At 58.7% G+C, this 57,671-nt stretch carries 46 protein-coding genes, 1 tRNA gene and 2 pseudogenes (2 of these 49 running past the window's edge); 23 read left to right on the top strand and 26 right to left on the bottom strand.

Annotated elements, in window-relative coordinates; all coding sequences use genetic code 11:
* Positions 1-473, bottom strand: the 5' portion of a protein-coding gene (locus H1Y61_RS15245; RefSeq protein ID WP_180573101.1) for a DUF1499 domain-containing protein. Its footprint begins 427 nt before the window's first position; the window shows 473 of its 900 coding nt (coding positions 1-473); its start codon is at positions 471-473; its stop codon lies off the left edge, out of view.
* An 860-nt stretch (positions 474-1,333) separates the two neighbouring features.
* On the opposite strand from H1Y61_RS15245, the gene H1Y61_RS15250 reads away from it, so the two are divergent.
* Both H1Y61_RS15250 and H1Y61_RS15255 read left to right on the top strand, forming a co-directional pair.
* Positions 1,334-2,380 carry a LacI family DNA-binding transcriptional regulator gene (locus H1Y61_RS15250; protein ID WP_235680761.1) on the top strand — a complete coding sequence of 349 codons (1,047 nt, stop codon included), beginning with the start codon at positions 1,334-1,336 and terminating at the stop codon, positions 2,378-2,380.
* A 365-nt stretch (positions 2,381-2,745) separates the two neighbouring features.
* Positions 2,746-3,735: pseudogene (locus H1Y61_RS15255) on the top strand (carbon-nitrogen hydrolase family protein).
* Between the two features lie 230 nt (positions 3,736-3,965).
* On the opposite strand, the gene cysN reads toward H1Y61_RS15255, so the two are convergent.
* The 5 genes from cysN to H1Y61_RS15280 form a co-directional block, all read right to left on the bottom strand.
* Positions 3,966-5,504, bottom strand: coding sequence for a sulfate adenylyltransferase subunit CysN (gene cysN, locus H1Y61_RS15260; RefSeq protein ID WP_180573102.1), 1,539 nt, complete (start codon positions 5,502-5,504; stop codon positions 3,966-3,968).
* 1 nt (position 5,505) lies between these two features.
* Entirely contained in the window at positions 5,506-6,462 is a 957-nt protein-coding gene (gene cysD / locus H1Y61_RS15265) for a sulfate adenylyltransferase subunit CysD (protein ID WP_174110189.1), read from the bottom strand.
* 157 nt (positions 6,463-6,619) lie between these two features.
* On the bottom strand, positions 6,620-7,369 hold the full coding sequence (locus H1Y61_RS15270) for a phosphoadenylyl-sulfate reductase (RefSeq protein ID WP_180573103.1): 750 nt from the start codon (positions 7,367-7,369) through the stop codon (positions 6,620-6,622).
* Between the two features lie 535 nt (positions 7,370-7,904).
* Positions 7,905-9,881 (bottom strand): methyl-accepting chemotaxis protein, encoded by a 1,977-nt coding sequence (locus H1Y61_RS15275; RefSeq protein ID WP_180573104.1) that lies wholly within the window; start codon positions 9,879-9,881, stop codon positions 7,905-7,907.
* A 504-nt stretch (positions 9,882-10,385) separates the two neighbouring features.
* The gene (locus H1Y61_RS15280; protein WP_015915220.1) at positions 10,386-10,802 is read right to left on the bottom strand and encodes a hypothetical protein; all 417 of its coding nucleotides are present in this window, start codon (positions 10,800-10,802) and stop codon (positions 10,386-10,388) included.
* 359 nt (positions 10,803-11,161) lie between these two features.
* Here H1Y61_RS15280 and H1Y61_RS15285 point away from each other — a divergent pair.
* The 3 genes from H1Y61_RS15285 (at position 11,162) to H1Y61_RS15295 (ending at position 14,856) form a co-directional block, all read left to right on the top strand.
* A tRNA-Pro gene (locus H1Y61_RS15285) sits at positions 11,162-11,238 on the top strand.
* Between the two features lie 422 nt (positions 11,239-11,660).
* On the top strand, positions 11,661-13,457 hold the full coding sequence (locus H1Y61_RS15290) for a type I secretion system permease/ATPase (protein WP_180573105.1): 1,797 nt from the start codon (positions 11,661-11,663) through the stop codon (positions 13,455-13,457).
* A 10-nt stretch (positions 13,458-13,467) separates the two neighbouring features.
* On the top strand, positions 13,468-14,856 hold the full coding sequence (locus H1Y61_RS15295; RefSeq protein WP_180573106.1) for an HlyD family type I secretion periplasmic adaptor subunit: 1,389 nt from the start codon (positions 13,468-13,470) through the stop codon (positions 14,854-14,856).
* A 239-nt stretch (positions 14,857-15,095) separates the two neighbouring features.
* On the opposite strand, the gene thrH is transcribed toward H1Y61_RS15295, so the two are convergent.
* Genes thrH through H1Y61_RS15310 form a run of 3 tightly spaced genes read right to left on the bottom strand, consistent with a single transcriptional unit; the run spans position 15,096 to position 17,212 of the window.
* Entirely contained in the window at positions 15,096-15,767 is a 672-nt protein-coding gene (thrH, locus tag H1Y61_RS15300) for a bifunctional phosphoserine phosphatase/homoserine phosphotransferase ThrH (RefSeq protein WP_174110184.1), read from the bottom strand.
* Positions 15,764-16,393, bottom strand: a complete 630-nt coding sequence (locus H1Y61_RS15305) for a LysE family translocator (protein WP_015915216.1) — start codon at positions 16,391-16,393, stop codon at positions 15,764-15,766. The genes thrH and H1Y61_RS15305 overlap by 4 nt, the downstream gene beginning before the upstream one ends.
* 60 nt (positions 16,394-16,453) lie before the next feature.
* Positions 16,454-17,212, bottom strand: coding sequence for a 2OG-Fe dioxygenase family protein (locus H1Y61_RS15310; protein WP_180573107.1), 759 nt, complete (start codon positions 17,210-17,212; stop codon positions 16,454-16,456).
* Positions 17,213-17,326: 114 nt separating this feature from the next.
* Here H1Y61_RS15310 and H1Y61_RS15315 point away from each other — a divergent pair, with 114 nt between their 5' ends.
* Positions 17,327-18,277, top strand: coding sequence for a LysR family transcriptional regulator (locus H1Y61_RS15315; protein WP_235680762.1), 951 nt, complete (start codon positions 17,327-17,329; stop codon positions 18,275-18,277).
* A 6-nt stretch (positions 18,278-18,283) separates the two neighbouring features.
* Here the strand turns inward: H1Y61_RS15315 and H1Y61_RS15320 are convergent, their stop codons facing one another.
* The 3 genes and pseudogenes from H1Y61_RS15320 to ppdK form a co-directional block, all read right to left on the bottom strand.
* Complete coding sequence (locus tag H1Y61_RS15320; protein ID WP_180573108.1) at positions 18,284-19,327, bottom strand: hypothetical protein; 1,044 nt, start codon at positions 19,325-19,327, stop codon at positions 18,284-18,286.
* 1,423 nt (positions 19,328-20,750) lie between these two features.
* Positions 20,751-20,876 (bottom strand): annotated as a pseudogene (locus tag H1Y61_RS27090) (TadE/TadG family type IV pilus assembly protein); the annotation flags it as partial.
* A gap of 165 nt (positions 20,877-21,041) precedes the next feature.
* Entirely contained in the window at positions 21,042-23,726 is a 2,685-nt protein-coding gene (gene ppdK, locus H1Y61_RS15330; protein WP_180573110.1) for a pyruvate, phosphate dikinase, read from the bottom strand.
* Positions 23,727-24,203: 477 nt separating this feature from the next.
* Between ppdK and H1Y61_RS15335 the strand changes: the two genes are divergently transcribed.
* A complete protein-coding gene (locus H1Y61_RS15335) occupies positions 24,204-24,707 on the top strand; it encodes an invasion associated locus B family protein (RefSeq protein WP_174110179.1) in 504 nt (167 codons plus the stop codon).
* Positions 24,708-24,886: 179 nt separating this feature from the next.
* On the top strand, positions 24,887-25,444 hold the full coding sequence (locus H1Y61_RS15340) for an SH3 domain-containing protein (RefSeq protein ID WP_235680763.1): 558 nt from the start codon (positions 24,887-24,889) through the stop codon (positions 25,442-25,444).
* 51 nt (positions 25,445-25,495) lie between these two features.
* Here H1Y61_RS15340 and mhpT read toward each other — a convergent pair whose 3' ends face one another.
* The 5 genes from mhpT to H1Y61_RS15365 form a co-directional block, all read right to left on the bottom strand.
* Entirely contained in the window at positions 25,496-26,746 is a 1,251-nt protein-coding gene (mhpT, locus tag H1Y61_RS15345) for a 3-(3-hydroxy-phenyl)propionate transporter MhpT (RefSeq protein WP_235680764.1), read from the bottom strand.
* A gap of 286 nt (positions 26,747-27,032) precedes the next feature.
* On the bottom strand, positions 27,033-27,449 hold the full coding sequence (locus H1Y61_RS15350; protein ID WP_180573113.1) for an Ivy family c-type lysozyme inhibitor: 417 nt from the start codon (positions 27,447-27,449) through the stop codon (positions 27,033-27,035).
* 100 nt (positions 27,450-27,549) lie between these two features.
* Positions 27,550-31,011: a chromosome segregation SMC family protein gene (locus H1Y61_RS15355; RefSeq protein WP_180573114.1), complete on the bottom strand. Its 3,462-nt coding sequence runs from the start codon at positions 31,009-31,011 to the stop codon at positions 27,550-27,552.
* 333 nt (positions 31,012-31,344) lie between these two features.
* Positions 31,345-32,028: a DsbA family protein gene (locus tag H1Y61_RS15360; RefSeq protein WP_060719058.1), complete on the bottom strand. Its 684-nt coding sequence runs from the start codon at positions 32,026-32,028 to the stop codon at positions 31,345-31,347.
* 198 nt (positions 32,029-32,226) lie between these two features.
* Entirely contained in the window at positions 32,227-32,775 is a 549-nt protein-coding gene (locus tag H1Y61_RS15365; protein WP_060719250.1) for a DUF721 domain-containing protein, read from the bottom strand.
* A gap of 78 nt (positions 32,776-32,853) precedes the next feature.
* Between H1Y61_RS15365 and mutY the strand changes: the two genes are divergently transcribed.
* The 3 genes from mutY to H1Y61_RS15380 are packed head-to-tail and all read left to right on the top strand — an operon-like array spanning position 32,854 to position 34,886.
* Positions 32,854-33,999: an A/G-specific adenine glycosylase gene (gene mutY, locus H1Y61_RS15370; protein WP_180573115.1), complete on the top strand. Its 1,146-nt coding sequence runs from the start codon at positions 32,854-32,856 to the stop codon at positions 33,997-33,999.
* 3 nt (positions 34,000-34,002) lie between these two features.
* A complete protein-coding gene (locus H1Y61_RS15375; RefSeq protein ID WP_180573116.1) occupies positions 34,003-34,611 on the top strand; it encodes an HAD family hydrolase in 609 nt (202 codons plus the stop codon).
* Positions 34,611-34,886, top strand: a complete 276-nt coding sequence (locus H1Y61_RS15380) for a putative quinol monooxygenase (RefSeq protein ID WP_180573117.1) — start codon at positions 34,611-34,613, stop codon at positions 34,884-34,886. Before H1Y61_RS15375 ends, H1Y61_RS15380 begins: the two co-directional genes overlap by 1 nt.
* 33 nt (positions 34,887-34,919) lie before the next feature.
* Here the strand turns inward: H1Y61_RS15380 and H1Y61_RS15385 are convergent, their stop codons facing one another.
* The 5 genes from H1Y61_RS15385 to H1Y61_RS15405 all read right to left on the bottom strand — a co-directional run bounded on the left by H1Y61_RS15385 (position 34,920) and on the right by H1Y61_RS15405 (position 41,229).
* Positions 34,920-36,620: an O-linked N-acetylglucosamine transferase, SPINDLY family protein gene (locus H1Y61_RS15385; protein ID WP_180573118.1), complete on the bottom strand. Its 1,701-nt coding sequence runs from the start codon at positions 36,618-36,620 to the stop codon at positions 34,920-34,922.
* A gap of 25 nt (positions 36,621-36,645) precedes the next feature.
* Complete coding sequence (locus H1Y61_RS15390) at positions 36,646-37,254, bottom strand: pyridoxamine 5'-phosphate oxidase family protein (protein ID WP_180573119.1); 609 nt, start codon at positions 37,252-37,254, stop codon at positions 36,646-36,648.
* Positions 37,255-37,333: 79 nt separating this feature from the next.
* A complete protein-coding gene (locus H1Y61_RS15395; RefSeq protein WP_180573120.1) occupies positions 37,334-39,190 on the bottom strand; it encodes an O-linked N-acetylglucosamine transferase, SPINDLY family protein in 1,857 nt (618 codons plus the stop codon).
* 336 nt (positions 39,191-39,526) lie between these two features.
* Entirely contained in the window at positions 39,527-40,660 is a 1,134-nt protein-coding gene (locus H1Y61_RS15400) for a site-specific DNA-methyltransferase (protein WP_015915196.1), read from the bottom strand.
* A 122-nt stretch (positions 40,661-40,782) separates the two neighbouring features.
* The gene (locus H1Y61_RS15405) at positions 40,783-41,229 is read right to left on the bottom strand and encodes a DUF1284 domain-containing protein (RefSeq protein WP_174110168.1); all 447 of its coding nucleotides are present in this window, start codon (positions 41,227-41,229) and stop codon (positions 40,783-40,785) included.
* 200 nt (positions 41,230-41,429) lie between these two features.
* Here H1Y61_RS15405 and H1Y61_RS15410 point away from each other — a divergent pair, with 200 nt between their 5' ends.
* The gene (locus H1Y61_RS15410; protein WP_156554155.1) at positions 41,430-42,119 is read left to right on the top strand and encodes an HAD family hydrolase; all 690 of its coding nucleotides are present in this window, start codon (positions 41,430-41,432) and stop codon (positions 42,117-42,119) included.
* 368 nt (positions 42,120-42,487) lie between these two features.
* Here H1Y61_RS15410 and H1Y61_RS15415 read toward each other — a convergent pair whose 3' ends face one another.
* Both H1Y61_RS15415 and H1Y61_RS15420 read right to left on the bottom strand, forming a co-directional pair.
* A complete protein-coding gene (locus H1Y61_RS15415; RefSeq protein ID WP_180573121.1) occupies positions 42,488-43,417 on the bottom strand; it encodes a diacylglycerol/lipid kinase family protein in 930 nt (309 codons plus the stop codon).
* 178 nt (positions 43,418-43,595) lie between these two features.
* Complete coding sequence (locus H1Y61_RS15420) at positions 43,596-44,231, bottom strand: hypothetical protein (protein WP_234903254.1); 636 nt, start codon at positions 44,229-44,231, stop codon at positions 43,596-43,598.
* Between the two features lie 298 nt (positions 44,232-44,529).
* Between H1Y61_RS15420 and thrC the strand changes: the two genes are divergently transcribed.
* The 4 genes from thrC to H1Y61_RS15440 all read left to right on the top strand — a co-directional run bounded on the left by thrC (position 44,530) and on the right by H1Y61_RS15440 (position 50,973).
* On the top strand, positions 44,530-45,927 hold the full coding sequence (gene thrC / locus H1Y61_RS15425; RefSeq protein ID WP_180573122.1) for a threonine synthase: 1,398 nt from the start codon (positions 44,530-44,532) through the stop codon (positions 45,925-45,927).
* Between the two features lie 20 nt (positions 45,928-45,947).
* On the top strand, positions 45,948-47,252 hold the full coding sequence (locus H1Y61_RS15430) for a M16 family metallopeptidase (protein WP_180573123.1): 1,305 nt from the start codon (positions 45,948-45,950) through the stop codon (positions 47,250-47,252).
* A gap of 152 nt (positions 47,253-47,404) precedes the next feature.
* Positions 47,405-48,019: a GNAT family N-acetyltransferase gene (locus tag H1Y61_RS15435; protein ID WP_180573124.1), complete on the top strand. Its 615-nt coding sequence runs from the start codon at positions 47,405-47,407 to the stop codon at positions 48,017-48,019.
* A complete protein-coding gene (locus H1Y61_RS15440; protein WP_235680765.1) occupies positions 48,016-50,973 on the top strand; it encodes a sensor domain-containing phosphodiesterase in 2,958 nt (985 codons plus the stop codon). The genes H1Y61_RS15435 and H1Y61_RS15440 overlap by 4 nt, the downstream gene beginning before the upstream one ends.
* Positions 50,974-51,011: 38 nt before the next feature.
* Here the strand turns inward: H1Y61_RS15440 and H1Y61_RS15445 are convergent, their stop codons facing one another.
* A complete protein-coding gene (locus tag H1Y61_RS15445) occupies positions 51,012-51,695 on the bottom strand; it encodes an ArsR/SmtB family transcription factor (RefSeq protein WP_180574526.1) in 684 nt (227 codons plus the stop codon).
* 149 nt (positions 51,696-51,844) lie between these two features.
* Here H1Y61_RS15445 and H1Y61_RS15450 point away from each other — a divergent pair, with 149 nt between their 5' ends.
* Positions 51,845-52,783, top strand: a complete 939-nt coding sequence (locus tag H1Y61_RS15450) for a DMT family transporter (protein WP_180573125.1) — start codon at positions 51,845-51,847, stop codon at positions 52,781-52,783.
* Here H1Y61_RS15450 and H1Y61_RS15455 read toward each other — a convergent pair whose 3' ends face one another.
* Complete coding sequence (locus H1Y61_RS15455) at positions 52,784-53,389, bottom strand: YqgE/AlgH family protein (RefSeq protein WP_015915184.1); 606 nt, start codon at positions 53,387-53,389, stop codon at positions 52,784-52,786.
* Positions 53,390-53,630: 241 nt separating this feature from the next.
* Between H1Y61_RS15455 and H1Y61_RS15460 the strand changes: the two genes are divergently transcribed.
* The 6 genes from H1Y61_RS15460 to H1Y61_RS15480 all read left to right on the top strand — a co-directional run.
* Positions 53,631-54,512 (top strand): protein-disulfide reductase DsbD domain-containing protein, encoded by an 882-nt coding sequence (locus H1Y61_RS15460; RefSeq protein WP_180573126.1) that lies wholly within the window; start codon positions 53,631-53,633, stop codon positions 54,510-54,512.
* Between the two features lie 71 nt (positions 54,513-54,583).
* Positions 54,584-55,069, top strand: coding sequence for a peroxiredoxin (locus H1Y61_RS15465; protein WP_015915182.1), 486 nt, complete (start codon positions 54,584-54,586; stop codon positions 55,067-55,069).
* 215 nt (positions 55,070-55,284) lie between these two features.
* Positions 55,285-55,410 (top strand): hypothetical protein, encoded by a 126-nt coding sequence (locus H1Y61_RS26965; protein ID WP_268884008.1) that lies wholly within the window; start codon positions 55,285-55,287, stop codon positions 55,408-55,410.
* Entirely contained in the window at positions 55,407-56,171 is a 765-nt protein-coding gene (locus H1Y61_RS15470; protein WP_180573127.1) for a metal ABC transporter ATP-binding protein, read from the top strand. Before H1Y61_RS26965 ends, H1Y61_RS15470 begins: the two co-directional genes overlap by 4 nt.
* On the top strand, positions 56,168-57,040 hold the full coding sequence (locus tag H1Y61_RS15475) for a metal ABC transporter permease (RefSeq protein WP_180573128.1): 873 nt from the start codon (positions 56,168-56,170) through the stop codon (positions 57,038-57,040). The genes H1Y61_RS15470 and H1Y61_RS15475 overlap by 4 nt, the downstream gene beginning before the upstream one ends.
* A gap of 15 nt (positions 57,041-57,055) precedes the next feature.
* Positions 57,056-57,671, top strand: the 5' portion of a protein-coding gene (locus tag H1Y61_RS15480; protein ID WP_409363943.1) for a metal ABC transporter substrate-binding protein. 281 nt of this gene lie beyond the right edge of the window; only the first 616 of its 897 coding nucleotides appear in the window; its start codon is at positions 57,056-57,058; the stop codon falls past the right edge of the window.

The following is a 57,671-nucleotide window of genomic DNA, read 5'->3' on the forward strand; positions in this document are numbered from 1 at the left end:
TCATAGCGGCGCACGGTCAGGGTTGGATAGGCCTCCGCCTGTAGACGGGCTTGAACAACGGCATCGCTCAGTGGGCGCGGCAGCCAGCTGGATTTCGACGCTGGGGACACGATCCAGCCGGGCGGATCGGCGGTATCGCTGACCACTTCATAAAGCATCGGTCGGGTCTGGTAGCGCTCAGCCGCCAGCCCCAGCACCGAAAGCGGCAGAGCCGCAATGACCAACGCCCGGCTAGCAGCCAAGCCGCCCTTGGCGCCGATCGACCAGAGCCGCCACAGGCCCCAGAGAGCAAACGGCACCGATAGCGCCGCCAACCCGCCACAGAGCAGAACCGCAAGCACGAAGCTCGGCATGGACAGCGGGCCGAAACGGAACCCAAGCCAGGCCGCCACCAAAAACAGCAGGGACAAAACCGCCAGCCTCCAGGCCCAGCGGGCGGCAATGGAAACGGGACGAATGAAACGGATGGTCATGCGGAATGCGCCGTCTCCAGATCTTCTGCTGAACAATGTCTGAAACCAATGGCGAGTTCTGAAATTGTGCAGCAGGTATCAAAATTTCCACGATCTCAAAGGCATCAAAAACCCCGGTCGATGACCGGACAGTGTCAGCTTTCAATGCATGTACAGCCTTGCAGCTGGAAACCGTAGTCTCTCTCACCCCATACCGCATAAATTCTCCGGTCGGAATCGATTTCAGGAAAGTTGCCGCAAAACATCCTTCGCGCACTTGATAAAACGCAAGGCGCTTTGCGAGGACTTGCTGCATATATGTTGTATGAATATTCGCTATAATAGCTTATTTCTGTTGCATAATTTCATCCGTAGCGCCAACCGGAACCGAGCAACATTGTCATGGAAACACAGTACGGCCAGGCTAGCTTACCGATCTTTTCTGACTGCCGCGTCCACACCTTTAATGTAAAGGACGAGGAATTCAGCAATTTTTAGTTGCTTTACTCTTAAGTTCAGGTTGTCTTGTTCTGAAGTGCTTATTAGAATGTGTCAATATTTACTCCGGTCTATTTCTTGGAAAAAACCGGTGGGTGGGAGCCTTGGGAGGGGTGCATGACATGAACCGACATAAAAGCCTTTTGCTTAAAGATATCCAGACATGCGGCAGATTTCAGAAAATTTAAAATTCTATCAGATTCAATGGCTTGAGATATCTTTAAAGTAATGAACATGGCTCGTTTTCAATGATTTCCGACAGGAAATCAAAAGCGGAGGACACAATCGGCGATAACGGCATGCATGATCTTTGCCGATCCCGATAGGCGGAACGTTTATCCAAGGTGAATATCCGCAGTGCCAGCAAATGAGTGCGCAAGCAAATGACCGGGGGCAGAGTGGGGAAAAAAATCAGGACGTCGGGCAATCGCCTGACATTGACCGAAGTTGCGGAGAAAGTCGGCGTCAGCCCGATTACTATTTCAAGGGCGCTGAACAAGCCGGAAAAAGTCTCTCCAGGACTGCGCGAAACGATTCTGAAAATCGTCGAGGAGCTTGGCTATGTGCCCGACTACGCCGCGCGGGCCTTGGCCAGCCGAAACAGCAATACAATCGGCGTCCTGTCCTCGCTGCTCGGCACCAATATTTTCCCCAAGGTCATGAAGGGTATCGAGGATCGGGCCCGGGGCACGGGCCTGCGCATCCAATATGTCAATACGCGCTACGATCCCGACGAAGAGCTTTACCAGCTCAGACAATTTTTCGCGCAGAAGCCGACAGGCATCATCATTGGTGGTGTGCAGGTCGATCCGCGGGTGACGGAAATGCTGCATGATGCGCCCTGCCCTGTCGTGCAGTTTATCGATATCAGCTATCCGCCGGTCGATATGGCCATCGGCATCAACAATGCCGCCGCCGCCGATGTCGCCATCCGGCATCTGCTGGATGTGGGCTATCGCCGGATCGCCTTTTGCTCGACCGGTACCGATATTCCAGTGCGGATGCGGCTGGAGAGCTATCGCAACAGGCTGAGGGAAGCAGGGCTTTACAATCCTGATCTCGAAGTCAATGTGGACGCAAACGATTGCTTCGGATCAGCGGGCAAGACGCTCGACACATTGTTTGCCGCCGATCCCGAGGTCGATGCTGTCCTGTGTTGTCATGACGACCTGGCGCTTGGCCTGCTGTTCGAATGCCAGCGGCGCGGCATCAGTATTCCCGACCGGCTCGGACTGTGCAGCTTCACCGACCTCGATTATTGCGCCCACACCGTGCCTGGCCTGACGACGGTGCGCACCCCGCTCTATCAACTCGGCTTTCGCGCCACCGACATGATCATCCGCAGCCAGGACAAGAGCCGCCAGAAACACACGACGGATCTCGGTTTCGAACTGATCGCCCGAGGCTCCACCCGCCGTCCCAAACAGTGAACCATACGGTGGCTTACCAGCCGCCAACCGGGGCTTGAATATCAGCCCAAAACCTGTAGACAGACCCCGAACGCGACCGCCGTTATCTATAGAACGGGGTCGGGCGGCCGATTGACGTCACGCTGCTGCCACGAGATTACGTGGCCGTTCCTTTGGTTTTCAATTGCAAAATTTGCCACAGCTTGACGAATCGACACATGGTCGGCAGTCTTGTTTTGGCGTGGCCTGCGCCTAACCTCCCAGACCTTCCCCAGCACGGTCTTGAACGGAGGCAAAGGGACTTCTGTCTCAGGCCATTGTCTTGGTCCGATCCGTTTCGGGCGGGTTGCTGGGGAACTGCGTCCGCGACGTGAAAGGCCTGACCAATGACGCAAAACGGAAATTTTAAACGCCGTGTACGTGCTCGCGCAGCCAAAACCGGCGAATCCTACACCGCAGCTCTTCAACATCTTCGCCAGTCACCGAACGAATCCATTATCCGGTCAGTGCGGCTTGCTGTAGCGCAAACATCATTGTGCAGCGATCCGCGTGACATTTCGGCCCTTCATGCCAGAGGGGTAGAAATACGCAACCTCATGGGGGAGGCCCATAAAGCAGGTGCTCGCCTGATACACTTCCCGGAAGGCGCCACTTGCTGGCCTAACAAGCGGATCATGTCTGAAATCGGACCTAAAGAAATCGGTCCTTCCGATTGGACCCGCTTCGAATGGGGCGTTTTGCGACAAGAGCTGGAAGCGATTCAAAGATGTGCGAAACAGCTAAAACTTTGGACGGTTTTCGGTTCCGTGCATCAACTGACGTCACCGCACCGGCCACATAACAGCCTGTATGTTGTCTCCGATCACGGTGAGCTGGTGACGCGCTACGATGAGCGTCTGTTATCGAATACCAAAATCTCGTTTATGTATTCTCCGGGAAAGCTCCCCGTGACTTTCGAGGTAGATGGTCTCCGTTTTGGCTGCGCGGTCGGCATGGAAGCGCACTATCCTGAAATATTCATCGAATAAGAGAAGCTCGATGTCGATTGTGTCCTGTTCTCGACAGCAGGAGACAGCTCATCTGGTGCTCCGGCATTTGGCGCTGAGGTTTTGGGGAATGCCGCAAGCAATACTTATTGGGTCAGCTATTCTACTCTTACGCCTCACAGTACAGCCGTTCCCTCCGGTATAGCGGCGCCGGATGGTAAGTGGGCGGTGCAATGCCCTGCAAACGGATTACCCGCCATCGCTATCGCGGACATCAAAACGAATCCAGAAAGTCTTGCACGACCCTGGCGAAGAAAGGCTCGCAGCGGCCTTTACACACCTCTTCACATAGAAGGTGACCCGAGAAGTGATAGTAGAAACCTATTTTAGGGAATGAATGATCGGGGCCGACCTTCGGCCCCGATGCTATGTTCATGTCGCGAAATCCTGATTTTCCATCACGATCAATGAAAGTCTCGGACCGAAAGCCAGCATCCCCCTCACCGAGCCTCTCATTCCAATCAAGACCCCGCATAATTGACAAAAACAAAAGCCGTCATGCGTTTCAACGCATGACAGCTTTCACAAATCAGTTCACCGGCCAATACAGCCGATGAAAATTACCCCTCAATCCCGTCCAGCAAGTCCCGCGCCTTGGCGGTCGTCACGCGGCGCAGTTCCACTTCGTCGCGGCGGGCGGCCAGCAGTTCGGTGGCCATGAGCTGGTCGGCGAGGTCGGCGGGCAGCGAGAGAAGGACGCGGGCTTCGCCGGAGTTCAGGCCATCGACATCCGAGCGCTTGGCGGTGATCATACCGCCAGCCACCGTGTTGTTGGTGTCGGGGTCGATCAGGATGAAGGCACCGGTGGAGCGGTTCTGCTCGTAAGGGTCAAACACCGCCTTTTCGTCGAAGGCCAGATGCACCTTGCCGATGGCGTTCATGGGAAGGCTTTCCGCCGGACCCCATTTGCCGTTTTTCAGATCCAGTTGCTGCACTGGCTTGACCTGGACACGCTGGCGGCGCGATCCGCTTTTCAGCCAGTAGCGCTTGTTGGGCAGAATGCCGTCCGGCTGCAAAGCCACGAGCTGCGCATCGAAGGCGAGGCCAACCTGTGGCTCGGCATCGAGCGAGACGATCATGTCACCGCGCGACACATCCACCTGCCGGTCGAGCACCAGGGTAATGGCATCGCCAGCCACAGCCGCGTTGCGCACCAGATCGAAGGTAACGATCTGCTTGACATTGGCAACAGCACCCGAGGGCAGGATGGCGACGCTATCGCCCGGCTTGACCGCGCCACCGGCCACCGTACCCTGATAGCCGCGAAAGCTTTCACCCGGACGCGACACACGCTGCACCGGCAGGCGGAAACCGGTCGATTGTGCCGAGCGCGAAGTGGCGCGTTCCAGCGCTTCCACCAGCGTCGGGCCATCATACCAGGGCATCGGCTCCTGGCCGGAATAGACGACGTTTTCGCCTTTCAGCGCCGACATCGGAATGGCGGTGGTCTGGCGCACGCCGAGCGTCAGGGCGATGTCCTTGAATTCCTGGACGATGGCGTCGAAACCAGCCTTTTCGTAATTGGTCAGGTCGATCTTGTTGACGGCCAGCACGAATTGCTTGATGCCCATCAAGGATGCAATCGTCGCATGGCGACGGGTCTGCTCCAAAATACCGGCGCGGGCATCGACCAGCAGCACGGCGAGATCGGCAGTCGAGGCGCCGGTTGCCATGTTGCGGGTATATTGCTCATGGCCGGGCGTGTCGGCGACGATGAAGGAGCGCTTGTCGGTGGCAAAATAACGATAGGCGACATCGATGGTGATGCCCTGTTCGCGTTCCGCCTGAAGACCGTCGAGCAGCAATGCGAAATCCGGCAGGCCAAGATCGTTCTGCTTGCCGCTATCGCGGCGCAGCGTTGCCGCCTGGTCTTCCTTGACCGCCTTGGTATCCCACAGCAACCGACCGATCAGCGTCGATTTGCCGTCATCGACCGAACCGCAGGTGATCAGGCGCAAGGGCCGGGAATCACGACCGGTATAGGCCGCTTCGGACTGAGGAACAGCATTTGCCAAGGAAAGCCCCTGCGACGATTCTTTGGAGGAAAAATCCGATGTGGACGCCAGGTTGGCGGCGAGTGCGGTTGCGCTTGCGGTCATCTCAGAAATATCCTTCGCGTTTCTTCTTTTCCATCGATCCGGACTGGTCACGGTCGATAGCGCGACCCTGACGCTCGGAGACGGTGGCGATTTCCAGTTCGGCAATCACGTCATCCAAGGTCCGGGCCTCGGATCGGAGCGCGCCGGTCAGCGGGAAGCAGCCGAGCGTGCGGAAGCGGATCGATCCATGCTGGATCTTTTCGCCCGGCAGCAGTTCCAGCCGCTCGTCTTCGGCCAGGATCATCATGCCATCGCGCTCAATGAAGGGTCGCTTTTCGGCGAAATAGAGCGGCACCAGCGGAATGTTTTCCGCCTGAATATAGCGCCAGATATCAACCTCCGTCCAGTTGGACAGCGGGAAGGCCCGCACGCTTTCACCCCGGCGGATCATGCCGTTATAGACATTCCACAGTTCCGGGCGCTGGTTGCGCGGGTCCCATTTATGGTCAGGCGTACGGAAGGAATAGATCCGCTCCTTGGCGCGCGAGGCTTCTTCATCACGGCGCGCACCACCGAAGGCAGCGTCATATTTGCCAGCGTCCAGCGCCTGGCGCAGCGCCTCTGTCTTCATGATGTCGGTATAGAGCGCCGAACCGTGGGAAAAGGGCGTGACACCTTCAGTCTTGCCGCGCGGATTGGTATGGACGACCAGATCCAGATCGTAACGCTTCGCCATCTCGTCGCGGAAGGCGATCATTTCCCTGAACTTCCAGCCGGTATCGATATGCAGCAGCGGAAACGGCACCCGGCCCGGATAAAAGGCCTTGCGCGCCAGGTGCAGCAGCACGGACGAATCCTTGCCGATCGAATAGAGCATCACCGGATTGTCGAACTCACCGGCGACTTCGCGGAAAATATGGATCGCCTCGTTTTCCAGCGCCTTCAAATGCGGATCAAGTGGCGCACGCGCCACGACCTCCTTGGAATGCGGATCAAACTCGGACTGATGCAGATGCATGACTTGATTTCCAGATGCGTGCGGCCCAGATGCGGGCTGCGATGACGGCTGCGAGGGCAGGCTCTGTACGGACATAAAACATATTCCTAGTTGCCGATGACTGGTCTTGGCTAGCCTTGAACAGGAAAAACCTCGCCAAAAACCCAGAAAACGGCTGTTAAAGGGAACTGGAATTCAGCGATGGGATGGCAGCGTCCGGCACATGCAGGCCGCATTCGCGCTTCTCGTCATTTTCCCACCACCAGCGGCCAGCCCGTTCAGGCTCGCCCGGCTTGATGGCGCGGGTGCAAGGTTCACAGCCAATCGAGGGATAGCCGCGCGCATGCAGCGGATTGATCGGCACCGCCTGGCTTTCCACATAGGCGTTGATGTCGTCCAGCGACCAATCGGCCAGCGGGTTGATCTTGATCAGGTTGCGCTCGGCATCATATTCGGCGAACGGCGTGGTGGCGCGATTGCCGGACTGGCTGCGGCGCAAGCCCGTCACCCAGACAGAAGCGCCTTGCAGCGCCCGCGCCAGAGGAACAAGCTTGCGCACATGACAGCAGGCATGGCGCGCTTCAACGCTTTCGTAAAAGCCGTTCAAGCCATATTTTGCCGCATAGGCGTCAATATCGTCCTGATCGGGCGCATATTGCGTGATGGAAAGACCGAAACGCTCTTCAGTCTCGGCGATCAGATCGAGGGTTTCCTTGAACAGGCGACCGGTCTGCAAGGTTGCAACCTCAATGGAAAGGCCGGCAAGGCCGATTGCCGCCGTAATCACCTGATCCTCAAGACCGAGGCTCGTGGTGAACACCGACCGGCCACCAAGCTCCTGGACAAGACGCAGACGGGCGGTGAGATCAAGATCAGCGAGAGCCGCGTCCAGGGTGGCAACGGCCTGAGGATTGGATTGCGATGTCATTCCTACTATTTCCTAGAGGGCGATTTCCCAGAGGGTAATTTCCTAGCGGGCCTACTCAATGTCCGACCAAGGCCCACTCCCAGTGGCTGCGCTTGGCATAACCTGGCTGCGCCCGGCATAAGCCTGTCATTTGACCAAGTATCGATGGTTTTATCGCCAAAAGACAGGAATTGCCTTTTATGCTGCCGCCAATGCGGAGCAAATATCACTCAAAGCCAAAGATATAGCGCAATTCCTGCCGCCTCGTCCTTGTCGCTCTTATCCCCCGCCACGCTTTGCCCCTTGCCTTTTTTGGTTGTCCGTCTGGTTCATTCCAAACGAAAACGCCGGAAAGCAAAGCTTCCCGGCGTAATATCCTTGATAACAAGGGATCTCCCCTTTGAGCGTTGCAGGTATAGCGCCTTCAATTTCTTATCAGTCTGGCAAACCATACAGCGCCGTGCGTTTTATAAAACGCACGGCGCTGTAACACTTTAAATCTGCTGCATAATTTTCTCCTGAAATCGAGTCCGATTTCAGGAATTATGCAGTAGCCTCAGAACTCTTCCCAGGACTGATCGGCAGCAGCAGCAGCCGTCGCTGACGATTTGCCGGAAAAGGCACCGGCGATCTTGCGGCCAAGCGCACGGGCGGGTGAAGCCACCGGAGCCTGTGCGGGATGAATGGGGGCGGGACGAACCGGGGCGGCATAGGCCGATCCAGAATTGAACCCACTTTGCCCGCCGCCAGCCAGCTTGAATTGCGACAGCAACTGGTTCAGCGAGGCGACTTCTCTTGCCAGGCCGTGGCTTGCAGCCGTGGATTCCTCCACCATCGCCGCGTTCTTCTGGGTATCCTGGTCCATCTGGTTGACGGCAGTGTTGATCTGCTGGAGGCCGGACGATTGTTCATGAGCCGCCTCAACGATGGCGCTGACATGCCGGTTGATTTCCTGCACTTCTGCCACCATGGTTTGCAGTGCGGTACCAGTTTCACCCACCAGCTGCACACCGGACTGGACCTGGCTGTTGGAGGTGGTGATCAGCGCCTTGATGTCCTTTGCTGCATTGGCGGAACGCTGGGCAAGCTCGCGCACTTCCTGGGCAACGACTGCGAAGCCCTTGCCTGCTTCACCGGCACGCGCCGCCTCGACGCCGGCATTCAGCGCCAGAAGATTGGTCTGGAAGGCGATTTCATCGATGACGCTGATGATGTTGGAAATCTCAGCCGATGATTTTTCGATCTGTTCCATGGCGATCACGGCGCGGCGCACCACTTCACCGGATTGCTCTGCGCCGGCCTTGGTGCGCGAAACCAGGGTTCCCGCTTCCTGGGCACGACGGGTCGAATCCTTCACGGTGGTGGTGATCTGTTCCAGGGCTGCGGCCGTTTCCTCGACGGAGGCGGCCTGCTGCTCGGTGCGCTTGGCCAGATCATCGGCTGCCGCCTTTATTTCATTGGCGCCCGCATCGATTGCCCGGGCATTCTGGGCGACATGGGTCAGCGCTTCCTGCAATTTTTCAGCCGAGTTGTTGAAGCTGGCGCGCACGCCATCGAGATGGGCGACGAAAGGCTGGCCGATACGATAGGAGACATCGCCATCCGACAGATGCGAAAGCCCGTTTGCCAGATTATCGACCGCAAATTGGATATCCGCCGCTTCCCTGGCCTTTTGCTCCTCGCGTTCCAGACGCTCTTTTTCCGAGAGGCTGCGATTGGCTGCGGTTTCCTGCTCCAGACGGACACGCTCAATGGCATTGTCGCGGAACACGCCGACAGCGACAGCCATCTGCCCGACCTCATCCTTGCGCGATAGACCGGGTATCTCCTGCTGCGATTCACCGTTTGCCAGCGCTATCATCCGACTGCGAAGCTTATCGATCGGGCCGATAATGCCACGCGAGGTGACGAACAACGCCAAAAGGATGGCCATCAGCATGACGCTGCCAACAACGCTCAATGAGGTCAAGATGGTTGAATTGGTCTGGTCGGTCAGTGCATCGCTTTTTTTCAGGAGAGTCGTCGTATTGGTGTTATTCCAGTCGCGAAGATCGTCTCGCCATTTGGCAATTAAGGGATCCGCCTTGACGAGAAGGGCTCTGGCCTCATCACGCTTCCCATCGGTAACCAATTGAACCGCCTTGTCGGTCAGGGCCTGAATGTCGTGGGCGCGGCTGGCAAACTGGTCGATATCGCCTGCAAGTTCAGGCGCTAGTGCCTTGGCTGCGTCCAGACGCTTGAAGACGGTCGAAGCTGCATCCGCATAGGCTGCCTTGATGTTGGCCACATCGAGAGAACCGACATCATAGGCGATAAGCTGATAGGCGCCATATCCCATCGCCAGCAGAGATGTCGTCGTCCGATACATCTGGCTTGCTGCAATACTGTCCGTAGCGATGAAGTCAGAATATTCGGTATCCGTGGACTTGTAACTGTTGGCGACCAAGCCCAGACCACCAATGCTGATCACGCAGACCGGAATGATTAGTGACAAAATTTTCGTGCGAATACTCGCATTGTTCATGAAGGACATTGTGCCTCGCGCCTTAAAGCTTTTGGGAGGGATAATACAGAGGGAGAGACAAGCTCTCACAAACCTGACGCTGCTCTCATGCATTGAGCACGAATGCGACAGGCCACCCATCATGGGCGCTTTTCACGATAGGTTTTATATAGCACAATTTAGATTTAATATTTCCCTAAAATAGGTTGGGTAAATTCAAAGGCTCGAGGTCACACCGGGACCGAAAAGCTCCGCCCGCATCCAGATCTCGGAAATCTTCGACAAACACGCATTGAGAACCGGCAGCCGGGGCGCAATTTTTGCCGCCGGCGCAAGGCCGTATTTCAAAAGAAAACCACGTTCAGCAGACCTGCGCGTGAAAGCACGAAACGCTGAACGACGCCCCCAACAAAAAAGGCGAGGTCGATTGACAACCTCGCCTTGGCTCATCGTTGAGCTTTAGAAGACACGTTTTCGAAAACCGAGCACCATCAAATGATGGTTGCACGGCCTCTCATCACGCGGATCTCAGCATTATGCGCCGCCCAGAAACTCTTCGCACCAGGTCTTGCCGCTTTCGACAGGCCTGTCGATGACCGGCTTGATCGCACGGATGACATAATCCGGAGACACCGTGACGCGCACTTCGCAACGCAGATACTCGGTGCGCCCGGCCTTGGTGACCTTGCCGCGCTTGCCATCGGGCGTTTGTGCATAGGTCGGAGCGACCGTGCGGGTCCTGAAGCCACCGCGCCAGCTATAGACGGTGGCACCGCCAGCCTGTTCGTCGTTGATCGGTGGTCCGAACTTGGCAAAGAAGGCGCCCGCCGGCTGGCCAACCCAGCGCTCTTCTACAAGGTTTTTCTTCTGTACAGGCATGACACCCGATGTCGTGGTACATCCAGCCAGCGCCAGCGCCAGGCCAGCCGTCAGCATGATCCGAAAATTCATAATTCTGTCCCTTGGTAACCCGCTTCAAGCAGCCCGGCCTGACAGAGCCCTGCCCCGGCCATCCCTGTGCCACTTTGTCTTTCGCCTTTATCCCCAAAACCTGAAATTGGAAATCACCAAGTTTCTCGCTCACGTCAACTTGTTTCAAAACAGCAACAGTGAAACACCACGAACCGAAATTTCCAAAAGATAATATTATTATTTAAATACAATGCATTAAATCAACTTTACTGCAACCATTCAAGGCACGCGGCACCCTCTGCTTGCGGCATTCTCGCCCCTGTTGAAAAGCCATGATTTTTTTAGAGCCGCCCGCTTGTCTATTGTGAAACCCTGGTTTATACGAGCGCCACTGGTCACGGAGTGTAGCGCAGTCTGGTAGCGCACCACGTTCGGGACGTGGGGGTCGAGTGTTCGAATCACTCCACTCCGACCAGGTCAAAGGCTTTTCCCGAAGGCTGTTCAATCCTCAATATTTAAAGCCCATGCTTCTCGTGGTACCATGCTATAAGACGCACTTTCACGGCCCTTTTTAACTAGCTGCGCAGTCAACTGTCGGAAGTTTCTGTATCCGGGACTGGCCGAAAAAATTATAATATGCAGGATTTTTTAAATCCTGCATGGTGGAGGGAATTGTACCTTAACGAGAAGATTGCCATAAAGACATAAAAGGCTGAGTTGCAGACCGTGACCTCGGGTAGGTTTACCAACTGTCGTCATAATAATTTGTTTTTTCTGCATTATTTCTAAAACCACTCCCATTTAAGGGGGTCGGTAAAGAGGCCGGACAGGTCTCAGCCAGGGGTGGCTGTTCTGTCGGGGTCCGATTCAGGGGTTTTCAATGATCAAGAACTATTCATGAGCCGGAGTAAGACCACGCGCGGCGGCGTCGAGGAGTTGCGGGCAGCGCTGGCGCGCAGCAAGGCGGGGTTCCTGTCCATTGCCCTGTTCAGTTTCTTCGTCAACCTTCTGGTCCTGACCGGACCCTTGTTCATGCTTCAGGTCTATGATCGGGTGCTGGCGGCACGCTCGGAGGCGACGCTTCTGGTCCTGTTTCTTCTGGTCATTCTGCTCTATGCGATCATGGGCATTCTCGACCACGTCCGTTCACGCATCGCCGCCCGGATCGGGGCGCGGCTCCAGAGCGAATTCGACATCAGGGTGTTTCGTGCCCTGCTCGATCGATCCGCACTGGCATCGAAGGGCGTTGCCGGTCCACGCGGTATGCGCGATCTGGACGCGCTGCAAAAAATGCTGGCGTCCTCGGCGATTTTTGCGGTTTTCGACATTCCCTGGACGCCGGTTTTCCTGTTCGTGATCTTCGTTTTCCATCCCTGGATGGGCTATCTGGCGCTGGGGGGCGGGCTGGTGCTGATCGCGCTGACGCTGCTGAACCAGCGCGGGACCAAGCGCATCCAGGCAAAAGCTGCGGATGCCAGCCGGATCAGCGACGAGATGACCATGGCGCTGGCTCGTGACGCCGAAACGGTCAAGGCCTTAGGCATGCGCAAGAGTGCGGCAACGCGCTGGAAGACGACGCGCCACACGGCGCTCGCCGCCAGCATTGCCTATTCGGATGCCAATGGCTTTTACACCGCCGTGTCCAAAACCTTCCGGATTTTCCTGCAATCGGCCATTCTGGCGCTGGGTGCCTGGCTGGTGCTGCGCGGCGAAATCAAGGCTGGTGCGATGATTGCCGGATCAATCCTGATCGGTCGGGCGCTGGCACCGATTGAGACGGCCATTTCCCAATGGGGATTGATGCAGCGGGCGCAGGAAGGCTGGCGTAATCTCTCAACCCTGCTGGAACAGATTCCCGAGGAAGACAACCGCACCACCCTGCCGAGGCCCCGTGCCATTTTGCAGGTTCAGCAGGTTACCGCCGTACCGCCCGGCGAAAGCGTGGCGACGCTGCGGATGATGAGTTTCGAGCTTGGCCCTGGCCATGCGCTGGGCGTGATCGGCCCCAGTGGCTCCGGCAAATCGACCCTTGCCCGGCTGCTGACCGGTGTCTGGCAGCCGATGGCGGGCAAGATCCGGCTGGACGGCGCCGCTCTGGACCAATATGGCCCGGATGGCCTGGCTGACCATGTCGGCTACCTGCCGCAGGACGTCGTGCTGTTTGAAGGGACGATTGCCGAAAACATCGCCCGCCTCACCGCCGATCCCGACCCGGACAAGGTGATTGCCGCCGCCCGCAAGGCTGCGGCCCATGAGATGATCCTGAAACTGCCACAGGGCTACGACACCCCCCTGCCCGCCACCGGCCAGCGGCTTTCCGGTGGGCAGAAGCAGCGCATCGGCCTTGCCCGCGCGCTCTACGGCGATCCGGTCCTGCTCATTCTGGACGAGCCGAATTCCAATCTGGATGCGGAAGGCTCCGTGGCATTGAACATGGCCATCCGCGCCCTCAAGGCCAGTGGCGGCGCTGCCGTGATCATGGCGCATCGCCCGGCGGCGATTGAGGAATGCGATCTGGTGCTGATCATGGACCATGGCGCCCGCACCGCTTTTGGCCCGCGCGACGAGGTGCTGCGTGCCCATTTGCGCAATGCCCAGCAAGTGGTGGGTACGAAGACAAATACGTCATGGGGGAATGCCAAACAGGAAACCACCATGACCGGTTTCGTACCCGGCGCCCCGCGCAAGCCATAGGAGAGAGACGATGAGCCTGTTTTCCCAGACATCGGCGTCAGCCTCCGCTTCCCCGGCAGACATGCCCGCGTCCCCTGCGGCAAACCGGTTTTCGTCCACCCCTGAAAGCCACGTCTGGCAGGCCCGCGGTCACACGGCGCTCGGCTATGGCGCGCTGGCGGTCTTGGTGCTGGGGTTGGGTGCCTGGAGCGCACTGACCACCATCCAGGGCGCCGTGGTCGGCAGCGGCACGGTGGAGGTCGAAACCAACCGTCAGGTGGTCCAGCACCAGGCTGGCGGCATCGTGCAGGACTTGCTGGTCAAGGAGGGCGATGTCGTCCAGCCCGGCCAGGTTCTGCTGAGGATGGACGAAAAGCTCGACCAATCCGAGTTGACGATCATTGAAAACCAGTTGTTTTCGCTGCTCGGCAATGCCGGGCGGCTGACCGCGGAGCAGGATGGCAAGAGCGAGATCAGCTTCGACCCCGAACTTGTCGAACGGGCCAAGACCGACAGCCATGTGCGCGAGATTATCGAGGGTCAGCGCAACCTGTTGCAGGCGCGACAGGAAAACCGTGACAAACAGGTCGGGCAATTGCAGGAGCGCAAGCACCAGACCGCCCAGCAAATCGAGGGCCTGAGCGCCAAGCTCAATGCACTGCGCCAGCAAAGACAATTGATTAGTGAGGAACTGGCTGTTCAGCAGAAATTGCTGCGCGACGGCCTGACCCAGACCAGCAAGGTCATGACGCTGCAACGGTCCGAGGTCGAGGCAGACGGCGAGATCGCCTCGTCCATGGCCAGCATTGCCGAAAGCCGCGCCAAGATCGCCGAGATCGAAATCGCTATTCTGAATGTTAGTGGCGAACTGCGTGAACAATCGATCACCGATCTGCGCAATGCTGAAGCGCAGATTGCTGAATTGCGCCAGAAACGGGTCTCCTCCCTGGAAACTCTTGGCCGCACCGAAGTGACCGCGCCAACCGGCGGCGTGGTGTTCGGCCTGACCGTGCATGCGTTGCGCACCGTGGTCAAAGCGGCAGAACCGATCCTCTATATCATCCCGCAGAATGTCGGGCTGGTGATCACCACCAATTTGCCGCCCAATGAAATCGATCAGGTGCATGTCGGCCAGAAGGCCGATCTGGTGTTTGCCGCTTTCGACCGCCGCCAGACGCCGGATATCCACGGCACGGTGATTGAGGTCTCCGCCGACGTGTTCAACGATGAAAAAACCGGAAACAGCTTCTATAAGGCGAAAATCAGGCCCGATGAACAGGAAATTGCCCGGCTGGGCGATGTCCAGGTCCTGCCGGGGATGCCGGTTGAAACCTTTATCCAGACCACGGAACGCTCACCCTTCACCTACCTCACCAAACCGCTGGCCAGTTATTTCAACAAGGCTTTCCGGGAGCGCTGACGCTGCTGGAGAATTCCTTAAATCGGAGTCGATTTAGGGAATTATGCAGCAGATTTAAAACGTTACAGCACCGTGCGTTTTATAAAACGCACGGTGCTGTAAGGAAAACTCTAGTGCACTGACGCATTCACTTCGTTCATGCTTTCGTGCACTCATTTTTTGTTTATGCATCGATCCAAACTCGGCTGAAGCCTCCGTTTGGATCGATGCACTAGCATGATACGTGGCCGTATATGCTGTCAGCCGAAAGCGCTCCCCAGGAACGTCGTGGCCCTCTTTGAGGCCGATCTGCTATTGATATAAATGGCTTCATCGAGGATATCGAGGACTTCACTATAGGATGATGTCGCCCGCAGATCCGGCGCGGCCAGCAGCGTCGCCATCGAGGGCTGAAACAGCACGCCATAGGTCGCCGCACGGATCATTGAAATGTCGTTCAACGCGTCGCCCATTGCAAAATGGGCGCACCCCTCGGTATCGACGGCGTCGAAACAGAGATGTTTTCCAGCCAGCCCATTCCAGAAGTCGAAGCCGGTGACGATATCCTCGTCATTGGTCTGAAAATTGTGACAGAGGACCTGATCAGCAGCGATCTGCTCGATAAAATGCCGGTTCATCGGGCTGAAGGAATCCGAGACAATCACCACACGCCCACGCAGCTTGAGCGCTGCGAGGAATTCCACCGCCCCATTGAACAGATCGAGTTCCGCGACACTGGCGCAGATTTCGGCCAGGGTAACGTGGTGATCGGCCAAATGCTTGATCCGCTGATCCAGCAATTGACGGTAATCGGGAATTTCCCGCGTCGTCGCCTGGAGTTCGGGAATTCCGAACGACTTGGCGATATGCGGCCACATTTCCGGAACGAGAACGCCTTCGAGATCGATGAAGGAACAGATAGATGCGGTCATTGAGCGCCACTCCCCAAAGTGCCCGCGGTAAAGAGAATGGCCCCCAGCGAGGCGAGCACGACCCCGATCAGGATATTGAACAGGCGCTGGCGACGCAGCACGACGGTTCGAATGGCCGGGTTGGACAAAAAGGTCGAAACGGATGCGAACCACAGCAAATGCGACAGGGAGATGAACAGGCCCCAAAGCAATTGGTGAGACAGCGGCGTGTCCTTGCCGATGAATTGCGTGTAGAGACTGATCACGAAAATCGACGTCTTCGGATTGAGACCATTGGTCAGAATACCCGTCATCATTTCCCGGCCCATCGATCTGTCGCTGGGAACCAGACTGCCTTCGACATCGCGTATCTTGCTGAAGGCCGTGGCCAAGCCCGCATAGACCAGATAGGCCGCGCCGACGAATTTGATGATATCCAGAATATTGGGGAAAATATGCTGGATGATCGCAATGCCGAACATGGCATAGATCACATGAAACCAGCAGGCAATGGCAATGCCCATCGAGGCCGCCAGCCCGGATTTGCGGCCATAAAGAAAACTATTGCGCGACACCATGGCAAAATCCGCGCCGGGGCTGAGAACGGCCAGCCAGGTTATCGAAGCAATCAGAAGTATTTGTTCCATAAATATGTGGGCTCCGGATCCGGCAACAGCCGCGCGTAGCCGCGCGGCTGACGTCTGCATTTATTTGCGGCGGAAGGTCAGGACCAGAACATCGCGCAGGCCCTGCTGGTCGGGATCGAGCTTGGTGATCGGCGTTACACCATGGGCAACGCGTTCATCATTGACAATGGCAGCATCGAAGGGGTCCATCAGCGTAAATTCCGCCAGCTTGACGCCGTCCCGATCCAGGATGGAGGTTTCGCCACCGACGATATTGTGCCGCTTGATGAGAACCATCAGCACAAAATCCACACCGTCGCGGTGAACGCCTTCAGGTGTTGGCTTGCCACCGGTCTGCACGGCTTCAATGCGGAACTGATGCAATTCCATGTGCCAGGTGGAAAATGGCGAGAGAGCCCCGAAGGTGGAAGAGGCGAAGGAGAAAATCGCCTGCATCACCGGATTTTCAATGGTCGATGCCAATACCGGCTCGAAATGGCGCTCAATGCCGCCATTCAGAGGATTGTAGGAGGTCGTCTGGAAATGCGGCTGATGCTTTTCGAGACTGACGGGCCCGCCCTTAGGCGCGCCCGTCAGGGTTGCGTGCCGGCGAAGACGATATTTGCCGCCGTCGGCCATATAGGTATCCGGCTTAAGATCATCCCAGGATGCCTGAAAATCGGCGATATCCTGGCTGCTAAAATGGCTTTGATGAATGATATCGAGAAAATTATTGCCTTCAAGAAACACAAAATCGAAGTCATGCAACTGTTGGCAGACATCGATATTGGTCACATTGGCCGGATCGCTGTGCTTTAAAACTGAAATATTGCCTTGCATTAAAATGGCTCCGATTTCATCGGCGTAACCCGCCGACACCGATTATCAATCATATGTTGTGTTTCGTGAAAACCGATATATTTTCGAGCAAAAGCGTGAGGTAAATTCACACATATGTCCGACAATTCCGAATTCCGATCCAGGATGGCGCGGCTGCCACAATTGGGGGCTTTGAAGGCCTTTGCGGTAGCGGCACGGTATGAAAGTTTTGTGGCAGCGGCCCAGGAATTGCACGTCACGCATGGGGCCATCAGCAAGCAGGTCAAGAATCTGGAGGAAAGTCTGGGCGAGCCGCTGTTCCTGCGTCGCAACCGGGCGGTCTTCCTGACGGAGCGCGGTCGTCAATTGGCGGCCAGGCTTGCCTCGGTGTTCCAGGATCTGGAAAATGTCGTCACGGATTTTCGCAGCAATGCCTATGCGCAACCCCTGATCGTCTCCTGCGAACCAACGCTTTGCCTGAAATTTCTCATACCAAACCTTGGCGATCTGAAAGAAAGGACCGGTCTGGATGTCAAGGTTCTCGCCGCGGGCGGGAAAATCGATTTTCGCCGCGATCACGTCGATCTTGCCGTGCGGCGCAACGATTTTGCCATCGACCCCCGCCTGCATGTGAGGGAACTGGCGCCGGAAGCGATGGGCATGGTCTGCACGCCGCAGGTGGCGGCTGATCTCAACAACACGCCTCGCCACAGCGTACCTGCTTTGCATACCCGCTCGCGTCCCGATGCCTGGCTGAACTGGTGCAAGACCCAGCCGGGAACCCGCAAGTTCAACTCGGACATTTTTTACGAGCATTTCTATCTGGCCCTTGAGGCGGCGATGGCTGGCCAGGGTGTCGCGCTGGCATCGATCCATATGGTGACGACGGATATGGCAGCCGGACGACTGGCCGCACTCGGTGCGTTTCATCAGGATGGCACCCATTATCTCGCCGTCTCCAATAGCGATTTTGCCGCCGATGAACGACGGCTGGTATTCACCGACTGGCTGTCGCAACGCATGCGCGCCCATCTGGCGCAGGCATCAACTGCGCGCCCGACCGCGGAAACAAGGCATCTGCCATAAGCATTCTCATCCACCAATCTTTGGCGTTTTCAATCCCTCGAACACGGAGGGGGCATTGGGGTCGGGCTTTGGCTCCTCTTCCAGAAAATCAGGCACCTGCGTGCCGTTGGAATTCATCGAGCCGTAGGCGCCCTTATCTTGCAATGCAGAGGGGTCTTGTAAGGCAGAGGGGTCGGTCGGAGCTCTACCGGGGTCCTCGCCATCGATTGACAGGTCCGGCTGACCGAGATCGACGGGCGGCTGGGTCTTGATTGGCAGCGGCACATAGAGCGAGACGGTGACGATAATGGCGATGACCAGCAGCCAGCTGCCAAGGATGCGCGAGGGAATGTTTAGCCAGGGGCCCTTGAAGCAGCGCAGCAGAAAAGCTGGGGTAAGGATGATCCACAGGGCCGAAAGCACCGAAGCAATCGCAAAAGACGGAATGCCGACGCCGAAATCATCCAGGCCGAGAAACAACGAGAAGGAAAAACCGACAACAGCAGCGGATGCCAGCATGGCCCGATCCCGCCAGCGCCCCGAAAGCCAGAGACTGGCACCGGTGATGGCGACGGCCACCGGCGCGATTAAGTAAAGCACCTGCCCCAGCGCGCTCTCGCGGATCGCGACGAAGATCGGGTCGAAGAACAGCAGCATGACCGATAGCACGCCGAGAAACACGCCGATGGTGATGGCGAATTGTCGGGCGTTGGGCATCATCGCGCAGGCGACCGCGATGCCCAGCATGGCCAGAACCAGGTCATACACCGAGAAGGTGAACAGCGCGCCCAGCTCGGTAAAGCCATAATCATGCGGCAGGCTTTGCGACACCGCCAGCAGGAACAGGCCGAAACCGGCCAGAAGCGCACTGGCGCGAAAACGATCCGTCTTCATAACGCCACGGACCTGCGCCCATTTGTCATTACCGGACGCAGCCGCAGGAACGGCCTTGCCCTGCCCCTCGCGCTGCTGCTTGCCCGATTGTGAGCCGGGCGGCATGGTGTCGCGGCCCTTCTGACGGCGTTTGCGGGAGGTGGGCGCCGTGGAGGATGTCCGGTGCGTGTCGTTCATCGGGCCTGGCCTTTGCGAGTGTGACGACCCGGCCTATCTCATAATCAAGGCGATTTGTCACCCGTACGGCTCTTCATCCCGTCTGTCGCCGTCCTGTTCACTGCGTCAGCCGCACCGTGCTGCCGATAATGTTCTTGGAGATTGCCGTATAGACATCCTTGATATTGGTGGTGGAGGCGCTGAAATAATATTTGGTGCCGCTGGAGCAGGTCTGCAAATTCTGGACATCGGCTTCCGAACTATAGGAAATCGCGTAAATCTCGATATTGTTGGATTTGATCGAGTCGCAAGTTGTCAGAAGCGCATTGGTGGCAGTGTCATTGCAGGATTTTGTGCGGTTTTTATCACAAATCCAGTCCAGCTTTTCGGTACTGCTCTTGGCAGGGTCCGTGGAACCAAATTTCACATTCATCTCACCATCGGTCATGAAAACAATGACCTTTTTGACCTTTTCAGAATAGTCGGCGGGCGCGGTTCCGCCACCCCATGCCGAGCGCCATTTGGGCGACAGCGTATACCAGCCCGCCAGCATTCCGGCATCGAGCCGGGTGGAGCCTTCCGACGTCATGTTGGCGATGGCGCTTTGCAACGTGCTAAAGCTCGACGTCAGGGAGACGATGGGTGGCGGGCAGAAACTGGTAGAGGAACCGCTATTGGAATCCTGGGCCACGAAGGCCTCGGTGCTGGGTGGCGCATCGCTCAGGCCGTAGGTACCGATGGCACCATTATCCTTCATTTCCACGTCGGCGCGCGGCTCGACGCAGCCAATCCAGTAATAATTACTGGAGGTATAGGCCAGCGTCGTGACATTATCGATCCACTGGCTGAAACTATATTTCGAGTCCTTATAATAGGATTTGGGATCGGTCCAGCGGCTAGGAACGGCAGCATTGCCACCATAAGCCTTCAACCAATCCTTATGGGTGAGGCCAATGTTGAAACGGCTGGAAAACGGCGCAATGGCGATCTTGCTGCGTTTGGCAACCGTCGCATCATTGGCAAAAGAGGTTAGAAAGCTCTTCACCGCCGTCTGCATCGGCACAAACCGGCCCTCCTCGATCATCGAGCTGGAAACGTCGAGCACCAGGGACACTTCGAGGTCGATATTGCCCGGCAGCGCCGCACAGGACTTGACGGAAACATTCACGGTCTTGACCCCGGCCAGTTGCATGAAACTGGTGGGAACGCCTTCGCCGACGACGACGCAGATTTCCTTGCCATCCGCTGACAGGGTCGGGCCGCTCAACCGTTTGGGGACTGTGGCACTATCGACATCATTGGCGCCCTGATCCGCCGTATCGGAGGCGAGATAGCTATCGATCCCGGCCGCCAGGGCATCGACGCCCGAGGACGAGGAATAGCTCGAAGCCGCCGCCAGAATAGCCGAATCAGAAATCACCTGAATATCGTTGCGATGGTCCCGCGACGAACTGTAGTCCAACGCTGCACCAACGGCCAAGAGCAGCGGCATCATCAGAATGGCCGACATGATGGCAAAATTGCCGTTGTCATCAACGATGAATTTTGAAACCAGCTCTTTAATGCGCATTTTACCCAACCATGTGCTGAAGCCTGCGGAACCCCAGTCCCGATCTTCAATCCTTGCTGAGTCGCTGTTTTATGAAACCATTTAAAATAAAGCCGAAATTCAATTGATAAAATGCAGTTTAATAGATCATTTTGTGCCGAAACGGCGAATAAACATCCGATGACTTCAAACTTCCTTCGCCATGAGGCGCCTTTGCTTGATGCTTGCCTGGGCCGCAGACAGCCGGGCGATCGGCACCCGGAAGGGTGAGCAGGAGACATAATCCAGCCCGACATCCTCGCAGAAATGGATCGAAGCCGGGTCGCCGCCATGTTCGCCGCAAATACCGAGCTTCATATCAGGCCGGGTCTGGCGACCGCGCTCGGCGGCCATGCGGATCAACTCGCCGACCCCGTCGAAATCCAGCGAGATGAACGGATCGCGCTCGATAATCCCCTTGCGCTGATAGGTCGGAATGAAGGCGGCCGCATCGTCGCGTGACATGCCGAACGTGGTCTGGGTCAGGTCATTGGTGCCGAAGGAGAAAAATTCGGCGGCCTCGGCAATCACATGGGCGCGGATGGCGGCGCGCGGCAGCTCGATCATCGTGCCGACCAGATAGGAGATTTCCAGCTTGCCTTCCCGCATCACTTCGGAGGCAATCCGGTCGATCACGCCCTTCACATAATCCAGCTCGGAGCGCAGCCCGACCAGCGGCACCATGATCTCAGGCACGACCGGTGCACCGGTCTCAAGGCCTGCGGCAACAGCGGCTTCGAAAATCGCCCGCGCCTGCATCTCGGCAATTTCAGGATAGGAAATCGCCAACCGGCAGCCGCGATGACCGAGCATGGGGTTGAACTCGTGCAAAGCCTCGACCCGCTGCGCCAGCGCGCGCGGCTCCATGCCCATCGCCACCGCCACCTCGGCGATTTCCTTGACGGTCTTCGGCAGGAATTCGTGCAGCGGCGGATCGAGCAGGCGGATCGTCACCGGCAAGCCATGCATGATGGTGAACAACTCGGTAAAGTCAGAGCGTTGCATCGGCAACAGCTTGTCGAGCGCGGCGCGTCGTCCGGCCTCGTCCTCGGCCAGGATCATTTCGCGCATCACATGGATGCGCTCACCTTCAAAAAACATATGTTCGGTGCGGCAAAGTCCGATACCTTCCGCGCCGAAAGAGCGGGCGGCACGCGCATCGCCCGGCGTATCGGCATTGGTGCGCACCGTCATGCGACGCGTGCGGTCGGCCCATTGCATCAGTTGGGCAAAATCCCCCGACAGTTCCGGTTGCAGCATCGGCACGGCGCCCTGCAAGACCTGGCCGGAGGAACCGTCTATGGTAATGATATCGCCCTTTTTCAGCTTGACGCCGACGCCCAGCAGCACGCCATTGCGGATATCAACCCGCATGCTGCCGGCACCGGCCACGCAGGGAATGCCCATGCCGCGCGCCACCACCGCCGCATGGCTGGTCATGCCACCACGGGTGGTCAGGATGGCTTCGGCGGCATGCATGCCGTGAATGTCTTCCGGGCTGGTTTCCATGCGCACCAGAATAACCTTGCGGCCTTCTTCCTTGGCACTGACCGCGTCTTCGGCGGTAAAGACGATCTCGCCGGTGGCCGCGCCCGGCGACGCTGGCAGGCCGGAGCCGATCACATCCCGCGCCACGCGCGGATCGATGGTGGGATGCAAAAGCTGGTCCAGCGACGCCGGCTCGATGCGCGACACCGCCTCGTCCTCGTCGATCAGCCCTTCCGCCACCATATCGACAGCGATCTTCATGGCCGCCTTGGTGGTGCGCTTGCCGGAGCGGGTCTGCAACATCCATAGCTTGCCGCGCTCAATGGTGAATTCCACATCCTGCATGTCGCGGTAATGGGTTTCAAGCTGCGCGCAGACCGCCGTAAACTCGGCAAAGGCTTTGGGCATCAGCTTTTCCATCGACGGCTTGTCGGAACCGCTTTCCAGCCGCGCCCGCTCACTCAGGGATTGCGGGGTGCGGATACCCGCTACCACGTCCTCACCCTGGGCATTGACCAGAAACTCGCCGTAAAGCTGGTTTTCACCCGTCGACGGATTGCGGGTAAACGCCACGCCAGTGGCCGAACTGGAGCCGAGATTGCCAAACACCATGGCCTGAATATTGACCGCCGTGCCCCAATGGCCGGGAATATTGTGCAACTGTCGATAGGTAATGGCGCGGGCATTCATCCAGCTGGCAAACACCGCGGCCACCGCCCCCCAGAGCTGAACCTCAGGGTCCTGCGGAAAGGGTTCGCCCAGCTCATCCTCGATCAATTGCTTGTAGAGGTCAGTCACATGCTGCCATTCATCGGCGCTCAGTTCGGTGTCGAGTTCATGGCCAAACCGACCCTTCTCATGCTCAAGGATTTCCTCGAACACTTCATGATCCAGCCCCAGAACGACATCCCCATACATCTGAATGAAGCGGCGGTAACTGTCCCAGGCAAAGCGGGCGTCTCCGGCGCGATGGCCAAGGCCGACCACCGTCTCATCGTTCAGGCCGAGATTGAGAACCGTATCCATCATGCCCGGCATGGAGGTGCGCGCACCCGAGCGCACCGACAAAAGCAGGGGATTTTTGGCGTTGCCGAACGTGCGTCCGGTCTCGGCTTCGATCAGGTCGATACCGGCCAGCACTTCTGCCTTCATGTCATCAGCCAGACTGCGGCCATGGGCGTAGAAATGCGTGCAGGCATCCGTGACAATCGTCAAACCCGGCGGCACGGGCAGGCCAAGACCCGCCATTTCAGCGAGATTGGCACCTTTACCACCCAAATGTTCAACATCGCCAGCACCGCCCTCAGCCTTGCCGCCGCCGAAGCTGTAGACCCACTTCCCCATGGTCGTTTTCTTTCTCCGCCCGACTGTTCCTGTTTTCACATCGGATTGCCCGAAAACCGGTTTCCACTTTTCGGTCCGATGCTTTTATCTCCGCATCGGATAATCCGAAAACCGGTTTCCACTTTTCGGTCCGATGCTTGTATCCCTCAAAAGACTTAGCGCATTCGTGATCCGTTGAAAATCTCATAATATCAATCGTATCCCGCATTGCAGCATAATTGCGGCATCCCGCGCTAAAGATCCGTATGTCGAAGCTCGACGCGGTATAGAGCGATGGCGGGAACCGGAAAGAAGCCAACGCCTGTTTCAATGGCAATTTTCTCGTTCAACCAATTGATATTTCAAGAATTAGCGACGGAATGTTGCAAATTGGCTCAACCAATTGTGAAGAGAAATTAACGTCTCGGTAACCTCATCGCTGGCGGATTGGGGTAGAGAACGAACCGCTACCCACTCAACCAAAGGAGATTGCCAGATATGTCATCACTACAAACCGTTGCATTAATGCTTGCCATTCTTGGGTTTTCGGCGAGCTTTGCATCGGCAGCACCTCGGATGGTCAAGCAGTTCGATCACTGGGGGCTGTTTTCCTACAAGGATGGCGGCAAGACCGTTTGCTATGTGCTGTCCGTGCCTTCAAAGGAAGATCCTGTGGGCATCGACCATGGCAAGAATTTCTTTCTGATCGCGCCGAAAAAGACCGGCGGCGTCAATTATTACCCCCAGGCCGTCATGGGCTACAACGTCGCTCAGGGCTCGACCATCGATGTGAACGTCGATGACAAGACGTTTCAGATGGTGCCGAAAGCCAATGTCGGCTGGACCCGGCTGGAAGCAGAGGACGCCAAGGTGATTGCCGCCATGAAACAAGGTCGCCGGATGACCGTGAAAACCACCTCGAAGCGCGGCACCCACACCACCTATACCTATTCGCTCCAGGGCGTTTCGGCGGCGCTGAAACAGGCTCAGGGCTGCCGCTGACATGTCCAAAACCGACAATGCCTGAGAAACGCCCCTTGACCGCCAAAGGCGGTTTCACACAAAGGCTCCAAGATGACGACGCATTCTCGTTTTCAACAGATTTCGACCATCTCAAATGTATCGAGGCCTTGAGACATTCGAAAAGGGAAGACGGTCCGTCATGTTCAGTGGCTCCCCGCGTGAACCGCCGCGCCTTGCTGGCCACCCTGTTGCTGACGCCATTGCTTGGGGTGGCAAGCCTGCTTGCGCCCGGCACGGCTGCGTCCATGCCGATGCTGCGGCAAAAGGGTCGCGTCACCGGCTATCCGCTACCGCGCTTTGCCTCGTTGAAGGCGGACAGGGTGCGGATGCGGGCTGGCCCTTCCACCGATTACCCCGTCCGCTTTATCTACGAGGCCCGGGGCCTGCCGGTGGAAATCATCGAGGAATATGACAATTGGCGGCAGGTTCGCGACAGCGACGGCACCAGCGGCTGGATGTCGGCTGTCATGCTCAGCGGCGCGCGCACCGGCCTTGTCGCCCCTTGGCGCGGCTCGAAAGGCGATCTCGTCATGCTGCGTACCCGCCCGCTTGCCACGGCTGCCATCACCGCCCAACTCCAGCCACGGGTACGGCTGAAAATCGGCGGCTGCGACGGGCATTGGTGTTCCGTCTCGGTAGAACGAGGTGGCCCTTCCGGCTTTGTCCGGCAGGGCCTGGTCTGGGGCGTTTATCCCGGAGAAACCATCGGCAATTGAGGTTTTACAACCATCCGCCGGACGGCTTCCCAAGCAATTCGCCCCAGCCGGTCAAGGCTTGACCATGGAGGGTGTTGCATGTCCAGGCACACCCTTCGCGGTGCTATCCTGCGGCAGGTCGCGCAGCCGCGACAACAGCAGAACGGTTGCGATACCGGCGACAACAGCCACCGGCACGATCGCCATCAGCACCTCGGTCGGCGAGCGTCCGGCGGCAATCAAACCACCGGCAAACAGCGGGCCAACCACCGAACCGAAGCGTCCGACGGCGACGGCAAGTCCCACGCCGGTGCCACGAACATCGGGCGCATAGCATTGCGGCGCAATGCCGTAGAGCAGCGACTGTGCCGCCATGACGCTCACCCCGATCAAGGCACCAGCGATGGCATTGGCAGCAAAATTGGCCGGTGCCAGTCCCAGCAACACGAGAGAGACAACCAGAAGCAGGAAGCAGAGCGAACCGTTGAGAACCTTGCGTTTACCGTCAAGGAACCAACCGCCCGTCAAGCCGCCCACGGCCCCGGCGATATTGAAAATCACCTGAATGAGACCGGCTTGCTGGCGATCCAGGCCGCGCGTCACCAGAAGGGTCGGCAACCAGTTGAGCAGAAGATAGAGCACCATGATGCCGAAGAAGAAACCCGTCCACAGCAGGATGCTGCGCAGCGCCGTATCGGCGGAGAACACCTGACGCCAGGCACCTTCCTTCTTGGTCTTTTCCGACTTTTCGACCTTGAGCTGCGGCAGCATCATAAACAGTGGCAGCACGAGCAGCATCGGCATGATGCCGCCTGCAATGAAAATGGTGCGCCAGTCGTCATGCAGGCCAGCCATGGCCACCACGCTGGCAATCGCGCCGCCAAACGGAATGCCAGCGTACATGATAGACACCGCCCGGCCGCGCCGCTCCGGCGTGGTCGATTCGACAGCAATGGCAACCAGGTTCGGCAGCGCCCCGCCCAGGCCGACGCCGGTCAGGAACCGCATGGCGATCAGCCCTTCCACGGATGTGGCGGTAGCCGTCGCAAGCGAGAAGATCCCGAAGATGAAAAGCGATAGACTGAGGCCCAGACGACGTCCGAACCGGTCGGAGATCATCCCGCCGGAAACGGCGCCAAAGATCAGGCCGAAGGTGGCGGAAGAAAAGAACAGTCCCATCTGGGCGGGTGTCAGCCCGAAGACCGGCGCCAATTTCGGCGCCGCCACGCCCGCAGCCTGAAGGTCAAAACCTTCAATCATCGCCGCCAGAAAAACCAGAAAAATGATCCGGGACGAGCCCGGTCGCGATGTTGTCGACAGCATAATGCCTCCCATTGATGCCGATAACGGCTCAACCGCTCGCCTCCTCGCTTACGGTCAGACCTTTTGGATAATCCCACAGCCATCATGACCACGCCACCGGCGCGGCAAGATGCTGTAAAGTATGTTGAGCATACTATTGGAATTGGCATTTAGCAATCGTGGCTTGCCAGCGAGGAGAAAATACCTCCGCAAAAAGGAAAACCTCTATTTTCTATTTCAATACAAAGGATTGCGATTTTTCATCCGTTGCAGGCAGCAAGATTTAAAATCGCTAATTCTCAGACTATCAGCCGGGAGCGCGCGCCAATGCAGTCTTTTCCGCCTCGCTCGGTGTACCGAGGAAGATCTCGCCTTCTGCCTGGTCCTGAATACGCATCACCGCATGCTTGCCATCGGCGGAAAACAGCACACGAGCGGCGCTTTGCTCGCAGCGTTTTGGCTGGCAGGCGTAGAATAATTGCATGGGCTTGGCGTCAACAGGCATTTCGACCGAAGCCACCCCGATATAATCATCCTTGCGGACCATGTTCAGCACCCAGAGCGGAATGCCCTGCCGCCCGCGCACCAGCCCCGTCAGCGCATCGCGATGCGGCTTGGAGGTTTTCACGGTCTGCGCAAGAAAATTGCCGGAAAGATTTTCGGCTGCTGCGGGAATCGCAAAAAGGCAGGCAAGAGCGGTCAGCAGCAGTATCCAGCGGGGCATGCAAATCTCCTGTTTATGAGTGCCCGACAGGTTCACGTTGAACCAGCCAGACCGTCCCTTCCTCGGTATGCCGGTAGACTAGGCCTGCCGTCGAAGACGGTCACACAGCCTCGCGCAATTGCTCCGCCGTCTGCAAATCCACCGACACCAGCTGGGAGACGCCCTGTTCGGCCATGGTAACGCCGAACAGGCGGTTCATGCGGGCCATGGTGATGGGATTGTGAGTGATGATCACGAAACGGGTTTGCGTGGAGGCGGCCATTTCGTCCATCAGGTTGCAGTAGCGCTCGACATTATGGTCATCGAGCGGGGCGTCCACTTCGTCAAGAACGCAGATCGGCGCTGGATTGGTGAGGAAGACGGCGAAGATAAGTGCCATGGCCGTCAGCGCCTGTTCGCCGCCCGATAGCAGCGTCATGGTCTGCGGCTTCTTGCCGGGCGGGCGGGCGAGGATTTCGAGGCCAGCATCCAGCGGATCATCGCTTTCGATCAGCTGCAATTCGGCTGTGCCGCCGTTGAACAAGTGGGTGAACAGCCGCTGGAATTGCGCATTGACCACGTCAAAAGCCGCCACCAGCCGTTCCCGGCCCTCGCGGTTCAGGCTCTGGATCGCACCCCGCAGCTTGCGGATCGCGTCGATCACATCGTCGCGCTCCTTGATCAGGGCTGCGAGTTTGTCGGAGAGTTCCTTCTGCTCTTCATCGGCGCGCAGGTTGACGGCGCCCAGCCGTTCGCGCTCGATTTTCAGCCGGTCCAGATCGCGCTCGACCTCGCGCAGATCCGGGATCGCGTCATCGGGCTTCAGCCCCGTCAGGCGGAAGGCTTCGTGCGGACCGACATTGAGCGCTTCCTGAATGCGTGCCTCGGCATCCTTGCGCCGCTCGCGTCCAGACAGCAGTCGCTCTTCCGCCCGGCCCCGACGCTCACGGGCTTCGGCCAGCGCCGAGAGGGCGCTGGCAGCGACCTGATCGGCCTGACGCTGGCGGGCCTCGGCCTCCACCAACCGGTCGGCGGCGGCACGCCGTGCGGCTTCGGCCTTGTCCAGCTCGCTCATCAGCAGGCGGCGCTTTTCGTCAAATTCGTCGGGGGCAGCGTCCAGCTCGGCCATTTCGTCGCGGGCTTCTTCCTCGCGTTCCCTCAGCGTAGCGATATGCTGGCGGGCACTCGTGGCGCGCTGCGCCCAACTTTGCCGCTCCTGACGGATCGCCATGATCCGGCGCTGGCGCTGGTCGTTTTCGCGGGCGAACCCTTCATGGCGGGCGCGGGCTTCAGCCACCAGTCCGCGACCGGTGGCAACCTCCATCTGCAATTGCCGCAATTGCTCGTCCAGCGCCGTCAGATCGGCCTGATCGGCAAGGGCGATCTGCGCCTCTTCGGCCAGGCTTTCAGCCTCCTCGATCTGGGCGCGAAGACCGTTGACCGCCTCTTCCACAACAGCGCGGCGGCGCAGCAGATCGCCGCTGGCCCGCTCGGCAGCGCTCAACGCCTCGCGGGCTTCCGACAGCTGACGCAGGATCAACCGTTGACGTTCACGCCCTTCGCCAAGACGCGCTTCGCTCGACGTCACCGCCTCGCGCGCTGCCGTCAATTGTTCTTCAGCGTCTTCCAGCCCGATGCGGGCCTCGTCAACCTCTTCCTCCAGCGCCTTGAGACGGTTTTTCTGAGCCAAACGCAAAGCCGCCGCACTCGGCGCTTCGGAACCGGTAACATGGCCGTCCCAGCGATAGACAGCCCCTTCCCGTGTCACCAGCCGCTGGCCAGGTTTCAGATCCGGTTGCAGGCGTTGCGCGGTATCCGAATCGGTGATGCCGATCTGTTTCAGGCGACGGGACAACGCTTGCGGTGCGGAAACATGGGCTGCAAGCGCCACGATGCCAGCGGGCAAAGCCGGATCATCAGCATCCGGCCCGGGCATGGCCCAATGGGCTGGAGCCTGTGCGTCGAGCGGGCTTTCCAGATCATCGCCAAGGGCGGCACCCAGCGCCGTTTCAAAGCCGCGCTCCACCGTCAGCGCATCGGCCACCGGCGAAAACTCTCCGGCGCTGGCCGAAGAGGCCAGCATTTTGGCAATGGTTTTTGCCTCGGTTTCCAGCGCCGCCAATGCAGAGCGGGCCGCTTCCACCGGGCCGCGGGCCAGTGCCTCGGCCCGGCGCGCGGCACTTAAAGCCTCTTCCGCTTGCGCAACCGTGCTTTCGGCCTCTTCCACCGCATATTCACCGGCTTCCACCGCCTCGCGCTTTTCCTCCGGGTCCGGCAGGGCGGCGAGCTTTTCGGCCACGGCGTCCAGTTCGCGGCCTGCCTCGTCGGCCTGACGCTCCAGCCGCAGCCGCTTGTCGGCGAGGTCGCGCAGCGCCCGTTCCAGCTGGTTGCGCCCGGCGGCCGCTTCGGCGCGGTCGGCGGTGGCAGCGGCAAAGCGGGCTTCGCTGTCAGCAAGGGTTGCCGATGCTTCCTCGAAAGCAATGCGCAGATCGTCGACCTCCTGGCCGCTTTCCGTCAGCACCTCTTCCAGTTCGGCTTCCTCGGCAGCGAGCCGCTCGAGAATTTCAGCATTGTCATCGACCAGCCGCTGTTCGCGGGCAATGTCTTCTTCAAGCTGCAACAGCCGCCGGGTCAGTTCGTCGCGGCGCTTGAACAGCCGTCCGGCATCTTCCTCCAGCTGGCTGCGGGCAATCTGCAAGCGTTGCAGGCTGGCTGCGGCCTTGACCTCTTCGTCACGCAACGCAGGCAATTGCAGGCTGGCAATGGCTTGGGCCTTGGCCGCCTCCATCTGCTCCTGCGCCCGCTCGGCCACCAGCGAGGTCGTCTCGTTGAGCGAGGCTTCCGCCTCGGCCTCGGCCTGCCGCGCTTCCGTCCAGCGGATATGCAGCAGCATGGCATCGCGGGCGCGGATATCGGCCGACAGCATCTTGAAGCGATTGGCCTGCCGGGCCTGGCGCTTCAAGCTCTCGATCTGGCTTTCCAGCTGGGCGACAATATCCTCCAGCCGCTCCAGATTGGTTTCGGCAGCACGCAACCGTAGTTCCGCCTCGTGGCGGCGCGAATGCAGGCCGGAAATGCCGGCGGCTTCTTCCAGCAATTGCCTGCGTGCCTGCGGTTTGGCCTGAATCAACTCGCCAATCCGCCCCTGGCCGACCATCGACGGCGAGCGCGCCCCGGTCGAGGCATCGGCAAACAGCAATTGTACATCCTTGGCGCGAGCTTCCTTGCCATTGATGCGATAGACCGAACCGTTTTCCCGCTCGATGCGGCGGCTGACCTGGATTTCGTCGCTGTCGTTGAAGGCAGCGGGCGCGGTGCGGTCGGAATTGTCGAGGTAAAGCCCAACCTCCGCCGAGTTGCGGGCCGGGCGATTGCCGGAGCCAGAAAAAATCACGTCATCCATGCCGGAAGCGCGCATGTTCTTATAGGAGTTTTCCCCCATCACCCAGCGCAGCGCCTCGACCAGATTGGACTTGCCACAGCCGTTCGGCCCGACCACGCCGGTCAATCCGCGCTCGATGATGAATTCCGTCGGTTCGACAAAGGATTTGAAGCCGACGACCCGAAGCTTGGTGAACTTCATGGGCGGGCCTCTTGGGGACGGGTCTGATGAGATGCAGGAAACGCTTCGGCCAAGGATACCCCCCTCTGGCTTGCCAGCCATCTCCCCCTCAAGGGGGGAGATCGGGTGAGGATGGGTCTCACTCCCTCATTTCGGCGGGCTTGCGAAGATCCGGGCGGACAATACCTGGAAACGACGGCAGCGTCTCTTGCCGATCTCCCCCCGTGAGGGGGAGATGTCCGGCAGGACAGAGGGGGGCAGGCCCCACGCTCATCATGCCAAAACCCTGACACCGGCCACAAAAAAACGGGCGCATGGCTTTCGCCACCGCCCGTCTTGATCGGATGCGCAGTGTCAGAGAAGGCTGTCGATGAGCGCCGACATGGATTCAACCGACATATCTCCAGAATAGCTTTTGCCGTTGATCAGGAAGGTCGGGGTTGCGTTGACGCCGAATTGCTTGGCGCCGCGGTCCCGCTCTGCGGTTACATCACCGGCAAGCTTGGTGTTCGTCAAGCAAGCCTGGAAGCTTTCCTGTGTGAAACCGGCCATTTTCGACATTTGCAGCATGGCGCCACGCACATCGCCATTGTCAGGCGCTGCCCAGGAGCGCTGCTGCTTCAGGAACATGGTGATGAAAGGATAATATTGATCCTTCGGGGCGCAACGCGCCAGCATGAAGGCGGCGGTGGCGGCGGGGTCGAAGGGGAATTCGCGGAACACGAAATAGACCTTGCCGGTATCGATGTATTTTTCCTTGATAGTATCGAAGGTCGTGGCGTGGAAATGGGCGCAATGCGGGCAGGTCATCGAGAAATATTCAACGATCTTGACTGGTGCGTCGGGCTTGCCAAGCGCCATATCCGGCAAGGCACCGGGCTTCATCACCTCTGCCATATCGACATCATGGTCGGGCTTGGGCATTTCGGCGGCGGCAAAGGCCGGGCTCACCATACCGGAGACGGCGAGGCCTGTGGCCGCCGTGGCGATACCGGCCAGGAGATGGCGCTTGGTCAGGGTCAGTTCTGAATTCGACATTATTTCACCCGCATAGAGTAACGATCGTGCTGTAAACCTGCGCCCGGTTATACCTGTCTCTCACAACCTGACAATACATCATCTGGCAAGACATCGCTCGCAAGACTGAGTTGTCGCGAGACAGGCACACCGCCGCCCCACAGCACGGTTCAGACTGTATGTGAGGGTTTTGGCCTGCCAATTCAAATTACAAAGCTGTCATTTCGGCTTTTTTTGCGACAATACCGCCCGGCCCAGCCGCTCGACTGCCTTTTTGAGCTTGTCGCTTTCAATCCCCTCAGTCATTTCCGAGAGCTTTTTCGCCTGCACCGCGTCCAGACGGCCCGGCCCGCGCCGGTGCTTGGCGGTATTCGACACCGGTTTTTGCACGATGCGAATCTGCCCGATGGCCGGATAACCAAAAAATCCGTTGATGCGGGCAATCAACTCGCCCTGCGCATGGTTGAGAAACAGCGCCCGCGCGCCTTCGCAGGCAATGGTCAGCACGCCCGCCTTATACCCGCCGGATTGACCGGCAGGCGCACTCGACTTCGGGCCGGATTTCTGGCCCGAATCCTGTCCGGCATAGTCGCGCCTCGGCCAGACGATCTTTTCAGGCCGTGTGCAATCGGCAAAATCGGCCCCGGCAATCTCGTCCCAGGACGACAGCAGCGCCGTCGAAATCCCGGCACGCCGCGCAATCACCGGGTCGATGATACCGTTGGCCAATTCGGAAATCTGGGCAGCGCCGCGTTTTTTGAAGGCCATGGCTGGATGGTGCCTCGTCATTGCAATCCGGAACGCTTGATATGCGCCGTGATTCGTCACCATATATATAGTATGAGCATGAAAACCCGAAAACCTGCCGAACATACCCCTCACGAAGACGGGCCTCACCAAGAGGGACCAAGCGCTGACGAGCTTCTCGCCTGGTATGACCGCCATCACCGTGACCTGCCCTGGCGGATTTCGCCGCCAATGGCGGCGCGCGGTATCAGGCCCGACCCCTATCACATCTGGCTTTCGGAAGTGATGCTGCAACAAACGACGGTGCAGGCGGTCAAACCCTATTTCCTGAAATTTTTGGCCCGCTGGCCGAAAGTCACCGATCTGGCTGCCGCCCCCACCGAGGACGTGATGGCGGCCTGGGCGGGCCTTGGCTATTATGCCCGCGCCCGCAACCTGAAGAAATGCGCTGAGGCCGTCGCCGATCTGCATGGCGGTGTCTTTCCCGACACCCAGGAAGGCCTGCAATCCCTGCCCGGCATTGGCGATTATACCTCTGCCGCCATTGCCGCCATTGCGTTTAACCGACAGGCGGCGGTGATGGACGGCAATGTCGAGCGGGTGATTTCGAGGCTATACGCGATCTCCGATCCGCTGCCCGGGGCCAAACCGGCGATCAAAGCACAGGTCGCAGCGCTGACGCCCACTGAGCGGCCCGGCGATTTCGCGCAAGCGATGATGGATCTGGGCGCGACGATCTGCACGCCAAAACGGCCAGCCTGTTCGCTCTGTCCGTTCAACACCCACTGTCTGGCGCTGAAAGCCTATGATCCCGAGCATTTTCCGGTCAAGGCGGCGAAAAAGGCCAAGCCGATACGGCTTGGTGCCGCCTTCATCGCTCTTGATGACCGCAACCGCATCCTGCTGCGCAAGCGCGCCGACAAGGGGCTTCTGGGTGGCATGACGGAAGTGCCGACCACCGAATGGACGGCCCGCGTCGATGGCGACGATAGTGAGGCCAGCGCGCCGATGGACGCCAATTGGCGGTCCTGCGGGGTCGTCACTCATGTGTTTACCCATTTCGAGCTACGGCTGACGATCTTCCGGGCCGATGCGGTCAAGGGACGGCCCGACGATTACCATTGGGCCGATCACGGATGGTGGGAGCCGCTCATCAATCTTGAAGCCCAGGCCTTGCCGACGGTGATGAAAAAGGCGATCACCCAGGCTATACCCGAGGCCTTCGCAGCCAGAAAAATGGAATAGAGCATGGCAGAGATCCGGCATATCGTTTTCGACATCGGCAAGGTACTGATCCATTACGACCCCAACCTGCCCTTCAGCCGGATCATTCCTGATGCCAAGGAGCGGCAATGGTTTTTCGACAATGTCTGCACCCATGACTGGAACATCGAACAGGACCGGGGCCGTACATGGGCCGACGCCGAAGCCCTGCTGATTGCCCAATATCCCGACCGCGAAACGCATATCCGTGCCTTTCGCCAGCATTGGCGCGAAATGGTGCCGCATGCCTATGACGGCACGGTCGAGATCTTCAATGGCCTGATTGATGAGGGCCGCGATGTGACCATGCTGACCAATTTCGCCGCCGACACATTCACTGAAGCCCGCGAGATGTTTCCCTTCCTCAACCGCCCGCGTGGCGTCACAGTGTCGGGCGAAGTCGGCTTGATCAAGCCGGATGTGGCGATTTATCACCGCCATGCCACGGACTTTGGTCTCGATCCCGCCCATTCGATTTTCATTGATGACAGCCTGCCCAATGTGGTCGGTGCCAAGGCTGCTGGTTGGCAGGCGGTGCATTTTGTCAGCCCGGAAAAGCTCAAGGCGGATCTCACTAACGTCGGTGTGCTTTGATGGCCAAAGTGTTTCTCGACGGCTATATCGACGTCACAGAGGATCGGCTGGAAGCCGTGAAGGCGGCCCTGCCTGAACATATCGCCCTGACGCGGGCAGAACCGGGATGCCTATCTTTCAACGTCGAAGCCTGCCCGACTGTCGCCGGGCGTTTTCTTGTTTCGGAAGTCTTTGTTGATAAGGCCTCTTTCGACGCGCATCAGCAGCGCACGAAGGCATCGAACTGGTTCACGGTGACGCAGGGTATTACCAGGAATTATACGATTAGGGCTTGATAGCCCTCACCAACCTATTCCTTCAAAACCTTGTCATGGGAATGGCCTTGCCGGGACATCGATATGATCCGGCTCCAGCCCGGCCTTGGCGCGCTCAACCATCATCCGGTAGGCGTCTTCGAGATGGCGGGTAAAGCGGTCGGTGTCAAACAGCGGCGTGGTGTGCCGGTTGGCGGCGATCCTGTCGCGCAATTCTTGAAGACGATTTCTGTTGTGCGCAAGGTCTTGCGCCTGGGCAATGTAATCATCAACGGTCTCAGCCACCAGTTCCGGTACGCCAAGCGCGGTCAGCAGGCTTTCAGAAACGCGGGAGGCGAAATTCTGGCCCTTCAGCGCCAGAACGGGCACTCCGGCCCAAAGGCAATCGGATGTGGTCGTATGGCCGCAACAGGGAAAACTGTCGAGAATAAGATCTGCTGCGGACAGCCTGGCGAGGTGATACGGGTAGGCAAGTGGCGGCGTGAAGATCAATCGTTCCGCTGACAGGCCATGACGCGCGAACAGTGTCCGGAGATTATGCTTGGCAATGTCGTTTCTGCACAGGATCCACAGGATGCTGTCCGGCAGATCCGCCATGATCCTCAGCCATGCCTCGACAGTTTGCGGGCTGAGTTTCTTGATGCTGTTGAAGGATGCCAGAACGAACCTGTCCTGCGGCAAGCCCAAAGCTGCTCGCGGCACTGCTGGCGGCAAGGGCCGGTTGATATTGTCATTGGGTTGATAGGTTTCCGGCAAACGGCAAAATTTTTCCTGGTAAAACGGCTTGCTGGAATTAGGCGTCACAATCGGATCGCCGATGATATAGTCGCAGTCTATGCCGATGCCGCTGCCCGGAAAACCAAGCCAGGCCACCTGTATCGGCGCAAGGCCGGAATTGACCAGACCTATTCTGGCATCCTTGGTATGGCCTTTCAGATCAACAAGAATGTCCAGGTCGTCATTCTGGATCATCGTGCTGGCGGCCACATCAGACAGGTCGCCGATTTGCTTGATCATGCCCATGCGGGCGCGCGATCCATTATCGCTTTCGACCAATGCCTTGTTTGAATAGCAATAGAGGATAATCTCGAAACGGCTTCGGTCATGGCGCTCAAGCACGCCCTGCAACAGGATCATCGTCGCATGAGAACTGAAAAAATCGTTGGAAAGATAGCCAATCCTGATCTTGTCACCAAAGACATGTGGTTTTTGCCGGCGCATTGCGCGGATCTGCGGCGATATGTCTGGCCGGCCCTCGCCCAGGATGCGGGCTTGAATGCTCTCATCGCTGCACCAGTGGAGAATGTTGAACGGCAGCTCGCAGGACATGGCAAATTCATCACCCGCCAGGATTGCCGCCAATGCCGCGTCATTGGCGACTTTCAGCTCATCCAAACGGAGAAAATCGAACAGATGATGCCGGCGAAAAATAGCGGCAGCATGGTCTCTCGGCTCAACCTGCAATATGCGTTCGGCTGAGGCAAAGGCTTTTTCAGTATGCCCGGCCTTTTTATAGAGTTCGAATGCAACTTTGTTCAGCCTTATGCCATCAGTGGCAACGAGGTCCGCTGCAAGAGTATAATGATCCGCCGCCGTCTCCAAATGCCCAAGCCGATAATGGCATTGGGCAGCCATGATGATCATTCGCGGATCTTGCCTGGCAGGTGGCAAGAGTGCGGCAAATTCATCAAGCGCCTGTTGAAACAGACCCTTAGTATAGGATGAGGTGACTTTCTTGGTAGCATCCAAGGTCATGGCTTTCTGACAACGCGGCCGCCGATCAATACATGTTCTTCATTGTTCGCTCGGGCAGTTCCTTGTCATAGGCTTCGCCGTCAAAGCCGTTGACGATGTTTTTCAGCATCTGGCCGGGTGATGGCAGGGTAGAGCGCTCGACATGGCGGGAGACGTCCCAGAGATTTGAGCGAAGAATGGACTTGGCGCAGTGGAAATAGACGGTGTCGATCGCCAGGAGGATCACGCTTTTCGGCAGTTTTCCATCAACGGCGAAGCGGGTGAGTAGGTCCGGGTCGGCGCTGACCGTGGCACGGCCATTGACCCTCAGCGTTTCGCCGACGCCGGGGATGAGAAACAGCACAGATGTCCGACCGTCTTCGATGATGTTCTTCAGGTTATCGATGCGATTGTTGCCAGGGCGGTCGGGGATGGCGAGCGTCTTACGGTCAAGAATTGCCACGAAGCCAGGCGCATCGCCCTTGGGCGAGCAATCGGTGCCATCAGCGCCGACTGTAGCGAGCAGGATGAAAGGCGAAGCGCTAACGAAGGCGGCGTAATCATCGTTCAGATAATCGATTTCCTTGGCAAGTGACGTCTCCTTCACCGTGCCATAGAGGGCTCCCAGCTGTTGCAGCGTGGTAATGGTCATCATCCGCCTCCCGCGTTATCGCGTCTTATACCATGCCAGATTGCGCGCCATAATCATCGTTTACCGTGATGATTCACCCGGATCAACCCTTGGCGGCATCCGCGCAGATCGCCACCAATACCGCCTCGAAATCGCGGGTGAAGCGGGGGGTATCAAACAGCGGCGCGGTATCGCGGGCTTGAAGAAGGTTCTGGCGCAGGTGAGATTGGCGGACCTCATCCTGCGCCAGTTCGACCGCCAGGCGGCCGAATTCGGTAAGATCGTTGGCGACAAGTTCGTTCAAGCCAACGGCACTCAAAAGACTTTCGCTGACGCGGCCGGCAAAATTCGTGCCTTTCCAGGTCAGAACCGGCACCCCAGCCCAAAGGGCATCCGCCGTTGTCGTATGGCCGTTACAAGGCCCCGTATCAAGGGCGATATCAGCATAAGGCAACCGGCGCAAATGCTCCGAGAGCGGTTTTTTCGGCGCAAAGATCAATCTCTCCGGCGCCACGCCAAGCCGGACGGCTGCGGCGCGAAGATTGTCTCGCGTCGTTGGTAGCATATCAATCAGCCAAAGCACCGACCCATCAACCGATTTCAGGATTTCCATCCAGGTTTTGAACACCTGATATCGAATTTTCACCGCTTGATTGAAGGAGCAGAACACCACACCCTGTTCCGGCAAGCCGTGAAGGCTGCGCGGGCCTTCGCGCATCACCTTTTCACGGCTATTGTCATTGCATTGGTAGCTATTGGGCAGCCGAAAGATTCTCTCGGCGTAAAACGGGTCCGACGATGGCGGGGCGACAATGGAATCGGCAATGGCATAATCAATGCCAACCCCGACGACACTGCCTGGAAAGCCGAGATAGGCCACCTGCACAGGGGCCGGGCGGCGGCAGAAAATCCCCAGCCGGTTCTCGAAAGTAAATCCCTTGAGGTCGATCAGGATGTCGAGATCAAGCTGCCGTATGGCGGCAGCGGCCTGATCGTCATCCAAGTCAAGAATGTCGACATAGTGATCGATGGCCTCAAGGAAACGTTGGCGCAGCATGCCCTTGCGGTTCTTGGCTGCGGTATGGCAAATGCCGAAAATCTCAAAACGGTCGCGATCATGGTTTTCGATCACGCCGGTCAAAAGCGAGAGCGTCGCATGCTGGTATAAATCCGCCGAGACATAGCCAACCCTCAGCCTTTGTCCGGGCCGCACCGTATAAGGCCGCCGCGGCGCAACCGTGGCTCGATGCTTCTCCCCTGTCCGGATCGCACTCAGGACATGATAGGCCTCATCGCCAGACCATTGCAGCGCCCGGAAGACACTTTCGCGGATGTCCAGCACCGCGCCATCCGCAGCATAGGCAGCCTCAAGCTCTCTCTGCAGCCGCGTGGCCAGATCGAAATCGCAGAGGTTCATGGCGCACCAGAACAATTCCGTCAGCGCCAGCCGTTCCGTCGGGCGGGCCTCATAGGCGGCCTTCAGCACGTTAAAGGCTTTCTCTGCCTGATCAGCCCCCAGCAGTACCATGCCTGCATTCAACCAATTGTCGAAATCGCGGCCAATCGTTACCAGCTTAAGGGCATAGGGCAGCGCCTCCGGATAGCGGCCCGCTTCGCGGTAAAGGCTGCAAATCGAATGATTGGCATCGACATCGTCAGGCATATAGCGGTGCAGCACCAGCAAGGCACGCAGAGCCAGATCGTCGTGACCGGATTCAAGATAATGAGAGCAGGCGCGAAAAGCGACATCACGTTTGCGCGTGGGTGTAAGCGCAATCACACGCTCAAAAAGTCCGGCGGCCTCAAGCCGGTTGCCGAGACGCTCATGCACGGTGGCGGCGAGAATATGCGCCTCGGCATTGCTTCGTTCGGCTTGCAACAGGCGCGAAACGGTGGTCAGGGCCGCCTCATAGGCGCCCTCCCCGTATTGCTCCAGTGCCTGCCTGTATAAAGCCGCCAAAACCCGTCCCCCAGTTGTTGAAGATAGGAAATAAAGCGGCAGACTTGTCCGAACCTGTTTAGTGCTTCGAGAATAACCGCTAAGTGCTTATAACTAGATATCTAATTTATATTAGCTGCACATCTGCAACTTGAAGATACGACAACCTAGACCTATCATAAAAATTACAACCTGCGTACTTGAGGCAAGGCCAAAATGCCCGGCGCGGAAACCGGGCCGGGCATTGTCACTTTCATCGGGACTGAATACAAAAACCGACGAAGATAGTCAGCATCGGCGCCGATGATTAAGAAATTGTAACGGCGGCAGACAATGCGCCGACCCGACACGATAAACTCATCCCGCCAACTTGCCCATGCTGGCGCGCACCAGGCTGCGCAAGTCATCGATCGGCTTCAACTTGCCTGCGTCCTCGTAGTGCCAGAAGGTCCAGCCATTGCAGGCATCCAGGCCGCGAACCTTCGCGCCAACCCGGTGGATGGATCCGGCTTGCGTGCCGGACACCAGCGTGCCATCAGCGCGGATGATGGCGCTATGGCGACGCTTTTCGCAGCTCAGCACCTGGCCGGGCTGCAAAAGACCGCTATCGAGAAGCGTATTAAAGGCGACGCGCGGCTCGGATTTCTTGCCGGTCAAGACCGTCAGTTCCACCTTGCCCAATGCCTCGACGGCGTCGATGCGGGCGGAAGCGGCGTCGATATAGTCCTGTTCCCGCTCGATGCCGACGAAATTGCGGCCCAGACGCTTGGCGACGGCACCGGTCGTGCCAGAGCCGAAGAAGGGATCGAGCACCACGTCGCCGGGCTTGGTCGAGGCCAAGATGACGCGGGCCAGCAGGGCTTCCGGCTTCTGGGTCGGATGGATCTTCTTGCCGTCCTCCCCCTTCAGGCGCTCACCGCCGGAGCAGATCGGGAACAGCCAGTCGGAGCGCATCTGCACATCGTCGTTGGAGGCCTTCAGCGCATCGTAATTGAAGGTATAGCTCTTGGCCTTGGCATCGCGCGAGGCCCAGATCATCGTTTCATGGGCGTTCTGGAACCGGCGACCCTTGAAATTCGGCATCGGGTTGGTCTTGCGCCAGACAATATCATTCAAAATCCAGAAATTCAGATCCTGAAGCGTCGCGCCGACCCGGAAAATATTGTGATAGGAGCCGATGACCCAGATAGTGCCATGCGGCTTCAACACGCGCCGGCAGGCAAGCAGCCAGGCGCGTGTGAAGGCATCGTAAGCCTCGAAAGAGGCGAACTGGTCCCATGCATCGTCCACGGCGTCGACAACAGACTGGTCCGGCCGGTGGAGCATGCCCCCCAACTGCAGATTATACGGTGGATCCGCAAAGATCGCATCCACCGATTGATCCGGCAGAGCCTCCAAAGCCGCAACACAGTCGCCCTTGATGATACTGTTCATCCAGGCGAAGGGATCGTTGGAGCGACGAAGGTCGGCGAGCGGGAAAACAGAGGCCATGGAATACTCACTGGTTACGCTGACGCAGCACATATTTAACAGTGCCTATGGTTACCGAACTTGGTTACCAAATGCTGAACGGTGAGCTTAAATTTTCATGCAATTTCAGGCAGCCAGCCGGATCAGGCCGTGCTGGGTCCAAAGGCAGGCGGATGCACCACCGCCCCACCATAGCCCCCGGCCGCAATGCCATCACAAAGCATTGACCATTCGCAGCCAAGGCAGGCGGCACGGACAGAGCCTGTGGCAAAGGCCTGTCGCAGCCGCGCCAGCAGGGCCTCGTCCGGTACAATGACCGTGCCCGTGTCAACCGGACGCGACAAAAGCCCGGCAACCGCGTCTTTGGCTTTCCTGTCGCGCTCCAGCACGCTATCGCGGAAACAATGGGCTGTTTCCGAATGGGTCAGGGGCTGACAGAGATCGTCGGGGCCATCAACGATCTCAATGGATTCGCCCTCGGTCAACCGTTTGGCAATGCGGTGATAATTGGCGACGAAATCAGCACTATAGCCTTCACCGACAAAGGTCAGCATACAGAGCAGATGATGACCGCGTAGCCGAACCGTCATGGCAATTGCACACCCTGCGCCAGCGGACGGACATTGCGTCCCGTTCCAGCTCGTTTTCCATCGCTCCTGATTAGACGCAAGGGACAAATTTGTCGAGGCAGATGCAGACCTGCCATGAGCATTCGGCAGATCTGCGCAATTGTTCTTTACCGCCATATCGTGTAGTCAGGCATTTCCCCCGACAACAGGATATGATGTGCATGGCTGGCTTCGACCTCACCCTTTTCGATTGTGACGGCGTGCTCGTCGATTCCGAAATCATTGCCGCCAAAGTGGAATCCAAGCTGCTGACCGAGGCAGGCTATCCGATTTCAGTCGAGGAAATGGGTGAGCGTTTTTCCGGCATGACCTGGAAAAACATCCTGATGACCATCGAGAAGGAAGTGGATATTCCGCTCTCGGCCAGCCTGATCGACAAATCGGAAGCCCTGCTGGACCAGCGGCTGGCCCGCGAGGTCAAGCTGGTGGAAGGGGTCACCTACGCCCTGTCACGTCTCCAGGGGCCGCGCTGCATCTGCTCCAATTCCTCGTCACAGCGGCTGGACATGATGCTGACCAAGGTCGGCCTCAAGGAGTTTTTCGCGCCGCATGTCTATTCCGCCAAGGATCTCGGCGCTGACCGGGTCAAGCCGAAGCCGGATATCTATCTGCATGGCGCTGCCCAGTTCAACGTCAAGCCGCAAAATTGCGTGGTGGTTGAGGACAGCGTGCATGGCATCCATGCCGCCCGCGCCGCTGGAATGCGGGTTGTCGGCTTTACCGGCGCCTCCCACACCTACCCCTCCCATGCCGACCGCCTGACGGAAGCCGGGGCCGAAACCGTGATCGCCCGAATGATGGACCTGCCAGCCGTGATTGCCGCCATGGCCGAATGGGACCATGTGATCTAGAGCATTGGACCGAAAAGTGGGAACCGGTTTTCCAAAAAAGCCCGACGAAAACAAAATAATACAGAGAATATTTTTCCCCAGACAAAGTACACGACACTATCGTTTTTATCGGTGGCTTACCCCCCCTCTGGCTTGCCAGCCATCTCCCCCTCAAGGGGGGAGATCGATATCCGCAAACCCCTTATCCTACAGGAACCATGTTATTTCCGGCATATTAAGTCGCTCCTGCATAATTCCTTAAATCGGAATCGATTTAAGGAGAAAAAATATGCGGCAGGCACTTTTTGCCGATCTCCACCCTTGAGGGGGAGATGTCCGGCAGGACAGAGGGGGGTAAGCCGCACACCGGAACCTTTGCGTTATTGACTCTATGCCCCACACACCACTGCTGGCGGGAGGCGAACGGTGAGCGCTTGTGGCAGAATGCTGAAGCGTAATGCGCCGGGCCTGATCACTTCGCCATCGGCCTCGGCCATGGGGATCTTGCCGTGCGGCTCGATGTCGATCACCCGGCCGCGATGGGTCTCGATCGCGGACAAATTCGCCTGACTGCCATTTGCGAAAGCCGCAAAGATCTTCAGATTGCCAATGGCGCCGCAATGGCGCGCAAAGACCAGATCGAGTTGGCCATCGTCCAGCAAAGCCCGCGGCGCGGCGCGCACACCGGCGCCGAACCAGCCGCCATTGGTAACGGCGGCCACAAGAACCGCGCCGTCATAAACGCATCTTCCGTCCACCGCAATGCGCAGGGCCGCTCCCTTGTAGCGGGCGATGCGCGCCAATGACATGAGCCGGTAGCGCAGAAAAGCCGGCAGACGCGAGGGTCCACGGTTTGCCTCCATCGCCGCGACGATTTCGCCCGAGACGCCGGTACTGGCGACATTGATGAAATGCGTGGTCGTGACCTCGCCACCGCCCACATGGCTTTGCAGAAGACCGACATCGATGCGGCGCGGGGCCGCCATGGCAATCGCCTGCAATTGGCGCTCGACGGTTGCGGGCCAATCGAAATTGCGAGAAAAATCCGCGCCCGTGCCACCCGGCAGGAACGCAAAGGCGGTTTGCGAATAAAGCGACGTCAGCAGCCCATCCACGGCCTGACCAACCGTGCCATCGCCACCCACCGCCAGCACCAGATCGGTTTCGGGCGTGACGGCCGCACGCACCTGGGGACCCGTCATGCCCTTGACGGTTTCGAGCAGCGAATAGCCGGGAAAAATCTCCGCAAGGGCACGGGCCGTGCCAGGCCATGCGTGAGCACCGCCCGCCACAGGATTGCGAATGACCGTGACCCTCATGCCGGACCTACTATTGCCGCGCCGCTATTCATGGAACCATGAAGGGCGTGCTGCATCTTTGTTTTTACGCATTTGCGCACACAAAACCGCTTCGCACTTCTGCTGAAATGCTCAACAAACATAAAGAGCGGCAGCGCCGTGCACCATATTTGACGCGGCGCTGTCGTGCCCGATAGGCTTATTTACGCTTTTTGCCGGAAGGCTTGCCCGTGGTCTTGGCCGGACCTTCATCGAAACCGACAAAGATCTGTGTCGCCGCCGTGGCATTGGCAGCCATGGTGATATCGCGGCTAAACAGGAACTGGGCCGGCTGATCGGCACTGGCGAGGTTGGCGGTAAACGGCACCAGTTCCGAGGATACCACCGTATCGCCATCGACGACGGCAACCCGGATCGGCATGTTGATCGATCCGGCATGACCTTGCGGCCCGGCGACCAGCCGTCCCGCCACCTGAACCTTGACGGTCAGCGTGGTGTCGGACTGGGTGCAGGCGCGGGTGGTTTCGGCAAGCGAGGCCTGGAACACCACATCCTGCGGGTCCTTGGAACCCGACTTGGCATAGGTGCGGTAGAAGGACGTGCCATCGCGCAGGGAGATCTTCGGGCAGACGGCCTGAACCACGGCACCAGAAGACGCTGCCGGGGCGCCAGCCGTCGCTGCACCAGAGACCGATGTCGTGGCATTGGAGCTGAACAGACTGCCTCCACTGGCGCCAGAACTGGAGCCGGCCCCGGAGCCGCTGGTATTGCAACTGGCCAGAAAAACCGCCAGGACCGGAACAATGACCAGAGCCGACTTATTAACCTGAGCCAAATTATTAACCTGAGATGAGGCGGACGAGCCGCGCATTATAGATTGAAACACCGGGTCACACCTTCTGCATCATGACTTCGTCTCACCGCGTGGAGAATGCGGTCTGGAAACAGGAAAATCTCCCGTAATCAGCCTTTCCTTATCGGTTGGCGATGGTCTATACCAGCGGCGTGGCAAAAAATCGATCAGCTAGCGCGTGCTTTGTTGCAATTTTCAGCATGGCATCAGCAAGACTCTGAATCACTGTGGCGCCATGAAACTTTAGACCGGGCGTGACCTTTAGACCGAGGATACTGGCATGGACTTTATTTCCACTCGCGGCGAGGCACCCGCTCTCAATTTTTGCGACGCGCTTCTGGCAGGCCTCGCCCGTGACGGTGGCCTTTATCTGCCCCGCGAATGGCCGAAAATGCGCAAGCGCGACATTCGGGCGCTGCGCGGCAAGACCTATCAGGAGGTCGCGTTCGCGGTGCTGAAACCCTTCGTGGACGGCGAAATCAAGGATGATGCCCTTCAGGCGATGATCCATGACGCCTATGCCACCTTCCGCCATCCTGCTGTCGCGCCTTTGGTGCAGACCGGGCCGAATTCCTATATTCTCGAACTGTTCCACGGCACAACGCTGGCCTTCAAGGATGTCGCCATGCAATTGCTTGGCCGGCTGATGGATCACGTTCTGCGCGAGCGCGGACAGCGCGCCACCATTGTCGGCGCCACCTCGGGCGATACAGGTGGGGCGGCCATCGATGCTTTTGCCGGGCTTGATAACATCGACATGTTCATTCTGTTTCCCAAGGGCAAGGTCTCGCCCGTGCAACAGCGGCAGATGACCACATCCAAGGCCGGGAATGTCCGGGCGGTGGCCATCGAGGGCAATTTCGACGATTGTCAGGATCTCGTCAAAGCCATGTTCAACCATGTCGCTTTTCGCGACAAGGTGCAGCTATCCGGCGTCAATTCGATCAACTGGGCACGGATCATGGCCCAGGTGGTCTATTATTTTACCGCCGCCCTTTCGCTGGGGGGACCAGACCGGAAGATTTCCTTCACTGTGCCGACCGGCAATTTCGGCGATATTTTCGCGGGCTATGTGGCGCGCGAAATGGGTCTGCCCATCGACAAGCTGGTGATTGCCACCAATGACAACGACATTCTGGCCCGCACGCTGAAAACCGGACGCTACGAGATGCGCGGTGTGATGGCCACCACCTCGCCATCGATGGATATCCAGATTTCCTCGAATTTCGAACGCCTGCTGTTTGAAGCCAGCGGCCGCAATGCCGGTGAGATCCGTTCGCAAATGGCCTCTCTCAAGCAATCCGGCGCTTTCGAGATCAAGCCGGATGCGCTCAAAACCATCCGCAAACTCTTCCGGGCCGGGCGCGCCACCCAACAGGAGGTGGCAAAGACCATCGCCACCACTTTGGCTGAAACCGGCTATCTGCTTGATCCCCATACGGCTTGCGGCGTGGTGGTCGCATCGAAATTCGAAAAGCCACAAAGCCCGATGGTGACGCTGGCCACAGCCCATCCCGCCAAATTTCCGGCGGCGGTAAAATCGGCATCGGGTATTGACCCCGCGCTTCCGACGTGGCTTGCTGATCTGATGGATAGGGAGGAGCGTTTCGACGTCCTTGCCGGCGAGCTCGACGTGGTGGAGGCATTCATCTCCGCTCACTCGCGCGCCGGTGCTTAAGAAACGCGGAAAGATAGACCATGAATGTTGAGTGCACCCGCCTGCCTTCGGGGCTGACGGTCGTTACCGAAAAAATGCCGCATCTGGAAAGCGTCGCGCTGGGCGTCTGGGTCAAATCCGGTTCGCGCGATGAAACCGCCGAGGAACATGGCATTGCCCATCTTCTCGAACACATGGCTTTCAAAGGCACGAGACGGCGCAGCGCTCGCCAGATTGCCGAGGAAATCGAGAATGTCGGGGGCGAGCTGAATGCCGCGACATCGACCGAGACCACCTCCTATTACGCCCGGATTCTGAAGGACGATGTGCCGCTGGCCGTCGATATTCTTGCTGACATCCTCACTGATTCGGCCTTCGATGACGAAGAGTTGATCCGTGAAAAGCACGTGATCCTGCAGGAAATCGGCGCGGCCTTCGATACGCCTGATGACGTGGTCTTCGACCGTTTCGCCGAAACCGCCTTTCGCGACCAGACGGTCGGACGCGGCATTCTCGGCACGCCACAAACGGTGGATGGCTTCACCAGCGACCAGATCCGCGCCTATCTGGCGCGCAACTATACCACCGACCGGATGTTCGTGGTGGCGGCTGGCGCCGTCGATCATGAAAGTTTCGTGCGCCAGGTTGAAGACCGGTTCTCGACGCTGCGCACCAAGCCAGCCGTATCGCCAATCATCACCCCTGCCCGCTATACCGGCGGCGAGGTGCGCGAAAGCCGTGACTTGATGGACACCCAGCTTTTGCTCGGTTTCGAAGGCCGCGCCTATCATGCGCGCGATTTCTATGCCTCGCAGATTCTGGCCAACATCCTCGGCGGCGGCATGTCCTCGCGGCTGTTTCAGGAAGTGCGCGAGTTTCGCGGTCTCTGTTATTCGGTCTATGCCTTTCACTGGGGCTTTTCCGATACCGGCATTTTCGGCATCCATGCCGCGACCGGCGGCGAAAACCTGCCGGAACTGGTGCCTGTGATCATCGACGAACTGCGCAAATCGGCGGAACGGATCGAGCAGCAGGAAATCGACCGGTCCCGCACCCAGATCCGGGCGCAATTGCTGATGGGTCAGGAAAGCCCTGCGGCACGCGCCGGACAGATCGCCCGGCAGATGATGCTCTATGGAAGACCGATTTCCAATTCGGAACTGATGGAGCGGCTGGAAAGCATTACCGTCGAGCGGCTGACGGACCTTGCCGGACGGCTGTTCTTCGACGGTAGCCCGCCGACATTGTCAGCCATCGGCCCGCTCGAACAGCTGGCGCCAATGGAAGACATTCTTTCCGCCCTTTCGGGGTCGCGCGACACGGTGCTCAAGGCAGCACGCGGCTGAGGTGATTGCTCAATCTGGCCTTGGGGTTGGCCTTTGGGTTGACAAGGTGGGGGCCGGCCATTGGGGTTGAGCCATATCTTTCAGCAGGTTCCCGCAATTCCTCCAGCATGCGATGGAATGGGGCCGGAACTGTTTGGGTGGGGGTATGACAAATGACGCGGTCTGTGTTCGGGTTTCTGTCGCGCCAGCCGGAACGGCCCGAACTGCGTGACGGAACACGTCTGCTGCGGCTGCCGCGCAATGGCGATTATAATCAATGGTACAGGCTACGGTCCGAAAGCCGGGCTTTTCTTCAGCCATGGGAACCGCTCTGGCGTCCGGACGAGCTGACGGAAAGCGCCTTTCGAGCCCGCGTCATGCGCAATGCCCAGGAATATGCCTGTGGGCTGGCCGTGCCGTTTTTTCTGTTTCGCGAAAGCGACGCTGTGCTGATGGGCGGGCTGACCATCGGCCTGATCCGGCGCGGCGTCTCCCAGGCCTGTATGATCGGATATTGGATGGGCGAACGTTTCGCCAGCCAAGGCCATATGTTTGCCGCACTTCAATTGGCAAAACCGTATATCTTCAAGGAACTTGAGTTGCATCGTATCGAAGCCGCCTGTATTCCTGACAATGACAAAAGCATCCGGCTGCTGGAGCGGGCCGGTTTTGAACGGGAAGGTCTGTTGCGCGGATATTTGAACATCAACGGACAGTGGAGAGATCATGCGATCTACTCGCTTCTGGCGGAACCTGGTGCCGTTTCCGGCAAAAAACTCTATTCATGAATATATTCAGATACTCATCCGAGGCCAATTCCCTGCGGTTTGTAGAGCAGAAACAGGCCCCATCCAGCCCGGGCCTGTTGCGGCTTGCCGCTGGCCTCCTGGTGGTACTCCTGGCGCTGACCGGGTTTGGTGCGGGCGTAAGCCATGCCGCCGAACCAGTCAAAATCTCGCGGGATGATACCGCGCTCGACCTGACCGCCACCACGGAAATTCATCTCAACCAGGGCGAGGCATTTCAGGTCTCCACTGCCGCTGGGTCCGATGGCATCCGCCGGCGCATCGAAGTGCGCGCCTCTTCCCCGCAGCACCAGGGCGACTGGGCGGTGTTCGCGCTCGCCAATGTGTCCGACGAGCAGTTGGAGCGGGTGATCGTCGCGCCACATTATCGTCTCGTCAATTCCAAGGTGTTCTGGCCGGATCTCGGCTCGCAGCGGATCATTTCCATCACCCCCAGCGAAGGATTTTCGCTGGACCGGGTGCCGAGTGACGATGCCGACGTGTTTCGCATCACCCTCAATCCGGGCGCGGTGGTGACGTTCGTGGCCGAACTGGCAACGCCGAACCTGCCGCAGATTTACCTGTGGGAGCCGGATGCCTATAAGGATACGATCAACTCGTTCACGCTTTATCGCGGCATCGTGCTGGGCATTTCCGGCCTGCTGGCGGTGTTTCTGACCATTTTGTTCGTGGTGCGCGGCACCTCCATGCTGCCCGCCGCCGCCTCACTGGCCTGGGCGGTGCTCGCCTATATCTGCGTCGATTTCGGTTTCCTCGGCAAGCTGATCAGCATCACCACCCATAGTGAGCAGATCTGGCGAGCCGGGGCCGAGGTGGGTCTGGCCTCCGGCTTCGTGATCTTTCTCTTTACCTATCTCAACCTCAATCGCTGGCATGTGAACCTCGGCTACGCGACCTTTGCCTGGATCTTGGGCCTGGTGCTGCTGTTTGGCGTGGCAATCTACGATCCGTCGATTGCCGCAGGCATTGCCCGACTGTCCTTTGCGCTGACGGCCACGGCGGGGATCGCGCTGATCGTCTATCTCGGCTTCAACCGCTATGACCGCGCCATCCTGCTGGTGCCGACCTGGACGCTGATCATCGTCTGGCTGATTGCCGGCTGGATGACGGTGACGGGACGGTTGTCGAACGACATCATCCAGCCTGCTCATGGCGGCGCGCTGGTGCTGATCGTGCTGCTGATCGGCTTTACCGTCATGCAGCACGCCTTTGCGGGCGGTGGCTATAATCAGGGCCTGTTTTCCGATCTGGAGCGCCAATCCCTGGCGCTGACCGGGGCTGGCGACATTGTCTGGGACTGGGATGTGGCCCGCGACCGGGTGGTGACCATTCCCGATATTTCCACCCGGCTTGGCCTCAGCCACGGCGCGCTGCACGGGGCTGCCCGCAACTGGATCCCCAGCCTGCATCCCGATGACCGCGACCGGTTTCGCGCCACGCTGGATGTGCTGCTGGAACACAAGCGCGGGCGGCTGAACCACGAATTCCGCATCCGCGCCGATGATGGGCATTTCCACTGGCTGCATATTCGCGCCCGGCCCGTCTTGGGAGCCAATGGCGAAATCATCCGCTGCATCGGTACGATTGCCGATGTCACCGAACAGAAAAACACCGTCGACCGGCTGTTGCAGGATGCGATCAACGACAATCTCACTGGCTTGCCGAACCGGGAAGTGTTTCTGGACCGTTTGCAGACGTTTTTGACCGTGACCGCCACAGCCGATACGGTGCGCCCGACGGTCATGATTGTCGATATCGACAATTTCGGCCGGGTCAATGACATGCTCGGTATTTCCGCCGGAGACAATATCCTGATCGCGCTGACCCGGCGGCTGCGCCGGCTATTGAAGCCTCAGGATACGCTGGCCCGGCTTTCGGGAGACCAGTTCGGCCTGATCCTGATTTCGGAGCGCGATCCGGCCAAGGTCGCCGATTTTGCCGATGCGATGAGCAAGGCGATCATGGTGCCGATCAATTTCGCCAATCGGGAGATCAACCTGACCGCCTCCATCGGCCTGGTCTCCTGGGTGGACCAGCAGGAAAGCGCTGCCGGGCTGTTGTCGGATGCCGAGCTTGCCATGTACCGCGCCAAGCGCGGTGGCGGCAACAAGGTGGAGCCGTTCCGCCCGGCCTTCCGGGGCACCGTCTCGGAAAAGCTTCAGCTGGAAACCGAACTTGCCCGCGCCGTCGAGCGCGGCGAATTGACCATGGTCTATCAGCCGATCGTGCGGCTGGATGACGAGGAGCTGGCCGGTTTCGAAGCGCTGATGCGCTGGGAACACCCCAAGCGCGGCACGATCTCCCCCTCCGAATTCATACCCCTGGCGGAAAGCTGCGACCTGATCATGCCGCTCGGCATGTTCGCGCTGGAGCGGGCGGCAACGGATCTGGTGGAATGGGAAAAACAGACAGGCGAAATGCCGATTTTCGTCTCCGTCAACCTGTCCAGCGCCCAGCTGATCAACAACACGCTCTATACCGACATCCGCAGTCTGCTCAGCCGAGTCAATTGCAATCCGGCCCGGCTGAAACTGGAACTGACCGAATCCGTCGTGGTCGAAAATCCCGAACAGGCAAGGCTGGTGCTGGAAAAGCTGAAGGATATCGGGCTCAGTCTCGCCCTCGACGATTTCGGCACCGGCTATTCCTCGCTGTCCTATCTGACCCGCTTTCCCTTCGATACGCTGAAACTCGACCGGGAACTGGTGACCGACACCAGCGAGCGGCGCAATATCCTGCTGCGCTCGGTGATCGGAATGGCCAAGGACATGGGCATGGATGTCGTGGCGGAAGGCATTGCCAGCGAGGATGATGGCGACGAACTGGCGCAGATGGGCTGCCACTATGGCCAGAGCTTCCTCTACGGCGCTCCGGTCGGCCCGGAAGCGGTCATGCGTCTTTTGAAAGACCAGCAACAGCGGGCAAAACGGGCTTGATCATATCGGAGGGCGGGGCTGTTAGACCCTGGTTTTCTTCACGCCATCCAGTCTTCCGTAACCCCGAATTGCGCCCGAAAGCCCTGCTGTCCGGCCTGCGTGATCCGCAGCGCCCTGCCCTGCGGCTGGCGCGCCACCCAGCCCAGTTCCAGCATCCTGTCCAGCAAGGCCGCGCCCAGCCGTCCGGCCAGATGAGGGCGACGCTCGCTCCAGTCGAGGCAGGTGCGGCAGAACGGCCGTCCGCGGGGTGCGGATGGAGAAAGATCGATGCCGAAATCGCAGAAAAACTGCTGGCCGGGTGGCGTCAGCGTCACAGCCTCCTCACACAGCTCGATATAGGCCTTGGTCTGCAAGCCATCGGCCAGCGCCACGCCGAGACGACCGGCGATGTGATCGTAACAGCTGCGCGCCGAGCGTAGCGCCAAGTCCTTCGGGCCGACCGGATGCAGGCGCCGTGGCCCATCGGCGGCAAGCGACATCAGCGTCTCCATGGTCGCAGCGACAGCGCGTCCCGCCAAACGGTAATAGCGGTGACGGCCTTGTTTTTTGACCGATAGCAGACGGCCCTCCACCATCCTGGCCAGATGGCCACTGGCGGTCTGGGCGCTGACGCCACCATGCAGCGCCAGTTCGCCCGCAGTCAACGCCTGCCCACCCATCAAGGCGATCAGCATATTGGCGCGGGCCGGATCGCCCATCAGGGCGGCAATTTCAGCCAGCATGTTTCCAGACGCGATGTTCGACATGGCCTCACTATAGGCCGCTGAAGACGGACTGTCATCATGCAACACTTCGGTTATGGCCGAAGCATTGTCGCCGGCGACTGGGCTACCAAGGCGCATCAAACCATCCCGACAGAAAGTGATAGTCCATGGAAAAACCGGTCCTTTTGAAAGAACTTGCCCTGCTTTTGGCTTTGGCAACAGTTTGGGGCGCTGCCTATAGTTTCATCCGCATCGGGGTGGAGACCATTCCACCAATCACGCTGATTGCCGCCCGCACCCTGCTGGCCGGCGGGTTGTTGCTTGCCATTCTGTGGATGCGCGGCATGATACTGCCCCGCGACAGCGCCACCTGGCGGCGATTCTTCATCCAGTCCTGCCTCAACAGCGCCCTGCCCTTCACCCTGATTGCCTGGGCGGAACTGCATGTTGAGGCTGGGCTTGCCGTGATCCTCAATGCCCTGACGCCAATCTTCACCTTCCTGATCACTGTCGCCTTCACCCGGCATGAACAAGTCGGTCTGCCCAAACTGCTTGGCGTCTTGCTGGGGATTTCCGGCACCTGCCTGATCGTCGGCTTCAACGCTTTTCATTCCGCCGGAACCGATCTCCTCGCGCAATGCGCCGTCATCCTGGCATCGGTCTGCTATGCGATGGCCGCGATTTTCGGACGGAATTTTAAGGGACTAGATCCGATGATGCCCGCTGCCGGCTCGCTTTTGTGTGGGGCGGCCATGCTCATTCCGCTCAGTCTGGTCGTGGACAAGCCCTGGACGCTGGCGGTCTCCGCCTCTTCGCTAGCGGCCCTGCTGGCGCTCTCGGTATTTTCCACCGCACTGGCATTTGTGATCTATTTCCGGCTTGTCCACACGCTTGGCTCGGTCGCCACCACATCCCAGGCCTATCTGCGGGTGCCGATCGGGGTCGGCATTGGCGCGATTTTTCTTGGGGAACGCTATAGCCCGACCGTGCTCGCCGGTCTCGTCCTGGTCGTGGCCGGTGTCATCGTCATGACCCTGCCCGCTTCGCTCAAGCTACCCCGCATCCTTCGCCCGCTGCGACGCAAACCTCAACAGCCTTGGCCTTGATCAGGCGTGGCCAGCCTCTGCCGACAGGGTGGCGGGGCTGATGCCGATCAGGGCCAGCGCCCGGTCATATTTGTTGTCGAGGACCGGATCGAAGATCAGGTCTTCGGATGCCGGGCAGTTCAGCCAGCCATTGTTGGCGATTTCCGCCTCCAACTGCCCCGGCCCCCAGCCTGCATAGCCAAGCAGCATCGTGGCCCGCGCCGGGCCGCGTCCATCGGAAATAGCGCGGACGATGTCGAGCGTCGCGGTCAGGGAAATATCGTCGCTGACCGGAATGCTGCTGTCGCTCAGGTAATCGTCGGAATGCAGCACAAAGCCACGGCCAGTTTCCACCGGGCCGCCGCATTGAATGGGGAAGTTGCGGGCATGGTCAGGCAGCATGATCGCATCGTTCTGGTCGATCAGGTCGAGATGCAGCAGGATATCGGCGAATTTGACCGGCTGGGTGCGGTTGATAATGAAGCCCATGGCGCCCGCCGTCGTATGGGCGCAGACATAGACGACACTGCGGGTAAAATTGCCGTCCGCCATGCCGGGCATGGCGATCAGGAAATGGCCGTCGAGAAACCCACGTTCACGATCGGACTTCAAAGTGGAAAAAGCCATGCTGCCTCCGGTTTGTTCGGAACGCCGATCTATCGGAAAAGAACATCATACGCTGTCGTGCCGGGCATTCCCCTCGCATCTGCCAAGCGCCGCCCGGCATTTCATATCTGCTTCTGGCACAAGTCATATCCTTAAGCCAAGGTCTTCAAGATGGGGCATAGTTGCGCATCAATCAACCGAAAATGATAAAACCGTAAAAAGCGTGATTGGCAGCGGTGATAGGGCTGGTCTAAATAGCCGCATGATCCTTCCTTTGTTTTCCAACCGTCCGGTTTTTCCTGCGCTACCCGGCCTGCTCTTTGCGGGTCTCCTGGCGCTGACACCTCTTGGCGATGCCTGCGCCGCCACCTCCGCCTGGGCAACCAGCGACGGCGGCCGGATGCGGCTGATCGTGCTGCCACCGGCTCCGGATGGAACCCGGCAGGCGGGCCTGCAGATTGAGCCGAATGACGGCTGGTTTACCTATTGGCGCGAGCCCGGCGACAGCGGCATCCCTCCGCAACTGACCGCAGCGCCGGAGGCGAAGGTCACGCCCTCGCCGCTGAGCTTTCCGGTGCCCAAGCGCATGGATATCGGCAGCGTGCGCGATGTCGGCTATGACCATGCCGTGGTGTTTCCCTTCACCTTGAAAAGCAGTGGCGAGGATTGGCAGAGCCCCCTCAAGCTAACGGCCTTCATCGGCATGTGCCGCAATATCTGCATTCCGTTTCAGGCGGAGTTGAGCATCGATCTCAGTCACGAGGAAACCACCGATGTCGGCGAGGTTAAGCTGATCGACAAGGCCAAATCCAAACTGCCTGCGGCGGCTGCGGAGGATTTTTACGTCTCGGACTTCGAGATGGCCCACGATCTCTCCAGCCTTGACGTGTCGCTGGTCCTGCCCGATGGCTCCAAGGACGAGCCGCGCATTCTGGTGACCGGACCGGAAGGCTATCTGTTTACCGAATACAAGGCGGTGCAAAGCAAAGGCAATAGCCGCACCCTGCGCATCGCCCTGCCGAAGCTTCCGCGCAATTATTCGGTGAGCGGCAAGACCTGGCACATTCTGGTGGCAGCCGGCAACAAACGGACCATGGAAGCCCCGCTTGCCTTCGCAACAGCCCGCCCTATAGTGCAGCCCTGACAGTCAATGGCCGCTGGCGAGCTGCGCTTTTGGAACAGACTGAGACATCAAGCACAATGAGGAGAGATTTCATGACGATTGCAATTGGCGATACGGTTCCAGCGGCAACATTCAAGGAAAAAACCGCCGACGGCCCGGTCGAGATCAGCACCGAAGACCTGTTCAAGGACAAGAAGGTCGTGCTGTTTGCCGTGCCTGGCGCCTTTACCCCGACCTGCACGCTGAACCATCTGCCCGGCTATCTGGAGCACCGCGATGCGCTTCTGGCCAAGGGCGTCGATGAGATCGCCGTCCTCTCCGTCAATGACTGGCATGTCATGGGCGCCTGGGCGCAGCATAGCGGCGGCATGGGCAAGATCCATTTCCTCGCCGATTGGGATGCAAGCTTCTCCAAGGCGCTCGGTCTCGACATGGACCTGTCGGCGGGCGCACTCGGCGTGCGTTCCAAGCGCTATTCCATGCTGGTGGAAAATGGTGTGGTGAAAAGCCTCGATATCGAAGAAAATCCCGGCCAGGCCACGGTTTCCTCGGCTGAAGCCATGCTGGAACGGCTGTAAGCTTTCTCTTTTCACCGGTTTTCTGGAAAGCTGTCTTTGAGCGTTCCATCAAGACAAAGACCCCGGAGGCTCATGCTTCCGGGGTTTTTTATGAGTGCCGATCGTTCGGGATAAGGCTTCTACATCCGCGAAGAACACTTGCCATCGATTTGCCATTATTGTTATATCGTTACACGTAACGTTATTACATTTAATCCACGATTGGAGTGCGGGCCTTGCAGGACAAAGATCCCATTTTTCCCAGTTTGCTGGCACGGTCCGCCGTTATGCGGCTGGGTTTTGCTTTGGCACTGATTGGCCTGACCTGGCTTGCCATCCAATGGGCGGAGGCCCTGCCATGAGCAATCCTGTGATCCGGCTTACCAATTTGACTGTCGCCTATGATCGGCATCCGGCTGTTCATCACGTCAACGGCGTGATCGAGGCTGGCAGCCTGACGGCAATTGCCGGGCCGAATGGGGCGGGGAAATCCACCTTGCTGAAGGCAATCATCGGCGAATTGCGCCCCGCCGAAGGCACGGTGGACCATAACCTGAAACGCACAGATTTCGGCTATCTGCCGCAGGCCGCCGACATCAACCGCCGGTTTCCGATCAGCGTATTGGACACCGTGTTGCTCGGCGCCTGGCGCAATAGCGGTGCATTTGGCCGCATCGCCCGTTCCGACATGGACAAAGCTGGCCAAGCCCTGGCGATGGTCGGGCTGGAAGGATTTGAGAAGCGCCATATCGGCGCGCTGTCCGCTGGCCAGTTCCAGCGGGTGTTGTTTGCCCGGCTGTTATTGCAGGATGCCAAGGTGATCCTGCTGGACGAGCCTTTCACCGCTATCGATGCCCGCACCACCCGCGACCTGATTGACATTATCCGCGGCTGGCACGGTGATGGCCGCACGGTGATTGCGGTCCTGCATGATTTTGACCAGGTGCGCAGCCATTTCCCCGAGACTTTGCTTCTCGCCCGCGAACTGGTCAGTTGGGGTCCGACCCAGGATGCCCTGTCATCTGCCAATCTGCTCAAGGCCCGCGCCATGGCTGAGCGCTGGGACGAGGATGCCGAAGTCTGCCGTCCGGCAGATCAGAAAACATCAAGGCCTGCCGCATGACCGCTTACGATCTGCTGATCGCGCCATTTGCCGATTACGGCTTCATGCGCCGGGCGCTGGTGGCCTCGCTTTGCCTCGGTCTCGGCTCCGGCCCGATCGGGGTTTTCCTGATGCTGCGGCGCATGAGCCTGGTCGGCGATGCTATGAGCCATGCCGTATTGCCAGGTGCTGCCATCGGCTACCTGATCGCCGGGTCCCTGTCGCTAACCGCCATGGGGTTGGGCGGGCTGGTGGCCGGTCTCTCCGTGGCGCTGCTGTCGGGCTTCGTTACCCGCTCCACCGTGTTGCAGGAGGATGCCAGCTTTGCCAGTTTCTACCTGACATCTCTGGCGCTTGGCGTGCTGATCGTGTCGCTGCGTGGCTCCAATATCGATCTTTTGCATGTGCTGTTCGGGACGATCCTGGCCATTGACAACGATGCGTTGGTGCAGATCGGCGCCATTGCCTCCTTCTCGCTGCTGGCACTGGCCGCGATATACCGGCCATTGGTGACCGAATGCCTTGACCCAGGCTTCTTGCGGGCCGTCGGCGGTCGTGGACCGGTCTATCATTTCCTGTTCCTGTTTCTCGTCGTGCTTAATCTGGTCGCCAGTTTCCAGGCGCTTGGCACGCTGATGGCCGTGGGGCTGATGATGCTGCCCGCCGCCATTGCCCAACTCTGGTGCCGCAGCCTGCCCGGCATGATGGTGGTGGCAGCGGCAAGCGGCATCGTCGCCAGCTATCTCGGCCTGATTGCCTCCTACCATCTGGAACTGGCCTCCGGGCCGACGATCATCCTGGTCGCGGCGCTGTTTTACGGCCTGTCCATTCTTTTTGCGCCCTCCGGTGTGTTCCGGCGGTTTCTTCCAAGTCCTCACCTGAAAGCCTGATCACAGGAGATCACTATGAACCGTAAACTGTTATTGTCCGCAGCCCTGCCACTGTTGATGGCGCTATCTGCCGCTCCGGCCTTTGCCGAAACGCTAAAAATCGTCGCGTCCTTCACTGTGCTGGCCGATGTCGTCAAACAGGTTGGCGGCGAGCATGTCACCGTCTCCAGCCTGGTCGGACCCGACGGCGACCCCCATGAATTCGAGCCGTCGCCAGCCAACGCCAAGGCTCTGAAGGCCGCAGATGTGACATTCGTGTCCGGTGAAGGCCTGGAAGGCTGGATGGACCGGCTGATCACCGCCTCCGGCTACAAGGGCAAGCCGGTCGTCGCTTCCGAGGGCATCAACACCCGCACCATGGAAGAGGATGGCAAGACCGTAACCGATCCGCATGTGTGGAACAGCCCGGTCAATGTGAAGGTCTGGGTCGCCAATATCAAAAAGGCGCTGACTGCTGCCGATCCCGCCGATGCCGAAGCCTTCAAGGCCAATGCGAGCGCCTACACGAAAAAGCTTGAAGACATGAATGCCTATGCTCATGCCAAGTTTGACAACATCCCTGAATCGGAGCGCAAGATCCTCACCAGCCACGACGCCTTCGGGTATCTGGGCCGCGAATACAAAATCAGCT

The organism is Agrobacterium vitis (assembly GCF_013426735.1).
Classification (GTDB): domain Bacteria; phylum Pseudomonadota; class Alphaproteobacteria; order Rhizobiales; family Rhizobiaceae; genus Allorhizobium; species Allorhizobium vitis_D.

Coding starts and splice junctions, on each gene's coding strand:
- H1Y61_RS15250 (WP_235680761.1), top strand. CDS start 1,334: ATGACCGGGGGCAGAGTGGGGAAAAAAATCAGGACGTCGGGCAATCGC.
- cysN (WP_180573102.1), bottom strand. CDS start 5,504: ATGACCGCAAGCGCAACCGCACTCGCCGCCAACCTGGCGTCCACATCG.
- cysD (WP_174110189.1), bottom strand. CDS start 6,462: ATGCATCTGCATCAGTCCGAGTTTGATCCGCATTCCAAGGAGGTCGTG.
- H1Y61_RS15270 (WP_180573103.1), bottom strand. CDS start 7,369: ATGACATCGCAATCCAATCCTCAGGCCGTTGCCACCCTGGACGCGGCT.
- H1Y61_RS15275 (WP_180573104.1), bottom strand. CDS start 9,881: ATGTCCTTCATGAACAATGCGAGTATTCGCACGAAAATTTTGTCACTA.
- H1Y61_RS15280 (WP_015915220.1), bottom strand. CDS start 10,802: ATGAATTTTCGGATCATGCTGACGGCTGGCCTGGCGCTGGCGCTGGCT.
- H1Y61_RS15290 (WP_180573105.1), top strand. CDS start 11,661: ATGAGCCGGAGTAAGACCACGCGCGGCGGCGTCGAGGAGTTGCGGGCA.
- H1Y61_RS15295 (WP_180573106.1), top strand. CDS start 13,468: ATGAGCCTGTTTTCCCAGACATCGGCGTCAGCCTCCGCTTCCCCGGCA.
- thrH (WP_174110184.1), bottom strand. CDS start 15,767: ATGACCGCATCTATCTGTTCCTTCATCGATCTCGAAGGCGTTCTCGTT.
- H1Y61_RS15305 (WP_015915216.1), bottom strand. CDS start 16,393: ATGGAACAAATACTTCTGATTGCTTCGATAACCTGGCTGGCCGTTCTC.
- H1Y61_RS15310 (WP_180573107.1), bottom strand. CDS start 17,212: ATGCAAGGCAATATTTCAGTTTTAAAGCACAGCGATCCGGCCAATGTG.
- H1Y61_RS15315 (WP_235680762.1), top strand. CDS start 17,327: ATGTCCGACAATTCCGAATTCCGATCCAGGATGGCGCGGCTGCCACAA.
- H1Y61_RS15320 (WP_180573108.1), bottom strand. CDS start 19,327: ATGAACGACACGCACCGGACATCCTCCACGGCGCCCACCTCCCGCAAA.
- ppdK (WP_180573110.1), bottom strand. CDS start 23,726: ATGGGGAAGTGGGTCTACAGCTTCGGCGGCGGCAAGGCTGAGGGCGGT.
- H1Y61_RS15335 (WP_174110179.1), top strand. CDS start 24,204: ATGTCATCACTACAAACCGTTGCATTAATGCTTGCCATTCTTGGGTTT.
- mhpT (WP_235680764.1), bottom strand. CDS start 26,746: ATGCTGTCGACAACATCGCGACCGGGCTCGTCCCGGATCATTTTTCTG.
- H1Y61_RS15350 (WP_180573113.1), bottom strand. CDS start 27,449: ATGCCCCGCTGGATACTGCTGCTGACCGCTCTTGCCTGCCTTTTTGCG.
- H1Y61_RS15355 (WP_180573114.1), bottom strand. CDS start 31,011: ATGAAGTTCACCAAGCTTCGGGTCGTCGGCTTCAAATCCTTTGTCGAA.
- H1Y61_RS15360 (WP_060719058.1), bottom strand. CDS start 32,028: ATGTCGAATTCAGAACTGACCCTGACCAAGCGCCATCTCCTGGCCGGT.
- H1Y61_RS15365 (WP_060719250.1), bottom strand. CDS start 32,775: ATGGCCTTCAAAAAACGCGGCGCTGCCCAGATTTCCGAATTGGCCAAC.
- mutY (WP_180573115.1), top strand. CDS start 32,854: ATGAAAACCCGAAAACCTGCCGAACATACCCCTCACGAAGACGGGCCT.
- H1Y61_RS15375 (WP_180573116.1), top strand. CDS start 34,003: ATGGCAGAGATCCGGCATATCGTTTTCGACATCGGCAAGGTACTGATC.
- H1Y61_RS15380 (WP_180573117.1), top strand. CDS start 34,611: ATGGCCAAAGTGTTTCTCGACGGCTATATCGACGTCACAGAGGATCGG.
- H1Y61_RS15385 (WP_180573118.1), bottom strand. CDS start 36,620: ATGACCTTGGATGCTACCAAGAAAGTCACCTCATCCTATACTAAGGGT.
- H1Y61_RS15390 (WP_180573119.1), bottom strand. CDS start 37,254: ATGATGACCATTACCACGCTGCAACAGCTGGGAGCCCTCTATGGCACG.
- H1Y61_RS15400 (WP_015915196.1), bottom strand. CDS start 40,660: ATGGCCTCTGTTTTCCCGCTCGCCGACCTTCGTCGCTCCAACGATCCC.
- H1Y61_RS15405 (WP_174110168.1), bottom strand. CDS start 41,229: ATGACGGTTCGGCTACGCGGTCATCATCTGCTCTGTATGCTGACCTTT.
- H1Y61_RS15410 (WP_156554155.1), top strand. CDS start 41,430: ATGGCTGGCTTCGACCTCACCCTTTTCGATTGTGACGGCGTGCTCGTC.
- H1Y61_RS15415 (WP_180573121.1), bottom strand. CDS start 43,417: ATGAGGGTCACGGTCATTCGCAATCCTGTGGCGGGCGGTGCTCACGCA.
- thrC (WP_180573122.1), top strand. CDS start 44,530: ATGGACTTTATTTCCACTCGCGGCGAGGCACCCGCTCTCAATTTTTGC.
- H1Y61_RS15430 (WP_180573123.1), top strand. CDS start 45,948: ATGAATGTTGAGTGCACCCGCCTGCCTTCGGGGCTGACGGTCGTTACC.
- H1Y61_RS15435 (WP_180573124.1), top strand. CDS start 47,405: ATGACGCGGTCTGTGTTCGGGTTTCTGTCGCGCCAGCCGGAACGGCCC.
- H1Y61_RS15440 (WP_235680765.1), top strand. CDS start 48,016: ATGAATATATTCAGATACTCATCCGAGGCCAATTCCCTGCGGTTTGTA.
- H1Y61_RS15445 (WP_180574526.1), bottom strand. CDS start 51,695: ATGCTGGCTGAAATTGCCGCCCTGATGGGCGATCCGGCCCGCGCCAAT.
- H1Y61_RS15450 (WP_180573125.1), top strand. CDS start 51,845: ATGGAAAAACCGGTCCTTTTGAAAGAACTTGCCCTGCTTTTGGCTTTG.
- H1Y61_RS15455 (WP_015915184.1), bottom strand. CDS start 53,389: ATGGCTTTTTCCACTTTGAAGTCCGATCGTGAACGTGGGTTTCTCGAC.
- H1Y61_RS15460 (WP_180573126.1), top strand. CDS start 53,631: ATGATCCTTCCTTTGTTTTCCAACCGTCCGGTTTTTCCTGCGCTACCC.
- H1Y61_RS15465 (WP_015915182.1), top strand. CDS start 54,584: ATGACGATTGCAATTGGCGATACGGTTCCAGCGGCAACATTCAAGGAA.
- H1Y61_RS15470 (WP_180573127.1), top strand. CDS start 55,407: ATGAGCAATCCTGTGATCCGGCTTACCAATTTGACTGTCGCCTATGAT.
- H1Y61_RS15475 (WP_180573128.1), top strand. CDS start 56,168: ATGACCGCTTACGATCTGCTGATCGCGCCATTTGCCGATTACGGCTTC.